Annotated in this window: 51 protein-coding genes, 1 tRNA gene, 2 pseudogenes and 1 riboswitch (1 of these 55 only partly in view); of the genes and pseudogenes, 27 read left to right on the top strand and 27 right to left on the bottom strand. The window is 51.9% G+C overall.

Annotation, left to right across the window (positions count from 1 at the left end):
• Both ccsB and tsaD read left to right on the top strand, forming a co-directional pair.
• Positions 1-609, top strand: the 3' portion of a protein-coding gene (gene ccsB, locus BBW69_RS05420) for a c-type cytochrome biogenesis protein CcsB (RefSeq protein WP_107859402.1). 579 nt of this gene lie to the left of the window's left edge; only the last 609 of its 1,188 coding nucleotides appear in the window; its start codon lies off the left edge, out of view; its stop codon occupies positions 607-609.
• Between the two features lie 362 nt (positions 610-971).
• A complete protein-coding gene (tsaD, locus tag BBW69_RS05415; protein WP_107859401.1) occupies positions 972-2,036 on the top strand; it encodes a tRNA (adenosine(37)-N6)-threonylcarbamoyltransferase complex transferase subunit TsaD in 1,065 nt (354 codons plus the stop codon).
• A 43-nt stretch (positions 2,037-2,079) separates the two neighbouring features.
• Here the strand turns inward: tsaD and BBW69_RS05410 are convergent, their stop codons facing one another.
• Complete coding sequence (locus BBW69_RS05410) at positions 2,080-2,931, bottom strand: lysophospholipid acyltransferase family protein (RefSeq protein ID WP_003676350.1); 852 nt, start codon at positions 2,929-2,931, stop codon at positions 2,080-2,082.
• A gap of 97 nt (positions 2,932-3,028) precedes the next feature.
• Positions 3,029-3,139, top strand: a riboswitch (SAM-I-IV-variant riboswitch).
• A gap of 173 nt (positions 3,140-3,312) precedes the next feature.
• On the opposite strand from BBW69_RS05410, the gene metK reads away from it, so the two are divergent.
• Positions 3,313-4,482: a methionine adenosyltransferase gene (metK, locus tag BBW69_RS05405; RefSeq protein WP_003676347.1), complete on the top strand. Its 1,170-nt coding sequence runs from the start codon at positions 3,313-3,315 to the stop codon at positions 4,480-4,482.
• Between the two features lie 64 nt (positions 4,483-4,546).
• Here metK and dacB read toward each other — a convergent pair whose 3' ends face one another.
• Positions 4,547-5,956 (bottom strand): D-alanyl-D-alanine carboxypeptidase/D-alanyl-D-alanine-endopeptidase, encoded by a 1,410-nt coding sequence (dacB, locus tag BBW69_RS05400; RefSeq protein ID WP_188210665.1) that lies wholly within the window; start codon positions 5,954-5,956, stop codon positions 4,547-4,549.
• A 170-nt stretch (positions 5,957-6,126) separates the two neighbouring features.
• Here dacB and BBW69_RS05395 point away from each other — a divergent pair, with 170 nt between their 5' ends.
• From BBW69_RS05395 to BBW69_RS05385, 3 genes are all read left to right on the top strand, one after another.
• Complete coding sequence (locus tag BBW69_RS05395; protein WP_188210664.1) at positions 6,127-6,693, top strand: NADPH-dependent FMN reductase; 567 nt, start codon at positions 6,127-6,129, stop codon at positions 6,691-6,693.
• Positions 6,694-6,807: 114 nt separating this feature from the next.
• Complete coding sequence (locus tag BBW69_RS05390; RefSeq protein WP_188210663.1) at positions 6,808-7,476, top strand: response regulator transcription factor; 669 nt, start codon at positions 6,808-6,810, stop codon at positions 7,474-7,476.
• 102 nt (positions 7,477-7,578) lie between these two features.
• Positions 7,579-8,826, top strand: coding sequence for a HAMP domain-containing sensor histidine kinase (locus tag BBW69_RS05385; protein ID WP_188210758.1), 1,248 nt, complete (start codon positions 7,579-7,581; stop codon positions 8,824-8,826).
• A 38-nt stretch (positions 8,827-8,864) separates the two neighbouring features.
• Here the strand turns inward: BBW69_RS05385 and rng are convergent, their stop codons facing one another.
• Positions 8,865-10,358 (bottom strand): ribonuclease G, encoded by a 1,494-nt coding sequence (rng, locus tag BBW69_RS05380; RefSeq protein ID WP_003676337.1) that lies wholly within the window; start codon positions 10,356-10,358, stop codon positions 8,865-8,867.
• A 222-nt stretch (positions 10,359-10,580) separates the two neighbouring features.
• Here rng and grxC point away from each other — a divergent pair, with 222 nt between their 5' ends.
• The 3 genes from grxC (at position 10,581) to recG (ending at position 13,436) form a co-directional block, all read left to right on the top strand.
• Positions 10,581-10,838 (top strand): glutaredoxin 3, encoded by a 258-nt coding sequence (gene grxC / locus BBW69_RS05375; protein WP_039854192.1) that lies wholly within the window; start codon positions 10,581-10,583, stop codon positions 10,836-10,838.
• Positions 10,839-10,861: 23 nt separating this feature from the next.
• On the top strand, positions 10,862-11,296 hold the full coding sequence (gene secB / locus BBW69_RS05370; protein WP_188210662.1) for a protein-export chaperone SecB: 435 nt from the start codon (positions 10,862-10,864) through the stop codon (positions 11,294-11,296).
• A gap of 97 nt (positions 11,297-11,393) precedes the next feature.
• A complete protein-coding gene (recG, locus tag BBW69_RS05365) occupies positions 11,394-13,436 on the top strand; it encodes an ATP-dependent DNA helicase RecG (protein WP_188210661.1) in 2,043 nt (680 codons plus the stop codon).
• Between the two features lie 158 nt (positions 13,437-13,594).
• Here the strand turns inward: recG and BBW69_RS05360 are convergent, their stop codons facing one another.
• A complete protein-coding gene (locus BBW69_RS05360; protein WP_188210660.1) occupies positions 13,595-15,370 on the bottom strand; it encodes an extracellular solute-binding protein in 1,776 nt (591 codons plus the stop codon).
• A 388-nt stretch (positions 15,371-15,758) separates the two neighbouring features.
• On the opposite strand from BBW69_RS05360, the pseudogene BBW69_RS05355 reads away from it, so the two are divergent.
• From BBW69_RS05355 to BBW69_RS05345, 4 genes and pseudogenes are all read left to right on the top strand, one after another.
• A pseudogene (locus BBW69_RS05355) lies at positions 15,759-15,983 on the top strand (winged helix domain-containing protein); the annotation flags it as partial.
• A gap of 8 nt (positions 15,984-15,991) precedes the next feature.
• A complete protein-coding gene (locus BBW69_RS09990; RefSeq protein WP_223169958.1) occupies positions 15,992-16,198 on the top strand; it encodes a hypothetical protein in 207 nt (68 codons plus the stop codon).
• On the top strand, positions 16,195-16,419 hold the full coding sequence (locus BBW69_RS05350) for a protoheme IX farnesyltransferase (protein ID WP_223169957.1): 225 nt from the start codon (positions 16,195-16,197) through the stop codon (positions 16,417-16,419). The genes BBW69_RS09990 and BBW69_RS05350 overlap by 4 nt, the downstream gene beginning before the upstream one ends.
• A 33-nt stretch (positions 16,420-16,452) precedes the next feature.
• Positions 16,453-16,734 carry an ATP-binding cassette domain-containing protein gene (locus BBW69_RS05345; RefSeq protein ID WP_107859393.1) on the top strand — a complete coding sequence of 94 codons (282 nt, stop codon included), beginning with the start codon at positions 16,453-16,455 and terminating at the stop codon, positions 16,732-16,734.
• 26 nt (positions 16,735-16,760) lie between these two features.
• Here the strand turns inward: BBW69_RS05345 and BBW69_RS05340 are convergent, their stop codons facing one another.
• Positions 16,761-17,981, bottom strand: coding sequence for a YihY family inner membrane protein (locus tag BBW69_RS05340; RefSeq protein WP_107959833.1), 1,221 nt, complete (start codon positions 17,979-17,981; stop codon positions 16,761-16,763).
• 98 nt (positions 17,982-18,079) lie between these two features.
• Here BBW69_RS05340 and wrbA point away from each other — a divergent pair, with 98 nt between their 5' ends.
• The 6 genes from wrbA to BBW69_RS05310 all read left to right on the top strand — a co-directional run bounded on the left by wrbA (position 18,080) and on the right by BBW69_RS05310 (position 21,562).
• Positions 18,080-18,682 carry an NAD(P)H:quinone oxidoreductase gene (wrbA, locus tag BBW69_RS05335; RefSeq protein WP_188210659.1) on the top strand — a complete coding sequence of 201 codons (603 nt, stop codon included), beginning with the start codon at positions 18,080-18,082 and terminating at the stop codon, positions 18,680-18,682.
• 126 nt (positions 18,683-18,808) lie between these two features.
• Positions 18,809-19,468, top strand: a complete 660-nt coding sequence (queC, locus tag BBW69_RS05330) for a 7-cyano-7-deazaguanine synthase QueC (RefSeq protein ID WP_188210658.1) — start codon at positions 18,809-18,811, stop codon at positions 19,466-19,468.
• Between the two features lie 32 nt (positions 19,469-19,500).
• Positions 19,501-20,019, top strand: coding sequence for a DUF1543 domain-containing protein (locus BBW69_RS05325; RefSeq protein WP_188210657.1), 519 nt, complete (start codon positions 19,501-19,503; stop codon positions 20,017-20,019).
• Positions 20,020-20,029: 10 nt separating this feature from the next.
• Positions 20,030-20,464, top strand: coding sequence for a 6-carboxytetrahydropterin synthase QueD (queD, locus tag BBW69_RS05320; protein ID WP_188210656.1), 435 nt, complete (start codon positions 20,030-20,032; stop codon positions 20,462-20,464).
• Between the two features lie 91 nt (positions 20,465-20,555).
• Positions 20,556-20,927: a DUF1304 domain-containing protein gene (locus BBW69_RS05315; protein WP_188210655.1), complete on the top strand. Its 372-nt coding sequence runs from the start codon at positions 20,556-20,558 to the stop codon at positions 20,925-20,927.
• Entirely contained in the window at positions 20,924-21,562 is a 639-nt protein-coding gene (locus tag BBW69_RS05310; protein ID WP_188210654.1) for a 7-carboxy-7-deazaguanine synthase QueE, read from the top strand. The genes BBW69_RS05315 and BBW69_RS05310 overlap by 4 nt, the downstream gene beginning before the upstream one ends.
• 332 nt (positions 21,563-21,894) lie before the next feature.
• Here the strand turns inward: BBW69_RS05310 and BBW69_RS05305 are convergent.
• From BBW69_RS05305 to BBW69_RS05280, 6 genes are all read right to left on the bottom strand, one after another.
• Positions 21,895-21,971, bottom strand: a tRNA-Pro gene (locus BBW69_RS05305).
• Between the two features lie 81 nt (positions 21,972-22,052).
• The gene (nagZ, locus tag BBW69_RS05300; protein WP_188210653.1) at positions 22,053-23,138 is read right to left on the bottom strand and encodes a beta-N-acetylhexosaminidase; all 1,086 of its coding nucleotides are present in this window, start codon (positions 23,136-23,138) and stop codon (positions 22,053-22,055) included.
• Between the two features lie 55 nt (positions 23,139-23,193).
• A complete protein-coding gene (locus tag BBW69_RS05295; RefSeq protein ID WP_188210652.1) occupies positions 23,194-24,714 on the bottom strand; it encodes a Na+/H+ antiporter NhaC family protein in 1,521 nt (506 codons plus the stop codon).
• A gap of 200 nt (positions 24,715-24,914) precedes the next feature.
• Entirely contained in the window at positions 24,915-26,414 is a 1,500-nt protein-coding gene (locus BBW69_RS05290) for a DegQ family serine endoprotease (protein ID WP_188210651.1), read from the bottom strand.
• A 137-nt stretch (positions 26,415-26,551) separates the two neighbouring features.
• Positions 26,552-27,181, bottom strand: a complete 630-nt coding sequence (gene nth, locus BBW69_RS05285; RefSeq protein WP_003676295.1) for an endonuclease III — start codon at positions 27,179-27,181, stop codon at positions 26,552-26,554.
• Positions 27,182-27,226: 45 nt separating this feature from the next.
• Positions 27,227-27,640: a YqaA family protein gene (locus BBW69_RS05280; protein WP_188210650.1), complete on the bottom strand. Its 414-nt coding sequence runs from the start codon at positions 27,638-27,640 to the stop codon at positions 27,227-27,229.
• Positions 27,641-27,842: 202 nt separating this feature from the next.
• Here BBW69_RS05280 and BBW69_RS05275 point away from each other — a divergent pair, with 202 nt between their 5' ends.
• Positions 27,843-29,066 (top strand): sugar MFS transporter, encoded by a 1,224-nt coding sequence (locus BBW69_RS05275; protein WP_107859384.1) that lies wholly within the window; start codon positions 27,843-27,845, stop codon positions 29,064-29,066.
• Between the two features lie 323 nt (positions 29,067-29,389).
• Positions 29,390-30,769: a Na+/H+ antiporter NhaC gene (nhaC, locus tag BBW69_RS05270; RefSeq protein WP_003676288.1), complete on the top strand. Its 1,380-nt coding sequence runs from the start codon at positions 29,390-29,392 to the stop codon at positions 30,767-30,769.
• A 65-nt stretch (positions 30,770-30,834) separates the two neighbouring features.
• On the opposite strand, the gene BBW69_RS05265 is transcribed toward nhaC, so the two are convergent.
• Positions 30,835-31,659, bottom strand: a complete 825-nt coding sequence (locus BBW69_RS05265) for an HlyC/CorC family transporter (protein WP_188210649.1) — start codon at positions 31,657-31,659, stop codon at positions 30,835-30,837.
• A 1-nt stretch (position 31,660) separates the two neighbouring features.
• A complete protein-coding gene (ybeY, locus tag BBW69_RS05260) occupies positions 31,661-32,176 on the bottom strand; it encodes an rRNA maturation RNase YbeY (protein WP_188210648.1) in 516 nt (171 codons plus the stop codon).
• A 118-nt stretch (positions 32,177-32,294) separates the two neighbouring features.
• On the opposite strand from ybeY, the gene hemC reads away from it, so the two are divergent.
• Positions 32,295-33,230: a hydroxymethylbilane synthase gene (gene hemC / locus BBW69_RS05255; RefSeq protein WP_188210647.1), complete on the top strand. Its 936-nt coding sequence runs from the start codon at positions 32,295-32,297 to the stop codon at positions 33,228-33,230.
• Between the two features lie 85 nt (positions 33,231-33,315).
• Here hemC and BBW69_RS05250 read toward each other — a convergent pair whose 3' ends face one another.
• Both BBW69_RS05250 and BBW69_RS05245 read right to left on the bottom strand, forming a co-directional pair.
• Entirely contained in the window at positions 33,316-34,509 is a 1,194-nt protein-coding gene (locus BBW69_RS05250) for an amino acid aminotransferase (RefSeq protein ID WP_108043379.1), read from the bottom strand.
• Between the two features lie 83 nt (positions 34,510-34,592).
• The gene (locus BBW69_RS05245) at positions 34,593-35,090 is read right to left on the bottom strand and encodes a DMP19 family protein (protein WP_108043378.1); all 498 of its coding nucleotides are present in this window, start codon (positions 35,088-35,090) and stop codon (positions 34,593-34,595) included.
• A gap of 115 nt (positions 35,091-35,205) precedes the next feature.
• Here BBW69_RS05245 and BBW69_RS05240 point away from each other — a divergent pair, with 115 nt between their 5' ends.
• The gene (locus BBW69_RS05240; protein WP_039854179.1) at positions 35,206-35,409 is read left to right on the top strand and encodes a zinc-finger domain-containing protein; all 204 of its coding nucleotides are present in this window, start codon (positions 35,206-35,208) and stop codon (positions 35,407-35,409) included.
• A 69-nt stretch (positions 35,410-35,478) separates the two neighbouring features.
• Here BBW69_RS05240 and BBW69_RS05235 read toward each other — a convergent pair whose 3' ends face one another.
• The 3 genes from BBW69_RS05235 to BBW69_RS05225 all read right to left on the bottom strand — a co-directional run bounded on the left by BBW69_RS05235 (position 35,479) and on the right by BBW69_RS05225 (position 39,710).
• The gene (locus BBW69_RS05235) at positions 35,479-37,065 is read right to left on the bottom strand and encodes an L-lactate permease (protein ID WP_003676273.1); all 1,587 of its coding nucleotides are present in this window, start codon (positions 37,063-37,065) and stop codon (positions 35,479-35,481) included.
• 243 nt (positions 37,066-37,308) lie between these two features.
• Complete coding sequence (gene lpxH / locus BBW69_RS05230; RefSeq protein ID WP_107859376.1) at positions 37,309-38,031, bottom strand: UDP-2,3-diacylglucosamine diphosphatase; 723 nt, start codon at positions 38,029-38,031, stop codon at positions 37,309-37,311.
• A 209-nt stretch (positions 38,032-38,240) separates the two neighbouring features.
• The gene (locus BBW69_RS05225) at positions 38,241-39,710 is read right to left on the bottom strand and encodes a transferrin-binding protein-like solute binding protein (RefSeq protein WP_188210646.1); all 1,470 of its coding nucleotides are present in this window, start codon (positions 39,708-39,710) and stop codon (positions 38,241-38,243) included.
• Positions 39,711-39,970: 260 nt separating this feature from the next.
• Between BBW69_RS05225 and smc the strand changes: the two genes are divergently transcribed.
• A complete protein-coding gene (gene smc / locus BBW69_RS05220) occupies positions 39,971-43,456 on the top strand; it encodes a chromosome segregation protein SMC (RefSeq protein ID WP_188210645.1) in 3,486 nt (1,161 codons plus the stop codon).
• A 164-nt stretch (positions 43,457-43,620) separates the two neighbouring features.
• Here the strand turns inward: smc and adhP are convergent, their stop codons facing one another.
• The 3 genes from adhP to BBW69_RS05210 all read right to left on the bottom strand — a co-directional run bounded on the left by adhP (position 43,621) and on the right by BBW69_RS05210 (position 45,350).
• Positions 43,621-44,667 (bottom strand): alcohol dehydrogenase AdhP, encoded by a 1,047-nt coding sequence (adhP, locus tag BBW69_RS05215; RefSeq protein ID WP_188210644.1) that lies wholly within the window; start codon positions 44,665-44,667, stop codon positions 43,621-43,623.
• 128 nt (positions 44,668-44,795) lie between these two features.
• Positions 44,796-44,921 (bottom strand): hypothetical protein, encoded by a 126-nt coding sequence (locus BBW69_RS10050; RefSeq protein ID WP_255489357.1) that lies wholly within the window; start codon positions 44,919-44,921, stop codon positions 44,796-44,798.
• Positions 44,922-44,963: 42 nt separating this feature from the next.
• Positions 44,964-45,350 (bottom strand): type IV pilin protein, encoded by a 387-nt coding sequence (locus BBW69_RS05210; protein WP_107959870.1) that lies wholly within the window; start codon positions 45,348-45,350, stop codon positions 44,964-44,966.
• A gap of 225 nt (positions 45,351-45,575) precedes the next feature.
• Here BBW69_RS05210 and BBW69_RS05205 point away from each other — a divergent pair, with 225 nt between their 5' ends.
• Entirely contained in the window at positions 45,576-46,748 is a 1,173-nt protein-coding gene (locus BBW69_RS05205; RefSeq protein ID WP_188210643.1) for a MacA family efflux pump subunit, read from the top strand.
• A 72-nt stretch (positions 46,749-46,820) separates the two neighbouring features.
• A complete protein-coding gene (locus BBW69_RS05200) occupies positions 46,821-48,755 on the top strand; it encodes a MacB family efflux pump subunit (RefSeq protein ID WP_188210757.1) in 1,935 nt (644 codons plus the stop codon).
• A 113-nt stretch (positions 48,756-48,868) separates the two neighbouring features.
• On the opposite strand, the gene BBW69_RS05195 is transcribed toward BBW69_RS05200, so the two are convergent.
• On the bottom strand, positions 48,869-49,654 hold the full coding sequence (locus BBW69_RS05195) for a DsbC family protein (protein ID WP_107859370.1): 786 nt from the start codon (positions 49,652-49,654) through the stop codon (positions 48,869-48,871).
• Between the two features lie 136 nt (positions 49,655-49,790).
• Between BBW69_RS05195 and BBW69_RS05190 the strand changes: the two genes are divergently transcribed.
• Positions 49,791-51,980, top strand: coding sequence for a primosomal protein N' (locus tag BBW69_RS05190; RefSeq protein ID WP_188210756.1), 2,190 nt, complete (start codon positions 49,791-49,793; stop codon positions 51,978-51,980).
• 45 nt (positions 51,981-52,025) lie between these two features.
• On the opposite strand, the gene BBW69_RS05185 is transcribed toward BBW69_RS05190, so the two are convergent.
• The 5 genes and pseudogenes from BBW69_RS05185 to BBW69_RS05165 all read right to left on the bottom strand — a co-directional run.
• Entirely contained in the window at positions 52,026-53,123 is a 1,098-nt protein-coding gene (locus BBW69_RS05185) for an NnrS family protein (RefSeq protein ID WP_188210642.1), read from the bottom strand.
• Positions 53,116-53,808, bottom strand: a complete 693-nt coding sequence (locus BBW69_RS05180; RefSeq protein ID WP_188210755.1) for an ATP-binding cassette domain-containing protein — start codon at positions 53,806-53,808, stop codon at positions 53,116-53,118. The genes BBW69_RS05185 and BBW69_RS05180 overlap by 8 nt, the downstream gene beginning before the upstream one ends.
• Complete coding sequence (locus BBW69_RS05175) at positions 53,808-54,605, bottom strand: ABC transporter permease (protein ID WP_188210641.1); 798 nt, start codon at positions 54,603-54,605, stop codon at positions 53,808-53,810. Before BBW69_RS05175 ends, BBW69_RS05180 begins: the two co-directional genes overlap by 1 nt.
• Positions 54,606-54,824: 219 nt before the next feature.
• Complete coding sequence (locus BBW69_RS05170; protein WP_188210640.1) at positions 54,825-56,768, bottom strand: DUF2075 domain-containing protein; 1,944 nt, start codon at positions 56,766-56,768, stop codon at positions 54,825-54,827.
• Between the two features lie 36 nt (positions 56,769-56,804).
• A pseudogene (locus BBW69_RS05165) lies at positions 56,805-56,996 on the bottom strand (CRISPR-associated protein Cas4); the annotation flags it as partial.
• Between the last annotated feature and the right edge of the window lie 322 nt (positions 56,997-57,318).

Genomic DNA, 57,318 nt, shown 5'->3' with positions numbered 1-57,318 from the left:
TTGGTGATTACCGCGCTGATGTATCTTTATTATGAAGGTAAGTTTGCCATACAGAAATTAGGCGGTTTCGTATTCAGTTTTATGGCGGTCGTCGTCGGCTTTGTATTATGGTACAGCGTATCCCGTGAGGCTCATACCATCCAGCCGCTGATTCCGGCATTGCAATCTTGGTGGATGAAGATACACGTTCCGGCAAACTTTATCGGTTACGGCGCATTTTGTATTTCTGCCATGCTGGCTATTGCCGAACTGGTTTCCTTGAATGCGGAAGAGAAGGGAAGGAAGACGTGGCTGCCGCCGTCGGCATTGGTTGATGAGGTTATGTATAAGGCGATTGCCGTCGGCTTTTTGTTTTTTACCATTGCGACCATTTTGGGTGCGCTGTGGGCGGCAGATGCGTGGGGCCGTTATTGGAGTTGGGACCCGAAAGAGACTTGGGCGTTTATCGTTTGGTTGAATTATGCCGTGTGGCTGCATTTGAGGTTGGTTGCCGGTTGGCGCGGACGCGTGTTGGCATGGTGGGCAATTATCGGCTTGTTTGTAACTGCCTTTGCCTTTATCGGGGTCAATATGTTCCTGAGCGGCCTGCATTCTTATGGAACGCTTTAATCTTAAGGGTTCGCGCGGAAACTCTGTTCCGGATGAATTCCTTGTGAGGGATAAAGAACCGGCATCGTGGCAACATCATCAGAATAATACATTAGAGAGATGAAAAACTGCTGGATGCAGGGGAAAAGCGCATCATGGTTGGCGTATCGGATTTGCCAAAGAATGCCGATACCGCTTGCCTATCGGATAAAGTTGATTATTTGAGAGCCGACGTTTGAAGTTAAAGAAACAACGCCGACAAGCCGTCGGGAAAAGTCATCATAGACGAACGATATTCGAATCGTGCAGAAGGCCTTTCAGACGGCATTTCCTTTAATAGAATCTTTTAAAAAACATCTTCAATTTTCAGACGGCATTAAATCATGTTGGTATTAGGAATCGAATCTTCATGTGACGAAACTGGTGTCGCGCTTTATGATACGGAGCGCGGCCTTTTGGCACATCATTTGCATACGCAGATGGCAATGCACGCCGAGTATGGCGGTGTTGTGCCGGAATTGGCAAGCCGCGACCATATACGACGATTGGTTCCGCTGACAGAAGGTTGCTTGAAGGAAGTTGGAGTGTCGTATGGCGACGTCGATGCAGTTGCCTTTACCCAAGGCCCAGGTCTGGGCGGTGCGTTGCTGGCGGGGTCGAGTTACGCCAATGCCCTGGCTTTTGCGCTGGATAAACCCGTTATCCCCGTCCATCATTTGGAAGGACATTTACTTTCCCCCCTGTTGGCGGATGAAAAACCCGAATTTCCTTTTGTCGCCCTGCTGGTTTCGGGCGGGCATACTCAGATTATGGCCGTACGGGGAATCGGTGATTACGAACTTCTAGGAGAAAGTGTCGACGATGCGGCCGGCGAGGCATTCGATAAAACAGCAAAATTGCTCGGATTGCCGTATCCGGGCGGCGCAAAGCTTTCCGAACTTGCCAAATCGGGCAGCCCTGATGCCTTTATTTTTCCACGCCCGATGATTCATTCCGACGATTTGCAGATGAGTTTTTCGGGATTAAAAACCGCTGTTTTGACTGCCGTTGAAAAAGTGCGTGAGGCAAACGGTTCGGAAACCATACCCGAGCAAACCCGTAACGACATTTGCCGCGCATTTCAGGATGCGGTTGTGGACGTATTGACGGCAAAAGTGAAAAAGGCCTTGTTGCAGACGGGATTCAGAACGCTGGTTGTGGCAGGCGGTGTCGGTGCGAATTGGAAGCTGCGCGAAACGTTCGGCAGCTTGTCGGTGCAAGAACCTGTGCAAAAAGGCAGGCCGAAAAACCGGGAGGAAAAGGTCGATGTATTTTTCCCACCGATGGCATATTGCACGGACAACGGCGCAATGATTGCCTTTGCAGGTGCAATGCATTTGAAAACGGGTAGGGAGGCCGGTGCATTCAATGTACGCCCGCGCTGGCCGTTGTCCGAAATCGTCAAATGACAAAATGCCGTCTGCAATTGTTCAGACGGCATTTTTATTTTCGTTACGGTGCTTTATAGCGGTTGTACATGAACAGATACTGGGTAGGAAAGCGGCGTATCCAATATTCGGTATTGCGGTTGAATACGGCGGCATCGTGGGTTTTGTCGCCGGTCAATTCTCCTTGAAGGGGGCTGATGTGTAAGGCAAAACCCTGCCCGTCAGGCAGGCGTTCGCTGCAAAAAAACAGCGTACTTACGCCTTTGACGTTTGCCAGTTTTGCCGCCAGCGTCATGGTATAGGCAGGTTTGCCGAAGAAATCCACCCATACGCCTTCCCCGCCTTCTTGAGGGGAGGGGACATGGTCGGGCAGGATGATGGTTGCTTCGCCCGAACGTAGGGCTTTGATGATTTGTTTGACCCCTTGTATGCTGGTAGGCGCGGTTTTGCCTTTGCCTCGAACCCTGCCTGCCTGCATCACTTTGTCTATTGCTTTAATTTTCGGCGGTTTATACATGGCGGTTAAAGGGAATGGCAGCCGTTGGCTGATATATCGCCCCCCTAAGTCGTAGCTGCCGATGTGCGGTGTGATAAACAGCAGCCCTTCGTGTTTGTCCAAAGCTTCTTGAACATATTCCCAACCCTGTACCGACTTGAACAGTGTTTCGATGTCCTCCGGTTTTTTGAAAAATGCGAGGGCAAGTTCCAAACCGCTTTTTGCCGTTTCCGCAAATACGGCTTTCACCGTTTTCGGGTCGGGATTCATGCCTGCCTGACGCATATTGACAATAATGCGTTCCCGGTCTTCTTTGCGCAGGTAAAACGCCAGATGTCCGAGGAAAACACCCAATTTGTGCAGAAAGGGCAGGGGCAGCAGGGAAAAGGATTTGAGCAGGGCAGTCAGTAGGATGTGCATAACGGGGAAGCAAGGGGGAAACAGCCTGAATTGTAAACGAAACATGCCGTCTGAAAAAGGGAAGTATTGCGGCAATATGCCTTTTCTGCTACGATGCGCGCTGCATTAAGAGTTGGGAATTCCATGCCAACCTGCTTTTCAAACGGAAAGGTAAGGTGGACGGTTGAAAAACCGATGTGGCTCGCCAGAGCAATCCAAACCCGCTTAATGCGGGAATTTTTTTGCCTGTAAGAAACGCGCAACAGGATTCCGAAACAGTAGGAAAGTGCGAATGTTTCTCACTTGTATAGAGAAAAAGCGGAGTTTTTGTTATGATTTCCGCTGTCTGAAATAAAAGGCCGTCTGAAAACACGGCAGCCTGTTTTTAATGAAAGAATAGCAATGAGCGAATATCTGTTTACTTCCGAATCGGTATCCGAAGGCCATCCGGATAAAGTTGCCGACCAAGTATCCGATGCGATTTTGGATGCCATCTTGGCGCAAGACCCCAAAGCGCGTGTCGCTGCAGAAACCTTGGTCAACACAGGCTTGTGCGTATTGGCGGGCGAAATCACCACCACCGCCCAAGTGGACTACATCAAAGTCGCACGCGAAACCATCAAACGCATCGGCTACAACTCGTCCGAACTGGGCTTTGACGCCAACGGCTGCGCGGTCGGCGTGTACTACGACCAACAATCTCCGGACATCGCCCAAGGCGTGAACGAAGGCGAAGGCATCGACCTGAACCAAGGCGCGGGCGACCAAGGCTTGATGTTTGGCTACGCCTGCGACGAAACTCCGACCCTGATGCCGTTTGCCATCTATTACAGCCACCGTCTGATGCAGCGCCAAAGCGAATTGCGCAAAGACGGCCGCCTGCCTTGGCTGCGTCCCGACGCAAAAGCCCAGCTGACCGTAGTTTACGACAGCGAAACCGGCAAAGTAAAACGCATCGACACCGTCGTCCTGTCCACCCAGCACGATCCTGCCATCAGCCATGAAGAACTGAGCAAAGCCGTGATTGAGCAGATTATCAAGCCCGTTTTGCCGTCTGAACTGCTGACTGATGAAACCAAATACCTGATCAACCCGACCGGCCGCTTCGTCATCGGCGGTCCGCAAGGCGACTGCGGTCTGACCGGCCGTAAAATCATCGTCGATACCTACGGCGGCGCAGCTCCGCACGGCGGCGGCGCATTCTCCGGCAAAGATCCGTCCAAAGTGGACCGTTCCGCCGCTTACGCTTGCCGCTATGTTGCGAAAAACATCGTAGCCGCCGGTTTGGCGACCCAATGTCAGATTCAGGTTTCCTACGCCATCGGCGTTGCCGAACCGACTTCGATTTCCATCGACACTTTCGGCACAGGCAAAATCAGCGAAGAAAAACTGATTGCCTTAGTTCGCGAACATTTCGACCTGCGTCCTAAAGGCATCGTCCAAATGCTCGACCTGCTGCGCCCGATTTACGGCAAATCCGCCGCATACGGACACTTCGGCCGCGAAGAGCCTGAATTTACTTGGGAGCGCACCGACAAAGCTGCCGCACTGAAGGCAGCTGCAGGGCTGTAATTTCAGTTTGAACATCAAAAATGCCGTCTGAACAGTTCAGACGGCATTTTTATATTTTCCTGTTTCAGGTGTGGCGTTCTTTGCACATCAGTTTTGCATCCAGCCAGCCGTCGCCTCCGGGAATGATATTTTTAGAAACGAAGTTGTCCAAATCAGGCAGCAGGGAAACGGCACGTCCGCTGTTGATGACCACCACCACCACCATCGGTTTGTCGCCCAGCCAGTAGCCTGCCAATGCGCGGACATTGTTGAGCGTGCCTGTTTTCAGGCGCAGAAGCCCGCCGCTTTGTTTGAGGCGGTTGCGCAAAGTTCCGTCTGTACCGGCGATAGGGAGCGTGTCGATGAAATCTTGTGCAAACGGGCTGAAATAGGCTTTTTCCAGCATTTGCGCCATCATTTTTGCAGTCAGCTGCTCTTTCCTCGACAAACCGGAACCGTTTTCCAAAACCAAATCCGCAACATCAACACCTGAAACGGCAAGCTCGCGCTTGACGGCCGCCGCCGCCTGGTCGGAAACGGCGGGCAATTTGCCGTTGCCGCCCAGTTTCAGGAAGACGGACCGTGCAATCAGATTGTCTGAACGCTTGTTCATGTCCGTCAAAATTTCCTTCATCGGTTTGGAGTGTACAAGTGCAAGTGTCTGTGCGCCTTCCGGCGTGTCGGATATGCCGATGCCGTCTGAAATCTGTCCTCCGCCGAGCAGCCAGTGGTTGGTGAAGCTCTGATGAATCAGTTCTTCAAGCGGAAACATTCGGACATCGACTGCCTTGCCCAGACAGCTTTCAGGGATGGTGCCGCGCAGTTTCAGCATATTATCGGTAAAAGACGCATGCATCAGTTTCTTGACCGAAGGGCAGGACGCTTTGGCCGAGGTAATTTTCAGGCTGTTTTGGGCACGGATATCCGGCAGAGGCGGATTGGTGAGGATATCGATACCGTTGGCAGAATTACGTTCGGCACGGACTCTGACCATGCCTGAGGAGAGCATGGTCGGATTGGGGGAAGTCATAAAAGGAGAGCCGCCGTCGGCTTCGAAATCGTTGGGACTGCCAACTTCGCCCCACAGCTTGTGGTCGAGTATCAGGTGTCCCGTGATATTGCGGATGCCTTTATCGCGCAACTGGCGTTGGACGGCAAGCAGGTTTTCCTGATCGAAAACGGGGTCGCCACTGCCTACCCAGTACAAATCGCCATCGAGCGTGCCGTTACTCACTTTGCCGTTGCTTTTAAATGCCGTCGTCCAGCGATAATTGCTGCCGAAGGTTTTGAAGGCGGTAAAGGCCGTGATAAGTTTCATGGTGGAGGCGGGGTTTACGGGAACATCTGCACGGTGGTCTATAATGACTTTTCCGCTGTCAAGCTCTTGGACGTATACGGCGATTTCGTTTTGCGGAATGCGGCCGGTATCGAGTGCTTGCGCAGCCAGCGAGGTTAGAAGCAGCAGCAGGGAGGCTGCTGTTTTGGGGAAATTCATGGGTGAATCTGTTGTATAAAAAGGCAATTATAAGGCAAAGTCGGATATGAGGAAACGGAAAGGACTTGGTTTTCGGGTTGTCTGTATTAAAAACTGAATATATAATAATTATCATTATGAGAAGTAGGTGGCGTTTAAGGTTAAAACCTTATTATTCAGGAGGAATTATTGTGGCTAAGAAAATCAGTATTTTGGTGGGTAGTCTGCGTCGTGCTTCTTTTGCACGCAAGGTGGCATTGAATGCGGTGCAGATGTTTCCAGAAGGCTATCAGGCGGAAATTGTCGAAATCGGGCATCTGCCGCTTTATAATTTCGATTATGACGATCCTGCCGTGGGAGATGTGCAGCTTCCTGAAAGTTATACGGATTTCCGTGAGAAGATTAAGGCTTCAGACGGCATTTTGTTCGTTACTTCCGAAAACAACCGGACTGTGCCGGCATGTTTGAAAAATGCGGTGGACATCGGTTCTAAACCGAATGCCGATGTGGCGTGGAAACACAAACCTGCCGGCATCATCAGCCATTCCGTCGGCAAGATGGGGGGCTACAGTTCTCAAAAAAACCTGCGTCTTGCTTTGTCTTATTTCGATATGCCGCTGACAGGTCAGCCTGAGGTGTTTTTGGGCAATTCGCCGACGCTGTTTGATGAAAAAGGCAAATTGATCGACTCGGCAAGGGATTTTGTTCAGTCATATATTAATCAGTTTGTCTCTCTGGTGGAGAAACACGCAAAATAGGTTGAAAACGGTCAAAAACCGCAGAATTTTTGTTCTGCGGTTTTTTGTTGCTGCTAAATTGCAGCTAATGTTCGAGTGTTAGAATAGCCGCGGTTTATCTGAAAGGGAAAGTTGATGCGTGTATTGTTGGTTGAAGATGATGCGATGATTGCGGAAGCGGTGTCGGCAAATTTGAAAGACGGCGGTTATGCGGTGGATTGGGTCAAAAACGGCGCGCAGGTTGCGGCGGCGGCCGCTGCCCAGCCTTATGATCTGATGCTGCTGGATTTGGGTTTGCCGGGGCGGGACGGTTTGGATGTTTTGTCGGAAATACGCGCGGCAGGCTGTACCATCCCCGTGCTGATTGTGACGGCGCGGGATGATTTGTACAGCCGGCTGAACGGTTTGGATGGCGGTGCGGATGACTATATCGTTAAGCCGTTCGATATGGCGGAGCTTAAGGCGCGGATGCGGGCGGTGTTGCGGCGCAGGAGTGGGCAGGCGCAGGCGTGTCTGTCAAATGGTGCGTTATCCCTCAATCCTGCAACGTATCAGGTAGAAATTATTGCCGAGGGGAGGCAGGTGGCATTGAGCAACAAGGAGTTTGCAGTATTGCAGGCTTTGTTGGCGAGGCCGGGTGTCATTCTGTCGCGTTCGGATTTGGAAGATAAGATTTACGGCTGGGGCGAGGAAGTCGAAAGCAATGCGGTAGATTTCCTGATTCATGCGCTGCGCAAGAAACTGGGTAAGGAAAATATCCAAAATGTACGCGGTGTCGGTTGGCTTGTGCCGGGTGCCGTTTGAGAAAATGCTGTCTGGACAGGAGTGGCGTTGCCGATGTTGAACCGTTTAATCCGTATGTTGAAGCAGTCGCTTCAAGTCAGAATCAGTATCGCGCTGATTTTGATGTTTTTGCCGCTGGCAATGGCTGCCGGCGTTTTTTCTTATTACGATACTTTTCATGAAGCGGAAGAGCTTCAGGATGACCTGTTGCGTCAGACGGCATTGTATGTCGGTCCTGATTACCATCCCGATGCTTTGCCGGAGGGGGACGACGATACGCGTATTTTGGTACAGATGCCGGATCAGGAGCCGATTGTCAGTCTGCCGATACATTTGAAAGACGGACTGCATACTTTGCGTGCGGACGGGGATGACGATTATTACCGCGTCTATATCCGCACGACGGGGCGGGGACGGATTGCCGTCATGCAGGAAAACGAATACAGGGAAGATTTGGCTGCGGATGCGGCGATGCAGAGCGTGCTGCCCCTGTTGGCGGCTTTGCCGCTGATTATTCTGCTGACCGTGTGGATTACGCATCAGGCTATGCGTCCCGTCCGTATTTTGTCGCAGAATCTGGAACAGCGAAGACTCGATGATTTGTCTGCTTTGAATACGGACAATATCCCCAGCGAGATAAAAGGTTTTGTTACGGCCATCAATCTGCTTTTGAAGCGTGTGGATGAAGATATACGCCGCCGGCAACGGTTTATCGCCGATGCGGCGCACGAGTTGCGGACGCCGATGACCGCTCTTTCACTTCAGGCGGAACGCCTCAACAATATGCCGCTCCCACCCGATGCGGCGCGGCAGTCTGCCGTTTTGCAGCAAAGCATACGGCGCAACAAACACCTGCTCGAGCAGCTTTTGGCTCTGGCGCGGTCGCAGTCGGATGAAACCTCTCTGACGAAAACGACATTCGGGCTGCAAAGCCGTTTCCGCCGGGTATTGCAGGAACTCATGCCGCTTGCTTTGGAGAAACGGCAGGACATCGGTGTGGCGGTCGAAGGTGATTTCGAAATATTTGCCGATGAAACCGAAATCTATACCTTGGTTAAAACGTTTGTTGATAACGCAATACGTTATACCCCGTCCGAAGGCAGGATAGATTTGGGTTTCACAGACGAAGGGAAATATCTTGCCGTGTGGGTTGAAGATAACGGGAAAGGCATTCCGGAATCCGAACGCGTCCGCGTCCTTGACCCGTTTTACCGTATTTTGGGAACGGAGCAGCAGGGGACGGGGTTGGGGCTGTCTATTGCCGATACGCTTGCTAAAAAATACGGCGGACATTTGGAATTGGCCGACAGCCGGAGATTCGGACACGGCCTGTTGATACGGGCGTTGTTGGACAAGAAATACCTGAAATAAACAGATGCCGTCTGAAAACAGGTTTCAGACGGCATTTCCTACATCAATACGATGTCGTATTGTTCCTGCGTGTAGGCGGTTTCGACTGCCAGAGAAATCGGTTTGCCGATGAAATCTATCAGCATTGCCAACGATTGCGATTCTTCGTCGAGGAAAAGATCGATGACGTTGGGCGCGGCAAGGATGCGGAAAGATTGCGCATCGTAGCGTCGGGCTTCGCGGACGATTTCGCGCTGGATTTCATAACACACGGTTTGCGGCGTTTTCAAACGGCCCCGGCCTTGGCAGGAAGGACAGGGTTCGCAGAGGATTTGGCTGAGGTTTTCACGCGAGCGTTTGCGCGTCAGCTCGACCAAACCCAGGCTGGTAAAGCCGTTGAGGGTAACGCGGGTACGGTCGAAGGCAAGGGCTTTGGCAAGCTCTTGCAAGACGGCTTCGCGGTGTGCTTCCTGTGCCATGTCGATGAAGTCGATGATGATGATGCCGCCAAGGTTGCGCAGCCTTAATTCACGGGCGATGGTGTGGCAGGCTTCTAAGTTGGTGCGGAAGATGGTTTCGTCGAAGTTGCGTGCGCCGACGAAGCCGCCGGTGTTTACATCTATCGTGGTCATGGCTTCGGTGGACTCGATAATCAGGTAGCTGCCGAAGTTGAGGTTGACGCGCGGTTGCAGGGCTCGGTTGATTTCCTGTTCGACGTTGTGGGTCTCAAACAGCGGGCGTTCGCCTTTGAACAGCTCTATCCTGCCCAATGCGCCGTGGACGTATTGTTCGGCGAAGCGCGTCATGCGGCCGTAGTTCGCGGTGGAGTCGACGAGGATTTTTTGCGTGTCGCAGCTGAACATATCGCGCAACACGCGCAGGCTCAGCGGTAAGTCTTGATACAGCAGGGTTTCGGGCGGTTGGATTTTTGCCTGCTCTTGGATGTGTTCCCACACTTTGGTCAGGTAGTTGATGTCGGATTGTAGCTGTTCGTCGGTGGCGTTTTCGGCGTTGGTGCGGATGATGTAGCCGTGGCATGCCTTTTCCGGCAGGAGCTTGTTGAGACGCTCGCGCAGGTTGTTTCGTTCCGTATCGTCCTCGATACGCTGGGATACGCCGATATGTTCTTCCTGCGGAAGGTGGACGAGGAAACGCCCTGCCAGCGAGATTTGTGTGGAAAGGCGCGCCCCTTTGGTGTTGATCGGGTCTTTGATGACCTGCACCAAAACCGACTGCCCTTCAAACAACATATGTTCGATGCGCTGGGTTTCGTCCGGGTTGCGGCGTTGCTCCAGGACATCGACGATGTGTAAAAATGCCGCTCGTTCCAAACCGATGTCGATGAACGCGCTCTGCATGCCGGGCAGTACGCGGCGCACCACGCCCAGATAGATATTGCCGACCAGGCTGTGTCCGCTGTTGCGTTCGATGTGCAGCTCGCAGATATTGTTTTCTTCCAACACCGCCACGCGTGTTTCCTGCGGCGTGATGTTGACCAATACCGTTTCGGGCGGACGGGCGATGTCCTTTGGGATGGGTAGTCCTGACAACATGGTTTTTCCTGAAAATGTAATAAAAATATTTTTGCATCCGTTCCGACGCGCAGCGCGGGTGCAAAAATATTTTTCATAAGGGTTATCATACTTTAAAAAACAAATTTTGGCACATGATGTCCGTGCCGTCTGAAAATGCACCGGTCCGGCACTTGCAAAACAGGGAGAATGTCCCTATATTGATTATCATTGCAAACTTTGCAAACTCTGTGGAAAATGAATATGCAGGCTGTTACCATGTACACAGGTGCGTTTTGTCCCTACTGCACGATGGCGAAAAGGCTGCTGCATGCTGCAGGCGTTGAAAACATAGGCGAAATCCGTGTCGATACGAATCCTGAAGCCTTTGCCGAAATGCAGCAGCGCTCCGGACAGCGCAGCGTACCGCAGATTTTCATCGGCGAAACGCATGTCGGCGGATTCACCGACCTGTACCGCCTTCAGCAGGAAGGCAAGTTGGACGAATTACTGAACCCTTAACCCCAAAAAACTAGGAAAACAAAATGAGCGAAGAACTGCAACCCGTATTCAGCATTGAGCGTCTGTATGTCAAAGACTTGTCTTTGGAAGTGCCGCACGCGCCGCAAATCTTCTTGGAACAGGGTGAGCCTGAAGTCGATATGCGCGTTTCCACCGGTAACAGCAAACTGGAAGACGGCTATTACAACGTTGACGTTACCGTTACCGTTACCGCCAAGCTGAATAACGAGCGTACCATGTTCCTGAACGAAGTAACCCAAAGCGGCATCTTCCGTTTGGAAAACATTCCTGAAGAAGACGTACAACTGCTGTTGGGCGTGGCTTGTCCGAATATCCTCTTCCCTTACGCGCGCGAAGCCATTTCCACCAGCGTAACCCGTGCAGGCTTCCCGCCTGTACTGCTTGCTCCGATCAACTTCGAAGCTATCTACCAACAACAACAGGAAGCTAACGCTTAATCGCGTTATACCTGTGTGCAGGCCGTCTGAAACATTGCGTTCAGACGGCCTTTTTGTTTTCCGATAAAATACGGCAAACTTTACCCAGCCGCTTTTCATGATGACGCCCGAAACCCAGAAACAGCTCAAAATCACCGACGTTTCCGCCAAGAAGCTCGACAAACTCAACCTCCATACCGCATGGGATTTGGTTTTGCACTTGCCGCTGCGTTACGAGGACGAGACGTACATCATGCCGATTAAGGATGCGCCGATCGGCGTGCCGTGTCAGGTCGAGGGCGAGGTCATCCATCAGGAAGTAACGTTCAAACCGCGCAAGCAGCTGATTGTCCAAATCGCCGACGATTCCGGCAGCGTCCTTTTTCTGCGCTTCATCCACTTTTACGCCAGCCATCAGAAACAGATGGCGGCAGGCAAACGCATCCGCGCTGTGGGCGAAATCAAACACGGGTTTCACGGCGATGAGATGATTCACCCTAAAATCCGTGATGCCGAGAGCAGCGGTTTGGCGGAAAGCCTCACGCCGATTTATCCGACCGTAAACGGTTTAAACCAACCCACTTTGCGCCGTATTATTCAGACGGCCTTGGACGTTACGCCGCTGCACGATACCTTGCCTGATGCTTTATTAGGCCGTCTGAAACTGCCACACCTCGCCGAAAGCCTGCGTCTTTTGCATTCGCCGCCGCCGAGTTTCACCATTCATCAACTTTCAGACGGCACGCTGCCTGCATGGCAACGGCTCAAATTTGACGAACTTTTGGCACAACAGCTTTCCATGCGCTTGGCGCGGCAGAAGCGTGTCAGCGGCACGGCGGCGGCATTGGGCGGCGACGGCACGTTGACCCAATCCCTGCGCCACGCCTTACCGTTTGCCCTGACCGATGCACAAGAAAGGGTCGTGTCCGAAATCCGCCGCGACATGGCGCAAACCCACCCCATGCACCGCCTGCTGCAAGGCGATGTCGGCAGCGGCAAAACCATTGTCGCCGCCTTGTCCGCGCTGACCGCCATCGAATCCGGCGCGCAGGCGGCCGTGATGGCGCCGACCGAAATCCTTGCCGAACAGCATTTCATCAAGTTCAAACAATGGCTTGAGCCGTTGGGTCTCGAAGTCGTCTGGCTTTCCGGCAGCCAGCGCAAAAAAGCCAAAGACGAAGCCAAAGCCAAACTCGCCGACGGTACTGTCAAAATCGCCGTCGGCACGCACGCCCTGTTTTCAGACGACGTCGAGTTTCAAAATCTCGGCTTGGTGATTGTGGACGAGCAACACCGCTTCGGCGTCGCACAACGACTCGCCCTCAAAAACAAAGGGCGCGATGTCCACCAGCTGATGATGTCCGCCACGCCCATCCCGCGCACGCTCGCCATGAGTTTTTTCGCCGACTTGGACGTGTCCGTCATCGACGAATTGCCGCCCGGGCGCACCCCGATTAAAACCCGCCTCGTCAACAACGTCCGCCGCGCCGAAGTCGAAGGTTTCGTCCTCAACATCTGCCGCAAAGGACAGCAGGCATACTGGGTCTGCCCGCTGATTGAAGAAAGCGAAACCCTGCAACTGCAAACCGCCACCGAAACCCTTGAGCAGCTTCAGGCAGCCTTGCCCGAACTCAACATCGGCTTGGTACACGGGCGCATGAAAGCCGCCGAAAAAGTCGAAGTCATGGCGGAATTTGCCGCAGGCCGTCTGAACGTCTTGGTCGCCACCACCGTCATCGAAGTCGGCGTAGATGTGCCCAACGCCGCCCTGATGGTCATCGAACACGCCGAGCGCATGGGCTTGGCGCAGCTGCACCAATTACGCGGGCGGGTAGGGCGCGGCGCAGCAGAAAGTGTGTGCGTCCTTCTGTTTGCTGAACCCTTGAGCGAACTCGCCAAAGCGCGGCTGAAAGTCATCTACGAACACACTGACGGCTTTGAAATTGCCCGTCAAGACCTCAACATCCGCGGCCCCGGCGAATTTCTTGGTGCGCGTCAAAGCGGCGTTCCCATGCTACGCTTCGCCAACCTTGAAGAAGACTTACACCTTTTGGAACAAGCGCGTGAAATCGCTCCGATGCTGATTGAACAAAACCCCGAAATCGTCGAAGCGCATCTGGCAAGATGGCTTTCCAGCAGGGAAGGGTATTTGGGCGTGTAGGAAGGTGTTGACGTGGGTGGCTTGGGCGGAACGGATGGGAAGAATATCCGCAAATGTGCCGCTGCAACCGCAGTTTCACAGGCGGAGTTAAGGATTAATGATTGAATGCGTGGCTGCGAATGATATGCCGTCTGAAGGGCAGGGTGTTTCAGACGGCATTATTTTTTCCATGCGGTGCTTAAAACGAAAGATACGGGATCGTAATATTTGGGCAGCGTCTGCGGAATATCCAAGTCGTTGCGGTACACGACGCGGTAGCGGTCGGCATACCATGCGGGGACGATGATGTATTGGTGGCGGACGGTGCGGTCAAGCGCGCGTGCGGCGGTTTGCAGTTCGGCACGGTTTCGGAAGCTGCCGAAATGGGTGAGCAGCTTTTCGATTTCCGGGCGGCAGATGCCGGCAAGGTTGCGGCTGCCTTCGGTTTTTGCCGCCTCGCAGCCGAAATAGTCGCGCTGTTCGTTGCCCGGGCTTTCGCTGTTGCCGTAAACCGTAATGGTCATGTCGAAATCGAAGTTGTCGAGGCGTTTCTGGTATACGGCGGGATCGACGGTGCGCATGTGCATGGTTACGCCGATTTTTGCCAAGTCGCGCTGCCATTTGGCGGTGATGCGCCCGTATGCCTTGCCTGCGTTCAGGAATTCAAAAGCCAGCGGATTGCCGAGGCGGTCGGTGAGTTTGCCGTTCCGGTAGCGGTAGCCTGCCTTTTCTAAAAGGGTACGGGCTTTGATAAGGTTGGGGCGTATGCCGTTTTTCAAATCGGTTTGCGGCGGTTCGGGAACATTCTGACTCAAAACGGCGGGATTGAGCGTATTGCCCAAAGATTGGAGCAGCCTGAGTTCCGAACCCTGCGGCCTGCCTGATGCCGCCATGTTGCTGTTGGTAAAAAAGCTGTTGCTTCGGCGGTATGCGCCGTAGAAAAGGCGTGCATTGGTACTTTCGAAATCGAAACTTTCCACCATGGCCTGCCGTACAAAGGGATGGTTGAACGGCGCACGGCGCAGGTTCATGACAAAACCCTGCATGCCGGCGGTGCTTTCCTGTTTCCATTCGTGTTTGCCCAAGTCCCGTTTAGCAAGTATGTCGGCAGGGTAGGCGCGTGCCCAGTTGCGGGCGATGTTTTCGTGTACGAAATCATATTGTCCGGCTTTGAGGCCTTCGAGACGGACACTGTCGTCTTTGAAATATTTGAAACGGACGGTGTCGAAGTTGTACCGCCCCCTGCGTGTCGGCAGGTTTTGCGCCCAGTAGTTTTTGTCGCGCGCGTATTCGCTCATGCGCCCGGTGTCTGCTTTGACGAAGCGGTAGGGGCCGGAGCCGATGGGCATTTTGTTTGCGCCTTTTTCCAGTCCTTCTGGATAGCTTTTATGTGAAAATACAGGCAGTTGACCTAAGACCATGTGTAATTCGGCATTGCGCTGTTTGAAGCGGAAAACGACTGTCCTGTCATCGGGCGTTTCGATTTTGGCAACATCGTTCCAATACATGCGGTAAAACGGCGAGGCAGCCCGGTCTTCGGTCAGCAGGTGGAATGAGGCGGCTACGTCTTTGGCAAGGACGGGGTCTCCGTTGTGGAATTTGGCTTTCGGGTTGAGCTTGAATGTTGCCGACAATCCGTCTTCGGCAAGCCAGAAGTCTTGCGCCAGCAAGCCGTACATGGAGAAAGGTTCGTCCCAACTGTTGTCGGTGAGTCTGTCCACGGTCAGCATAAGAACGCCGACTTCTTTGTCGCCTTTGAGGGTAAACGGGTTGAACGTATCAAAACCGCCCTGCATCGGCAGGGAAAACGCCCCGCCTTTGGGTGCGTCGGGATTGACGTATTCGTAGGCGCGAAAGCCGGCGGGATATTTCGGTGCCTGCCCCAAACCCAAACCGTATGCGGCAAAAGCGGTGGTCGTGGAGAAGGAAAGCAGGAGCAGGACGAGGGTTTTCATAAGGTTCCAAACCGAACGGGGCGATGAAGCCCGATTATAGCAAAAGGTTGTCTGAAAACCGTTTTCAGACGACCTTTTATTTAATTACAATAAAAATGTTAACAACAAAAAAACAAACCGCTTTTTTCCGTTTGGAAACAAAACAAATTTTAACTAAAATTGTCAACAATTCCTTGATGCACACACAAAAAAACTTTAATATTTGTAACTATATGTAACATTATAAATTTTAAATATTTTCTGAGTAAGGGGAAGTAATAAGCATCCATCTCGACTTCGGCATTCTGCCCCTGATTTCCCTATGCCATAGTATATGCAACAGACTAAAGATACTGATTATTTCCATTCCTGAACATATCGATATGGATATTATCCTTGAATCGGGTGGAGACTAAATGCCAATAATTTGGATACGTTGGAAAAGGGATATTTGATTGGGAATGGGATGAAGATAAGCGTAGATGAGTTGGGGAAAAAAGTGTTAGAACATATCGGTAAGAATGAACCGTTATTGTTGAAAAATCTATTGGTTAACTTCAATCAGGAAAAACATGAAGAAGTTAGGAAGTTGATTTATCAGTTGATAGAGTTAGATTTTCTGGAAATTTTGTGAGAGATTCTATGAAAAACTGGAAGCAGTTTATATTTTTCGTAATATTAGTAATAGCTTGTTATCAATTGCTATATTTTTTATCAGATATGTTTCTTCTCGACTACATTAACAAATATAGTTGGAATTTGAATTTTATTCAGGGTACTTTGAATTTTTTTTCAATATATCTGCCATATGTTTTTGTTAGCCGAATTTTTAGGAATACTAACCAATGAAAGACTATGCTATGAAATCAAAATTTGTGTATAAGTTACTGGTACTTTCAAAGTATCTGTATATTTTAATTTGTATATCAATACCAATCGTTTTTATTTATGAAAGCTACCAAGGAGATGATGTTGATTTTATGATTTATATTCGTGCTTTTATTATTTTTTCCATATTGGGTGTATTAGCTCAATATTCTACGTCTAATTTTTTTGAAAAGGAAAAATAACATCATTGAACTATCCATTGCGCCTGCCTTGCTATGATTCACGAAGAAATCTCCGCCATGCCTATGGGCTATGAAACCTTGATCGGCGATATGGGCAGCGCACTGTCAGGCGGACAAAAACAACGCATCGTATTGGCGCGGGTCTTATATTGCGAACCGAAAATCCTATTTTTAGATGAAGCGACCAGCCATTTGGATATTGCCAATGAAAAAGCAGTCAATGCAAACTTGAATGGCTTGTCTATCATAAAAATTATGGCGGCACACAGAAAGGAAACGGTGGAATCAGCAGATAGGAAAATATTTTTAGGATAAAAATACAGTTTCAAAAATACTCAAGACTACTGCCGTTTTTTCGCCTGAGCATCAAACTCCGCCAGCGTCATGTTCAAAGTCTGCAAACACGGCGTCATTACCGCATCGACAGCTTGGTTCACATGATCCCTTTCCACAGGCAACGGGCGGTACACGAAGAGCTTGAAGAGTTCGCTCAACTCAATCGAATCCGCCCCCGTTTTCAAAACCCAGCCCTGTCTGCCGGAATAGATATAGCCGTACCGCGCCAGCTTTTCCAGAAGCTCGCCCAACTCGTCGTAGCCCATATTGATATGCCGTCTGAACTCCTGAACGGACAGGGTTCGGCCTTCTTTTTGCGCCGCATCCAGAAGCAGCAGGATTTTCAACACATCGTCAAACCGTCCGCGCGAGTCGAACCCCCTGCGGAAGGCCTCGCCCTGCCAATAAGACAGCGACGAAGTCAGCACCGCGCCGCCCAACAACATTGTCCACAGCAGGTTTAACCAAAGCAGGAAAAACGGCACGGCGGCAAATGCGCCGTAAATCGAGCGGTAGCCGTCGAAATTGCCCATATACCAGGTGAACAGGAAACGCGCCGTCTCCAGGCAGAATGCTGTAATCAAAGCCCCGACAAACGCCTGCCGGGCGGGCACGAAGCGGTTGGGCACGAAGCGGTACAGCCCCCACAACAAGACGGTCATGAAAGCCAGCCTTGCCGCCGTCTTTAATGCGTCCGTCCATTGTTGCGCACCGGAGGAGAGTACGGAGTCTTGAACCGATCCGACCATAAAGGAAATGCCCACACCCAGAGACAAAGGCCCGAAAGTCAGCAACGCCCAATAAACGAGGAACTGCATCATCCAGGGGCGTTGCGTGTTAACCCGCCAGATGCGGTTGAACGCATTGTCTATCGTCCGAATCAGCATCAGCGAGGTTACGACCAGCATCACGCTGCCGATGGCGGTCAGCCGGTTTGCCTGATCGCGGAATGCGTCGATATAGTCGAACACCATATCTGCGCCCTGCGGCACAATGGTTTGGTTGACGAAGGAGACGAACGAATCCGACCAGCGGTCAAACACGGGGAAAATCGAAGCGACCGCGATCATTACGGTCAGTACGGGGACGAGTGCCAGCAGTGTCGTAAACGTCATGCTCGCCGCTGCCTGCGGTACGCGCTCTTCACTGAAACGGCGGACGACGAACCATGCAAACGCACAGATTTTATTGTCCGCCAAACCTTGCCAACGTTGTAAAAAGGTCATAATCTCTTACCAGATTTCATGTTTTCAAACTGTTTCAGACGGCATCTGGACAACCGTTATGCCGTCTGAACGCCAAACTATTTTAACGGAATCCGCCCATGAACCCAAATCCCCTCAAAATCCTCGTCCTCTACTACTCCCAAAACGGCAGCACCCTCAACCTTGCCCGCCAAATCGCACGCGGCATCGAAAGCGTCGCAGGCTGCGAAGCCGTATTGCGCACCGTCCCCAAAGTCTCTACCGTCTGCGAAGCCGTAGAAAAAGACATCCCCGACAGCGGTGCGCCCTACGTCACCGCCGAAGACCTCAAAACCTGCGCCGCCCTCGCCCTAGGCAGTCCCACCCGCTTCGGCAACATGGCGGCCGCCATGAAATACTTCATCGACGGCACCATCCCCCTGTGGCTCGGCGCAGAACTCGCCGGCAAACCCGCCACCGTCTTCACCAGCACCGCCTCCCTGCACGGCGGACAAGAAACCACGCTGCTTACCATGATGCTCCCCCTCCTACACCACGGCATGATTATCAGCGGCATCCCCTACACCGAATCTGCCCTCGGCAATACCCGAAGCGGTGGTACCCCTTACGGCGCGTCCCACGTTGCCGGACATGACGGCAAACCCGTCCTGACCGCAGAAGAAAACGACATTGCCTTCGCACAAGGCAGACGGCTTGCGGAGCTTGCCGTCAAGTTGGCCTAAACAGCCTCCTTTCAGACGGCATGAGGAATGATGCCGTCTGAAAGCGTTTGCCTGTATAATCCGCATCTTTGCCTTTCCGCATTCGCGGTTCGAAAACCTCCCGCGTTACCAAAACTAGGATTCAGTATGTCAAACCAACAAGCCTTGGTCATCTTTTCGGGCGGCCAAGATTCCACTACCTGCCTGATTCAGGCGATTCAAACCTACGGGCGCGAAAACGTCCAAGCCATCACTTTCCAATACGGGCAACGCCACGCCGTCGAGCTGGAACGCGCCCGCTGGATTGCGCAGGATTTGGGCGTCAAACAAACCGTACTCGACTTGAGCCTGATGCGGCAGATTACGCACAATGCCCTGATGGACGAAGCCGCCGCCATCGAAACTGCCGAAAACGGCGTTCCGAATACCTTTGTAGACGGCCGCAACGCGCTTTTCCTGCTCTACGCCGCGATTTACGCCAAAGGGCAGGGGATACGGCACATCATCGCGGGCGTGTGCGAAACCGACTTCTCCGGCTATCCCGACTGCCGCGACGTGTTCGTCAAATCCATGAACGTTACCCTTAATCTGGCGATGGACTATGATTTCCAAATCCACACGCCGCTGATGTACCTGACCAAGGCACAAACTTGGGCGTTGGCGGATGAAATGGGCGCGCTGGACTACATCCGCGAGCAGACCCACACCTGCTACAACGGCATCGTCGGCGGCTGCCACGAATGCCCGAGCTGCGTGTTACGCGAGCGCGGATTGGCGGAATATTTGGAGAGTAAAAAGGCCGTCTGAAAATACAACCATCATCCGATACAAGCCTTATCATGCCCAAACTTTATATGTTCTATCTCGGCGGTAACGCAGGCCGCTCCAATATCGAAGTGCACGACATCCAATTTGCCGTGTGCGACGACTACCGCGAAGCCATCCCCGCACTCAAAGCCGCATGGTTCGGCGATGCGGACAAAATCCACATCGACGGCTGGCAGATTGTCGAATGGGCGGATGGTTACGATGTCTACGTACGGGAGGCGGGAGAACATACCGCAATGCCGTCTGAACACGCCCCGCACCTGTATTTTGTCAATGTCGGCGGCTATCGCGCGGGTCAGCTTGCAGAAGCGCACGCTTTCGGACTGTTCGTCGCCGCTACGCCTGTCGAAGCCAAACAAAAAGCCCTGCGAACCCTGTTGACCGACCATGTTCAGCAACATAAAGACAACTTAAAAGACGTGGACAACCTGCTTGCGCTCGACCGCATCGGCAATCACACCATCCGCCTGACCCCGAATCCGCATGGCAAGCCTGCCGAAATCGGCTTTCAGGGCTATTTACCGATTTAAATTACCCACCATGAAAATTACCAAGATATTCACCTTCGACTCTTCACACATGCTCGACGGGCATGACGGCAAATGCCAAAACCTGCACGGGCATACTTACAAACTCGAAATCACCGTTTCAGACGGCATCGTCAGGGGCGGGCCGAAAGATGGTATGGTAATGGATTTCACCGACCTCAAAGCCATTGTGAAACAATATATTACCGACCCTTTCGACCATGCGTTTATCTACCACGGCGATAACGGTCGTGAATGCCAAATCGCCGCGCTCTTGGAGGGCTGGAACATGAAAACCCTGCGCCTGCCCTGCCGCACCACTGCCGAAAATATGGCGATCGAAATGTACGACCGTTTGAAAAACGCAGGGCTGAACGTGTGCAGCGTGAAATTGTGGGAAACACCGACATCGTGTGCTGAGTATGAAGGACGGTGTGGGGCATTCTGATTTGAATCTGCAGTAAAATGTTTTTTTCGCTTGGATTCTCCGTTCTTCAGACGGCATTCCATCTCAAACGTACCCATTAAAAGGAACAGCTATGAAACTCCTCTCCACCCTCTTAGTCCTCCTTGTCGCCGTCGAACATTTCTACATTGCCTGGCTTGAAATGACACAGATTCCCAGCGAAAAAGCGGCGGAAACGTTCAAGCTGCCTTATGAATTTATGGAACAAAAGCGCGTGCAGACCCTGTTTGGCAACCAAGGGCTGTATAACGGCTTTCTCGGCATCGGGCTGGTGTGGTCGCGGTTTGCCGTGCCGGACAATGCCGTTTACGGCGCAACGATTCTGTTTCTCGGTTTCATATTGATTGCCGCCGCATGGGGAGCGTTCTCTTCCGGCAACAAAGGCATACTCGTCAAACAAGGCCTGCCCGCGATGCTGGCAGCCGCTGCGGTATTGGCGGTATGAAAAAAATCAACGTTGCCCCCGAAAATCCGCAATACCGCATCGTTGAAATTTTCGAGAGCCTGCAAGGCGAGGGCTGGAATACAGGCATGCCTGCTGTTTTCGTCCGCTTGGGCAAATGCAACCTCGCCTGCGGCTGGTGTGATACCGATTATTTGACATTTGACATGACGAGCCTGTCCGACATCTTAGGCCGTCTGAAAACCTACACCGCTCGCAATATCATCATCACCGGCGGCGAGCCGACCATACAGCCGCATCTCGATACGCTGCTCGACGCGCTCAAGGCAGAAGGCTATTTCCTCTGTCTCGAAACCAACGGCCTCAAGCCCGCACCGCCGCAAATCGACTATGTGGCCACCAGCCCCAAAGCCTGTTATGCCGACAAATATGAAAATAGCTGCATCGCCGAAGCCGACGAAGTACGCATCGTGGCGGATGGCGATGTCGTTGCGTTTTGCAAAAACATGGAACACAAAATCCGCGCGCGTCGTTACTACCTTTCGCCCTGTGAGCAAGATGGCGTGATGAACATCTACGACACCATCCGCCAAATTGGTATTTTAAACAGCCGCCCCGACGCATCCGTGCATTGGCAGTTGAGCGTGCAGACGCATAAATGGGCGGGGATAGAGTAGTTTATGCAGTGCAACTCAAGGGGTCGGCTTACCGTTTTGCCGATGTTTGACATATGGGAAGTGTACCGCTTCCGCGTGAAATTGCCGACATTTCCGCTACCTAATTGGTTTGGAACCTTACTGAATAAGATGCCGTCGTTGAGTACAAGCCCGGCTTCCTAAATTCCGATAGTCTTTTGAATCTTGCCGATACCCTTTGTCAGTGCACGCAAATAGCAGGGTTAGGGAAAACGAAATGCCGTCTGAAACAGAATGCTGTTTCAGACGGCATTTTTCTGTTGACGCCAAAAGGAAAAACCGCCTCGGCAATGGATGCCGAGGCGGTTTGGATTTGGTCGGAATGAGAGGATTCGAACCTCCGACCCCTTCGTCCCGAACGAAGTGCGCTACCGGGCTGCGCTACATTCCGAATTAATTGGAACGGGATTATAACGTAAAAAGAGCGGCATGCCTATATTTGTTTTGCCTGTTTGCCGCGTATCGGACGAATTTAAAAGGCTTCCCCGACTTTCACGCCGCCTGCCGTGTCTTGCGGCGAAGTCAAACGGGAGGTCAAGGCTTGTGCCGCTTGGAAATCCGCTGTCTGCATAACGGCTTGTGCTGCCTCATGGCCGAGCGAGTTTTCCATGTATTGCCAACGTCCGGCTAAATCCGGGTTGTCGGGAATGGTGAAACCGTCGCGCAATTCATCGACCAAGTCGGGACGGTTGCAGACCAATATGATGTCGCAACCTGCTTCAAACGACAGTCGGGCGCGTTCTTTGATACCGCCGGCTCCGCACGCGCCTTCCATGGTCAAATCGTCAGAGAAAATCACGCCTTTGAATCCGATATCGCGGCGCAAAATTTGTTTGAGCCAGATTTCGGAAAACCCTGCGGGCTTTGTGTCCACTTGTGGATAAACGACGTGGGCAGGCATAACCGCCGCCATACCTTCCCGGCTCATGCCGCGGAAGGGGATAAGGTCGGCGGTTTCGAGTTCGGACAGGCTGCGCCTGTCTTCCGGCAAGACCAGATGGCTGTCTCCTTCGACAAATCCGTGTCCGGGAAAATGTTTGCCGCATGATTTCATGCCGCCTTTTTCCAAACCTTTTTGAAGGGCGAGGGCAAGGCGGGTTACGGCTTCGGGGTTACGGTGGAAACTGCGGTTGCCGATGACGGGACAGTTTCCCCAGTCCAAATCCAAGACAGGAGTGAAGGACAAGTCGATGCCGCAGGCGGAAAGCTCGGTTGCCAAAACCCAGCCTATCTGTCGGGCTGCGGTTTCGGCGGCAGATGCGCTTTCGCTGTCCCAAATTTGCCCTAAGACGTTCATTGCGGGCAAGCGGGTAAATCCTTCGATAAACCGTTGAACCCTGCCGCCTTCGTGATCGACGGCAATAATAAGCCCGGGTGTGCGAAGTGCTTTGATTTCGGCGGTAAGTTCTTTGAGCTGTACGATATTTTGGAAGTTGCGGCGGAACAGGATGACTCCGCCGACGGCGGGATCGAGAAGGCGTTGCTTTTCCTCTTCGGTCAGGCGGAAGGTGGCAATGTCGGCCATTACGGGGCCGCGCGGAATATGGGGAACAGTCATTTTGGTTTGCTCCAAAAAGCTTCAGACGGCATATACCGTCTGAAAAAGGGGAAAATCAGGCGATGGTGCGTTTTTTATCTTTCAACATGAAAATAAGCACGGCCAATACAATACCTGTCGCGCCAAAGCCGAGCAGCGCGGATTTGGTCATGCCCAAAACAAGATAACCGGCCGCTGCCGCACCCGCTACGGTCAGGGCATAGGGCAGTTGCGAGGTAACGTGGTCGATATGGTTGCAGCGCGCGCCGGTGGAAGACAGGATGGTCGTGTCGGAGATGGGCGAACAGTGGTCGCCGCATACCGCCCCAGCCATTACTGCGGACATGCACGGGATAATCAGCGTGGGATCGACTTTGACCGCCATTGCCGCGGCAATCGGCAGCATGATGCCGAATGTTCCCCAGCTTGTGCCGGTGGCAAACGCCATTACGCTGGCAAGCAGGAAAAGGATGACGGGCAAAAAGCCGGGATGAATGCTGTCGGCAACCAGCGTGGAGAGGTAGTCGCCGGTGTGCATTTCACTGACGACGGTGCTGATGAGCCAGGCGAGAATCAGGATGGTAATCGCGCCCGACATGGAAAGCATACCCTGCCAAACGGCTTTGGGATAATCGGTTGCTTTAATTGTGCCGGGCGTGCAGAGGACGACGGCAAGCACGCCGCAGATGCCGCCGAAGACCAGGGAAGTGTTCACGTCCGTATTTTCAAACGCACCCAAAATGCTGAAGGTTTCGCTTGCCTTCGCGCCGGTATAAATCATGGCGGATACGGTGGAGGCGATTAAGACCAAAACGGGAATAATCAATGCGTAAACCCTGCCCCTGCTGCCGTCTGAAACGGTGGTTTCATCATGGGTTTCGTTCAAAGCGGCCTGTTCGAAACGTGCCATCGAGCCGATATCGAAGGAGAACCAGGAGACGACGAATACCATAATCAGGGCAAACAGCGCGTAATAGTTCATCAGGCTCATGGCAACAAATGTCCCCATCGGCGTGTATTCGGTAATTTTGTAGGTAACGAGCAATCCGGCAAGTGTCGCGATAATCGACGCGCCCCAACTTGAAACGGGCATCAGTACGCACATGGGTGCGGCGGTAGAGTCGAGGATGTAGGCGAGTTTGGCTCGGGAAACTTTGAATTTGTCGGTAACGGGGCGGGCAATCGCGCCGACGGCGAGGCTGTGGAAGTAGTCGTCGATGAAGGTAACGAATACGAGGCAGGCGGTCAGCATTTTTGCGCCGCGCCGGCCTTTGATGTGCTGTTTCGCCCAGTCGGCAAAAGCCTGATTGCTGCCGGAGAAGGTCAGCAGGGAAGTGAAGATGCCTAAGAGAAGCAGGAAAATCAGGATCTTAGGCTTGCCCAGCGACCAATCACCGTCTGCCCATGTCAGTCCGACCACCATATCTTTCAAGTGAATCAGGCCGTTTACGGGGTTGCCGCCGACCAGGAAGGCGACCCCGACCAAAATGCCTATGCTTAACGACAGCAGTACGCGTCGGGTAATGACGGCAAGTGCGAGTGCCAAAAAGGGTGGCACAACCGAGAAAAATGAATTTGAATAGTCAATCAGCTGCATGGTTTGTGAGGTGTAAGCGTCCGGATGGGGCGGTTTCTGTCCGCAACGGTTCGGATTTTGTTGGCAAAATGGGCGAAAGTATTTTCTGTTCCGGAAAATACTTATTTGAAATCAATCAACTGTTTTCTTGAAAATGCCCGTTAATCAGTGTTGACGGGCATTTTATCATCTAAAAAAATATTTTGGTCAAATTATATGGGTTATTGCAGGGTTAATGCGATGAACAGGGTGTTGCCCTGACGCATAACCAGAAGGGGGATGTTTTTCCCCGCTTTGTCCAGTGCATTGCGGAAACCGGTTTCGTCATTGACCGGGATTTGTCCAACGGCGAGGATTTCGTCGCCGCGCCGCAAGCCTGCGCGTTGTGCCGCCCCCGAAACCCGAACGACGATAAGCCGTCCGCCGTTGCCGTCTGTATCGGTTTGCAGGGTAACGCCGGCAGATTCGATTGAGAACGTACCGGATTGGTGTCCGGCATAAGGAGTTTTATCCGGTAGGGATGACGAGCCGAGTTGTTCGGAAGCATTGCCCAGTTTGATTTTGACTGTGATTTCTTCGCCTTTGCGCCATACGCCGAGGCTGGCTTCCTTACCGGGCATGATGGAGCCTACCATGACGGGAAGGTCGCCGGAAGAACGTATTTCTTCTCCGTTGAGGCTGCGTATGATGTCGCCTGCCTGCAAGCCTGCACGTTCTGCGGGGCTGCCGGGAAGGATTTTGGCAATCAATGCGCCGCTGGCTTTATCCAGACCGAACGACTGTGCCAAACCGTAGGATACTTCCTGAATGATGACGCCCAGTTGCCCGCGTTGGACTTTGCCGGTGTTTTTCAGTTGTTCGGCAACATTCATGGCAACGTCGATGGGGATGGCAAAGGAGATGCCCATGAATCCGCCGCTGCGGCTGTATATTTGCGAATTGATGCCGACGACCTGTCCTTTCAGGTTGAATAGCGGTCCGCCGGAATTACCCGGATTGATGGCGACATCGGTTTGGATGAAGGGTGTATAGCTTTCATTGGGCAGGCTGCGGCCTTTGGCGGAGACGATGCCGGAGGTAACGCTGTTGTCGAAGCCGAAGGGTGCGCCGATGGCGGCTACCCATTCGCCGGGTTTCAAATCTTTGGGATTGCCGATTTTGACGACTGGGAGGTCTTCCGTGGCGTCTATTTTTAAAAGCGCCACGTCGGATTGGACATCCGAGCCGATGAGTTTGGCAGTATATTCGCGTTTGTCGTTGAGCAGGACTTTGATGCTGCCCATGCCGGTAACGACGTGCGTATTGGTCAGAATATAGCCGTCTTTGCTGATGATGAAGCCGGAGCCGAAGTTTAATCCGCCGTCATCTGCTTCTTCTTGGGGGATTTCGGGCATATTCGGGACGAGGCGTTTGAAAAATTCGTAAAAGGGATCGTTGTCGGCAATCGGGTCGGAATCGTTTTCGGCGCTGCGTCCGCCGTTTTCGGTACTCGGGGTGGGTGCCGCCTGAATGTTGACGACTGCCGGACCTTCGCTTTGCACCAATTGGGCAAAGTCGGGCAGCAGCATGCTGACGCTGCCGTCGTCTTTGGTGTGTTCGATGCGTTCTACGAAGGATGCTTCTTTTTTGTCCGCACCGAAAAAGCTGCCGGCTTTGTCGCAGCCTGCCAATGCGGCGGCGCACAGGGTTGCCAAAGCGAAGTATTTGTATTTTTTGAACACGTTTCGTCCTTTGTTTCGTACCGATATTGACTTCAATGCCGTCTGAAACGCACGTTGTCGGTTTCAGACGGCATGGAGTGAAATTTTACAACGTTTGTCTGAATTTTCAAGCATTTCATTATTAAAAGGGAGACCCGTCAGGATTTGGCGGGATATTCGCACAGGTCATTGATGATGCAGGTTTGGCATTGCGGCTTTAAAGCCTTACAGGTGTAGCGTCCGTGCAAAATCAGCCAGTGGTGCGCGTCCATCAGAAATTCTTTAGGAATGAAGCGCATCAGTTTGTCTTCGACTTCGCGAACGTCTTTTCCGGGTGCGATTTTGGTTCGGTTGGACACGCGGAAAATATGCGTATCGACCGCCATGACGGGATGGCCGAACGCCGTGTTCAATACGACGTTTGCCGTTTTGCGCCCCACGCCCGGCAATGATTCCAAAGCCTCGCGGTCTTCCGGCACTTCGCCGTTGTATTTTTCCAGCAGGATGCGGCAGGTCTGCATGATGTGTTTGGACTTGGTTTTATACAACCCGATGGTTTTCGTGTATTCCATCACACCGTCCAAACCCAAATCCAGCATCGCCTGCGGCGTATCGGCAACCGGAAACAGCTTTGCCGTCGCTTTGTTTACGCCGACGTCGGTTGCCTGTGCCGACAGTAAAACGGCGATTAAAAGCTCGAAAGGGGAGTTGAAGTTGAGTTCGGTGGTCGGATGGGGGTTGGCGGCGCGGAAGCGTTCGAAAATTTCTTGGCGGATGTGTCTGTTCATTTTTTTATACGGTAGGTTTGTGCGTTCGGCATTATAACGTATGGTTCAGGCGGAGTAGTATTGTATCCCCCACAGGATAAAGGCGTAACGTGCCATTTTGCCGGCTATCAGCATCAGCCCGCCCGTCCAAGGGTTCAGACGCAGCCAGCCGGCGGCAAGCGGCAGTGCGTCGCCGATGACGGGCAGCCAGGCAAACGCAAGCAGCCATACGCTGTAACGCTTCATTATCCTGATTGTTTTTTCAGACGGCATTTTTCGGGAAGGCAGCAAACGCCCCATCCAATAGGAAACCATACTGCCCAGTCCGTTGGCAAGGCCGGCGCACAGCAACGCGCCGTATGCGTGTTCGGAAAAGCGGTGGACGAACAGGACGAAGGCGGCTTCAGATGTACCAGGCAGGAGGGTGGCAGAGGTAAAGGCAGAAAAGGCAAGCGCGGCGTAGGCGTAAAAAACGGTCATAAAACGGTTTGTATGAAATGAAAACGAAGGTTAGGGCATGCGGCGGCATGCATGCGGCGATAACGGCGGGTGCCGCCTGATACGGATATGCCGACGGCTTGCAAATTTGTGAAATGTCAGTATGATTCACGCCGCCGTGAAGGAATGTCAACCCCCGTTGTCCGAACCGTGCGGTATATCACGATAAAATGAAAGGCAAATCATGTCTGCGCAATCACAAAACAATCATACGTCCCCATTGGTCGTCTTGACCACGTTGTTTTTCATGATGGGTTTCATTACCTGCATGAACGACATACTTATCCCTCATTTGAAGGAGATTTTCGACCTGACTTATGTTCAGGCGATGCTGATTCAATTCTGTTTCTTTACCGCCTATGCGGTGATGTCCATCCCTATGGGTATGCTGGTGGGCAAAATCGGTTATAAAAACGGCGTTATCGGCGGCTTTCTGCTGACGGCGGCAGGATGCCTGTTGTTTTATCCTGCAGCAGGCAGCCATTCGTATGCGGTATTTTTGGGTGCGCTGTTCATTTTGGCTTCGGGCGTTACGCTGTTGCAGGTTGCCGGTAATCCTTATGTCACCCTGCTGGCGAAACCGGGTAAGGAATCGGCAACGCTGACGCTGGTTCAGGCATTTAATTCCCTGGGTACGACCATTGCGCCGCAAATCGGTGCGTTCCTGATTTTGGCGGATGCAACTAAGGCGGCAGACAGGGCGGAACAGATTTCCTCCGTACAGATTCCTTATTTGGGACTGGCGGGTTTGCTCATTATCCTTGCCGTATTCGTGAAAATGATCCGGCTGCCCGATGCGCGCAAGATTGCCGCCGATGAGGGCGCGCAAAACCATGACGGTAAAACCAGTGTGTGGCAGTACAAACATTTGGCTTTCGGGGCGGCAGGCATTTTCTGCTATGTCGGCGCGGAGGTGTCTATCGGTTCGCTGATGGTTAATGTGTTGGGTTATCTGAAAGGGCTGAACCATGCTTCCGCCGCCCATTATCTGTCGTTTTATTGGGGCGGCGCGATGGTCGGTCGGTTCCTCGGTTCGGCTGTAATGGCGAAATTCGCCCCCAACCGTTATTTGGCGTTCAATGCCTTGTCAGCGGTTGCGTTGCTGATTGCGGCCATGGCGGCCGGTCAGGGGAATGCTGATGTTTCCATGTGGGCGCTGCTTGCCGTCGGTTTCTTCAATTCTATTATGTTTCCGACGATTTTTTCTTTGGCGACCAAAGGATTGGGCAGGTTTACCAATGCTGCTTCCGGCGTATTGTGTACCGCGATTGTCGGCGGCGCGATTGTCCCTGTCGTGCAGGGCTGGGTTGCAGATAATTATAGTTTGATGTTTTCGTTTATTGTTTCCGTTGTCTGTTACCTTTATATCGCATTTTTTGCGGTGTACGGATATAAGGCGAGAGCATAATCCTTTTCTTGGAGGATGCCGTCTGAAGAAAATCTTTCAGACGGCATTTTTGCGTACAGACGTTTCTGCGGTACATTTGTTTATTATTCGGCAATTACGGCAGATGATGCAGTGTACTGATGTTATTTAAAAAGGCATATTATTTTAAAACTTACTTAATAAAAAAATTATATTTCAAAAAATCGAATTATTTTTGATGAAGTAGCCGTTCTATTTCCGTTGTACTTTTTCAAAACGCTAAAAAGCCTTCTTGGGAATACCGGGTCGTTACGGTATCTTGTGTTAGAATCTGTTAAATTTTATATCAATTCAGGCAAAGAACAATGTTTGCTTTCAAATCATTACTCAATATGCCGCGAGGTGAGGCGCTCGCTGTCGTCGTCGCATTGATTGCCGCGATGGGTTACACGATTATTTCCTTGGAATGGCTGCCCCATATGTCCATTATCGCCTCCATCATCGTTTTGGTGTTGTACGGGCTGGCGCGCGGATTAAAATACGACGATATGCAAAAAGGGATGATTGGGGCACTGAATCAGGGTATGGGGGCGATTTACCTGTTTTTCTTCATTGGGCTGATGGTCAGCTCGCTGATGATGAGCGGCGCGATTCCCACACTGATGTATTACGGTTTCGGGCTGATTTCTCCGACCTATTTTTATTTTTCTGCCTTTGCACTGTGTTCCGTTATCGGCGTGTCCATCGGCAGCAGCCTGACTACCTGCGCTACGGTCGGCGTTGCCTTTATGGGGATGGCGGCGGCGTTTCATGCCGATATGGCGATGACGGCGGGCGCGATTGTTTCGGGCGCATTTTTTGGCGACAAAATGTCCCCACTGTCGGATACGACGGGCATCTCTGCCTCTATTGTCGGTATCGACCTGTTTGAACACATTAAAAACATGATGTACACCACTATTCCGGCATGGCTGATCAGTGCGGCACTGATGCTTTGGCTTTTGCCGAATGTCGCGGCACATGATATGAACAGTGTCGAATCTTTCCGCAGCCAGCTTGAAGCAACGGGGCTGGTTCATACCTATTCGCTGATTCCGTTCGTACTTTTGGTCGTACTGGCAATGATGCGTACCAATGCCGTGATTGCCATGCTGTTTACCGTCATTGTTGCCGTTGCGGTAACTTATCTGCACAGTACGCCCGATCTGCGTCAGCTTGGTTCATGGTTTTACGGTGGCTACAAACTTGAAGGCGAAGCGTTTAAAGATGTTGCCAAACTGATTTCGCGCGGTGGCTTGGAGAGCATGTTCTTTACGCAGACCATCGTTATCCTCGGTATGAGTTTGGGCGGATTGTTGTTTGCGCTCGGTGTGATTCCTTCCCTGCTGGAGGCCATCCGTACCTTCTTGACGAATGCCGGACGCGCCACATTCAGCGTCGCCATGACTTCGGTCGGGGTCAATTTCCTGATTGGAGAGCAATATTTGAGTATTTTGTTGTCGGGTGAAACGTTCAAACCTGTTTACGATAAGCTCGGCCTGCATTCGCGCAACCTGTCGCGGACTCTGGAAGATGCGGGGACGGTGATTAACCCACTCGTACCGTGGAGCGTGTGCGGCGTATTTATCAGCCATGCGCTGGGTGTGCCGGTCTGGGAATATCTGCCTTATGCCTTTTTCTGTTATTTGAGCTTGGTGTTGACCCTGTTATTCGGTTGGACGGGTCTGACCTTGAGCAGGAAGTAGCCGGTTAGGGAAATGCCGTCTGAAACCGTATCGGGTTCAGACGGCATTTGTTTTATGGGCAAACTTTATTTTACGCGTGTTGCCATCAGCGTATGCAGGCGGCGGTTGTCGGCGCGTGCGACGGTAAATTGCAGGCCGCCGATGATGACTTTTTCGCCGCGTACGGGCAGGTGTCCCAACTCTTGAATGACCAGGCCGCCGATGGTGTCGGCTTCTTCGCTGCTGTATTCCGTGCCGAAGAAGGTGTTGATGTCTTCGATTTCGGTAGCCGCGTGGATGCGCCAGCGTTCGGAAGAAACGGCGTGGATATTGTCGGCGCTGTCGTCTTCGTCAAACTCGTCTTCGATTTCGCCGACGATTTGCTCGATGATGTCTTCAAAGGTTACCAGGCCGGATGTGCCGCCGTATTCGTCGATGACAATAGCCATGTGGTTGCGCTGTTCACGGAACTCTTTTAAAAGGGCGGTCAAAGATTTGCCTTCGGGCACGAAAACAGCAGGGCGCAAGACGGATTTCAGGTGGAACTGCTCGGGGTTGAACATATATTTGAGCAGGTCTTTGGCGTGCAAAATACCCAAAACTTCGTCTTTGTCTTCGCCGATGACGGGGAAACGCGAATGGGCGGTTTCGATGACGTAGGCCGTGATGCGCTCGATGCTGTCGTTCTCTTTCAATACGTTCATGCGGCTGCGCGTAATCATGGCATCGCGCACTTCCAGCTCTGCAAAGTCCAATACTTTTTCCAGCCGGGTCAGTGTGTCGGCATCAAAAACTTCCTGCCCGTGCGCTTGGCGAAGCAGGGTCAATACGTCTTCGGCGGAGTCGGGCTCACCGGCAAGTCGGGAGATTAGGCGTTCGAAAAACTTGGGTTTCGACTGCGTACCGTCCATTTTAATATTCGTCCTCTTGATAGGGGTTGGGGAAGCCTGACGCCAGCATCAGGCGGATTTCTTCGGCTTCCATTATTTCGGCTTCATCGTCTTCGATGTGGTTGTAGCCCATCAGGTGTAAAGTACCGTGTATGGTCAGGTGGGCAAAATGCTGCTCGGGTGTTTTGCCTTGTTCGGCAGCTTCTTTCAAAACCACTTGCGGACAAATCACCAAATCGCCATACAGGCCGTCTGAAAACTGGTCGGGCAGGATTTCGCCCTCGTTGAGCGCGAAACTCAATACATTGGTGGCGTAATCTTTGCCGCGGTAGTCGCGGTTGTAGGCGCGGGCTTTTTCTTCGTCCAGAAGAATCAGGCTGATGTCTGCGCGGCGGTATTCGTTTTTCAAGGCAGACCACGCCCAGCGGTAAAAATCGCGTTCGCTCGGAAGGTTGGCGGCGGAAGAGGCGTTTTCAAAGTTCAGATGAAAACGTTGCTGCTGTAAGGATAAAAAAGGATATTGTTTGGCGCGTTTCATGTTGTTCGGAAAATTTGGTTTTTGGGCGTAAATATAACATATTCACCCTCATGCCGTCTGAAAAAACGCCCAAAATATGATAGACTTCATGCCGTTTTCCATCTTTCAGGCAACCATTATGAACCCGAAAAAACTCGTTATCGCCAGTCGCGAAAGCCTGCTTGCCATGTGGCAGGCAAAGCATATCCAAGGCCGTCTGAAAGCCCTGTATCCCGATTGCGAAGTCGAGATTTTGGGCATGACCACGCGCGGCGACCAGATTTTGGACAGAACTTTGTCAAAAGTCGGCGGTAAAGGCTTGTTTGTCAAGGAGTTGGAACAGGCTTTGTATGACGGTCGAGCCGACTTGGCCGTGCATTCGATTAAAGATGTGCCGATGGATTTGCCTGAAGGTTTCGCGCTTGCGGCCATCGGCGAACGCGCCAATCCGTTTGACGCGTTTGTGTCCAACCAATACGCGCGTTTGGAAGAAATGCCCAAAGGCGCCGTCGTAGGCACATCCAGCCTGCGCCGCGAAGCCCAGTTGCGTGCGCGCTATCCGCATTTGGTTATCAAACCTTTGCGCGGCAATGTGCAAACCCGTTTGTCTAAACTCGATAACGGTGAATACGACGCAATTATCTTGGCTGCCGCCGGTTTGCAGCGTCTGGAATTGGATGAACGCATCCGCATGATTTTGTCGGAATCCGACAGCCTGCCTGCCGCCGGACAAGGCGCATTGGGTATTGAAATTGCAGTGCACCGCGAAGATTTGTACGAAGTCTTAAAGCCGTTGAACCACAATACCACACACGCCTGCGTGACTGCCGAACGCGCTTTGGCGCGCGCTTTGGGCGGAAGCTGCCAAGTGCCGCTGTCCGCATATTGCACGGAAGAAAACGGCTTGCTGACCTTGCGCGGCTTGGTCGGACACCCCGACGGTTCGGTCATTTTGCAGGCGGACGCGCAAGCACCTGCCGAATACGCCGACGCGCTCGGACGCGCAGTCGCTAAGAAATTGGCGGACGACGGTGCGCGGGAATTGATTGAGGCGGTATTGCAGGAACAGGTCTGAACCTGCTTTGCAATCTGACGGGATGAAACAATTATGCCGTCTGAACCTGTAAGGTTCAGACGGCATTTTCATATGGCTGCGCTTTTTACAGTACTTTTACGATGCTTTCGCACAGATAATCGATGTTGTCGTCGGTAATGCCGGCGACGTTGATGCGGCCGGAACGGACGGCATAAATGGCAAACTCGTTTTTCAAACGGTCAACTTGTTCGGGAGTCAAGCCGCTGAAAGAGAACATGCCGTTTTGTTCGATAATGAAATCAAAGTCTTGGGTTGCGCCTTTGGCTTTGAGCAACTCAACAAATTTTTGGCGCATGGCTTTGATACGGCCGCGCATTTCATCGAGTTCGGCAATCCATTGTGCTTTCAAATCATCATTTTTTAACACCAGCGCAATGGTGTTCGCACCGTGTGAAGCCGGATTGGAATACAAGGTACGGATGATGGTTTTGACTTGGCTGTGGGCGCGGGCGGCGGTTGCTTCGTCTTCGGCCACCAAAGTGAACGCGCCGACGCGCTCGTTGTACATACCGAAGTTTTTGGAATAAGAGCTGGCAATCAGCAATTCTGTATTGTGTTTCAAGAACACGCGCAAGCCGTAGGCATCTTCTTCCAAACCATTGCCGAAACCTTGGTAGGCAAAGTCAAACAGCGGCAACCAGCCTTTTTCGGCAGAAAGTTTTGCCAGAGTTTCCCATTGTTCGGGCGTAGGGTCGATGCCGGTAGGGTTGTGGCAGCAGCCGTGCAGCAGGACGATGTCGCCTTTTTGCGCTTGGCTCAAGTCTTCAATCATGCCGTCCCAATCCAAACCGTGTTTGGTGGCATCATAGTAACGATAAGGTTTGTCTTGGATACCGACCGCTTTGGCGATGGCGTTGTGGTTTGGCCAAGTCGGATTGGAAATCCAGATGGTTTGCGTGTTCAACTGGCGTTTGACAAATTCGGCCGCAATGCGCAATGCACCTGTACCGCCAAGGCTTTGCGCTGTTTTGGCACGACGGCTAGCGATGATTTCGTGGTCTTTACCAAACAGCAGAATTTGGGTTTGCTCGTTGTAATCGGCAACGCCGTCGATAGTCAGGTAGTTTTTAGTTGTCTCGCTTTCCAACAGGCGTTTTTCAGCCTCTTTGACGGCTTTGACAATGGGTGTCGCGCCGGATGCGTCTTTGTACACGCCGATGCCGAGGTTGACTTTTTCAGGGCGGGTTTCGGCTTTGAATGCTTCGCCCAAACCGAGAATCGGATCAGCGGGGGCGGCTTCGATGTGCTTGAAGAACATGTGTGGCTCCTTAATGGGGACGGAAGATAAATTGAGATTTTGCCGATTTTACGCTGTTTTATATGTGCTGGAAACAGCCGTGCCTATACCCGCCCGATATGGGCGAAGGTTTCCCAGTTTGATCGTATATGTTCGGCAACCAAGGGTAAATCTTGTTCGGCGGCTTCGTAATATTCCGCATCCCATTCTTCAAAATCAGGGAAGAGTTTGCGCAGGGAAAGGATGTCCCGCCCTTCGTCGGCAAGCGATTCGATGGTGCTGCCGTGTTTTTCGTAGAGGCTTTTGGCTTTGTCGATGATTTTGGGCGTAATTTTGATTCTCCAGCGGCGGAGGCTGTCGGCAAGCGGGTTGCGGAAAATATATTCGCCGTAACCGGATGCGATGAGTTGCACGAAGCCGCCTTCCTCAACCTGGCTGTCGAGGTAGCAGTATGCGGTCAGTGTGTGTTGTTCGTCGGAAAGGGAGGAGAGGGTTTCATCGCCGTTTTGCGCGGTGTATTCGAGGTAGGCGGAAACGAGAGTGTAGAGCAGGGCGGATGGCTCCTGTTGTTTGATGTTTTCAGGGAGGGTAAGCTCAATCATAGTATGCCGTCTGAAAAATGGGGATTATAACGGATTGCACCTTCGGGCCGGAAATATCCTTTATCTTGCCGATGGCGTAAAATAGACGTACACCAACCACGTGAAGGAAAATCGAATGGACAATCTTCATATACGCGAAATTACCGTATCCCCCGAAAACCTGCCCTTATGCTGTTCCGGTCCGGACAACGAGAAATGGAACGGGCATCCGAGAGTGTTCCTGCCGTTGAGGGAGGGTGAGTCCGGTAGTGTTTCCTGTCCATATTGCGGAACTCGGTACCGACTTGACGGAAAGATGCCGCATCATCATTACGCCTGAATGCAAACGGCGATAAAAATGCCGTCTGAAGCCTTTTCCAGTTTCAGACGGCATTTTATTTTGCTGTGGTTACATGAAGAAAATTATGGCCACTACGACTGCGATTACGCCGTAAATCGACATCGGTATGACGGTTTTCTTGATGATGGCACCTTCTGCATTGTTGACGTTCAATACGCTGCACACGGCGATGATGTTGTTAATGCAAACCATGTTACCCATTGCGCCGCCGACGGATTGCAGGGCGAGAATCAGGGTAACGGAGAGTCCGGTATCCAGTGCGATTTGCTGTTGAATCGGACCGAAGGTCAGGTTGGATACGGTATTGGAGCCGGAGAAGAATGCACCGATTGCACCGAGGTATGGTGAGAAGTAAACCCAGTGTTCGCCCGCCATTGCGGCAAACTCTTTACCGATGATTTTCACCATGGAGTTGTCGCCGCCAACCATCATCAGTTGAACCATAATCAGCGCACCCATCAGGGCAAGCAGCGGTTTTTTGGTTTGGTGGAAAGTGGCGGCATAAAATGCCCAGGCATCTTTGAATTTGGTCTTATACAGCAGGATGCAAATCCAGACGGTAAACACGAATGGAATCCATGCGGGAACGTAGAGGGTTTGGTAGGAGGCGTTTACGCCTTGACCGAAGATGTTGCCGAAGGTGATGGTCAGAGAGTCGCTGACGGTGATTTTGGACAAATCAAACGGCAGTTGGAAGCTGAACCACTCTTCTTTGCTGGTCAGCAGGCCTTTGATGCCGAGTTGTTTGATACGGGTAACGACCAGCATGCCGATAAGCATACCCAAAGGCATAAGTGCTTTGATGACTTGTGAAAAAGGCACTTTTTCGGCATCAGGGTCTTTGGCATGGTCTTTGCTCAAGCCCCAGCCTTTATTGGCTGCAAATACGGAAAACATCAGACCGATTGCACCGGCAACCAAAGAAGGAAATTCTTCGTTGACCATTGCCAATGCGACATAGGGAAGGGTACAGGAGAAAACGGCAATCGCAACAAAGCCGATATTTTTACGGATTTCCGCCCAAGGTACGATGAAGCTCAGGCCGATAACGGGAATGACGAAGCCTGCGAAGAAATGCATGATACCGGTCTGCATACCGATTTTCATAATATCCGCATGGGCGAGTTCCAAAGGGGCGAAGCCGAACCAGGTCGGCGTACCGACCGCGCCGAAGGATACGGGTACGGAGTTCATCACCAGTGTGAAAATGGCGACTTTTAGGGGGTTGAAGCCCAAACTCATCAGAATCGGCGCGGCAATCGCAGCAGGCGTACCGAAACCGGATGCGCCTTCAATCATAAAGGCAAAAGCCCAGCCGATAATCATCAGTTGGGCTACGGGATTGGGACTGATGGTCGCCAGCCATTTGCGGATGATATCGATACAGCCCGTGGTTTCCATCATACGGTTGAACATAATTGCGCCGAAAATAACGGTAATCGGTGTGAGTGTCGACACCAGGCCTGAGGCGGCGGTTGCGTTGAGCAGCATGGCGTTGTCGTTGAAATAAAACAGCTTGATGGCATAAATCAGCGCGGCGGTAATCGGCAGTGCGATGTAGGAGGGCATGCTGTTTTTCTTAACCATCAGCCAAATCAGCAGGACGATGGGGAAGATGCTGAGAAAGAGTGCCATAAATCAATCCTTGGGACGACGTTGCACCATGAGGTGCATTGGGGTTTAAAAAGGCAGTTGGATTCCGTACGGGTAACACCTAAATTGGTAATACCAATTTTACTGTAATGCTGCATACTGTACGTAATCTTATGTAAACGGTCAAGCATTTTATCGTGAGCGGTTAAGGAGGTTTGAGGAATGTCGGGCAGATTGTGTTTCGATGCAAAAATGCCGTCTGAAATATTGTTCAGACGGCATTTTTCAGCATCTTTCCAGAGGTACAAATACCGTGCCGTGTTTATCCGCGCGCAGAATCGAAGCATAGTTGTCATGCCAGTCGCCCAAAACGATGCGGGTAAAGCCGTTTTCATGATGAATATGCTCGCGGTGGGTATGCCCGTGTATCAGCCTTTCCGCATTAAAGGCGCGTACCTGTTGCGCGGTAAAGGAGGCGTTGACATCCATAATGTCGGCAGGCTTGACCTGTTTTCCCATTTTGCTGACACGCCTGATTTTGGCGGCAAGGCGGGTACGCCGCCGTAAGGGCAGCATCAGGAACAGTTTTTGCAGCCAATTCCAATGCACAGCCCTGCGGAAACGTTGGTATGCCTTGTCGTCGGTGCATAATGTGTCTCCGTGGCAAATCAGGGTGTTGCTGCCGAATAAATCTAAGACCGAGTAATCCGGCAGCAGCGTCATGCCCGCACGTCGGCAAAAATCCTGACCGATCAGGAAGTCGCGGTTGCCTCTGACGAAGAACACGGCAACGCCTTTGTCGGACAATTTCCTGATTTCCCGCGCAACCAAAGTATTCAATTTGGAAACTTCGTCATCCCCTATCCAGAAATCAAACAAGTCCCCCAAAATAAAAACGGACTGTGCTGATGCCGCAGAAGAAGAATTGAGGAAGCGGACGAACAGACCGGTCAACTCGGGGCTTTCTTCGCTCAAATGCAGGTCGGAAATGAAATAGACGGGTTTCATGGGTTATTTTCCAATCGGTCGGATCTTCAGGAGGATTATAACGCGGGCAGAAGCCTGTAATATGAATTTCGGCAATATTCTGGTTTGAAGTCTTCGTGTTTTCTTGTTACAGACGGCATGGGGCAGGTGAAGTAAGGAGCGGTTGCTTTTCTGTGTGCCGGACACAAAAAAACAGAGCCGCTGTGATGCGGCTCTGTTTTTGCAGGGGATTATTTGCGTTTCGCACCGTATCCGCCGAGGAAGTGGACGCTGCCGTCGGTATTTTTCAGACCATAGGTGCCGCCGATCTCTTCAGTATTCGGACCAAAGAATTTACCGCTCAGATTGCCTGACATTTTGCCGTCAGCAGAGGTAACTTTACCCAGGAACAGGTTGCTGTCTTTCCATGTTGCCGTACCTTTGAGGTCGTATTCCGAAGCGGCGTTAGAGACGCGTTGGTCGCCGGAAACGGCATTGATTTGGGAGCCGCTGGTTTCAAAGCGTACACCTTTCAAGCCGAAATCGACAATCGCCTTAACATTGGAAGACAGCTGGCGGTCGGCATTGCCGTCTGAAACCAGATAGGCGGTAGAGATACCCTTGTATGTTGCCGTACCTTTTTCCGGAATGGAGGCATATTCGGTTTCCTTACCGATACTTTGGAAACCGCGTAAAACTTCCGTACCTTTACGCGGGTCGACGTATGAGGCGAAAGTCTGGTAAGTCCAGCCTGCGGCTGCGGGGTCGTGGATAATGATTTTCGTACCGTCTTCAAATGCAAGGACATACGCACCGTCAAACTCGGGCATCATCAAACCATCTTTTGGTTTGATGTAGGCAATGGTGTCGATGACAGACTGTACATGTTGTTCAAGCCCTTTGCGGATGACGGTATATTCCTGGATTTCTTTTGCTACTTTGGTACGCTCCTCTTTCAATTCATTTAACTCTTTTTGTTTTGTTAATTTTTCAGTTGTAGAATTTTCTATTTGTTTGATTTGTTTCTCTAATTCTTTGTCATGTTTTTTCAGTTCGATAATTTTCGCGTCTAAAGAGGACTTGCCGAGCTCATATAACTCCTTCTCTCCTTCTATACCTTCGTTTAGGTTTGTTTTGGAAGAACCTTTTTTGTTAGAGGTATAGACAATGATTGATTTGCTGGGTTGGAAAGTAATATTGCTCGTACCGTTGTTGCTTGTCGCGCCCGCATTGATTTTGATTTCGTCGTTGGCATTGAAGTCCAGGGTATCGATCAGACCGTTTTGCTGTTCTTGCTGGTTGTCGGTTTGGAAAAGCTTGTTTTCCGCATTGCGTCTCAGCTGTACGTTCGGATTTTTTTGCTGCGCATCGGCGGATGAAATAAATTGGTTGGTTTTCGGCGTATCGATATGTGCTGCAGGAATCGGGTCGAGGTCTTCCAGTTTGCTCAAGTCGTTCGCGCTGTTGGTTTTCGGCGGTTGGTTGGTGTTGTTGCCGGTATTGTTATTGTTGGCATTGCCGTTATTGGTATCGCTGGTGTTCCCGCCATTGTTGTTGCTGTTGCCGGTGTTGCTTGAGTTGTTGCCGTTTTGATTGTCTTGGGAGATGGTCGTGGAATGGGTATTGGGGGTCGCCTGTTGTTTGGAACCGCAGGCAGACAGCATTGCCGCACCGACTGTAACCGCAGCAATCAGTTTGAGTTTTGAGGAAATCTGAGACATTGTTTACCCCTTGTAAATAAGTATTTGTATTAAGGACGAATCGGATGGAGAAATAAATATAACTATAATAATGAAAAGAAGAAAATTCAAGTTATATTTATGGGCGTACATTTGCCGGCGGCGGATCCGGCAGATATATTGCAAGGTTGGGGCATATTGTTTTTTAATGCGGTCCGAATAACGGATTCTGACGATTGGGTCTGCTGAAATGTTGTGATTTCCGTTAAAATACACCTTCTTTTCTGATTCGAAACATTGCCATGCGCCTAACCCACATCAAACTCTCCGGCTTCAAATCTTTTACCGACCCGACCACGATTCATGTTCCGGGGCAGCTTGTTGCGGTTATCGGGCCGAACGGCTGCGGCAAGTCGAATGTGATTGACGCGGTGCGCTGGGTGTTGGGCGAGGCTTCGGCGAAGCAGCTTCGCGGCGAGAGTATGCAGGACGTGATTTTTAACGGTGCGGCGACGCGCCGTCCTGCGCCGAGGGCTTCGGTGGAGCTGGTGTTTGACAACAGCGACCACAGTTTGCAGGGAGCGTGGGGGCAGTATGCTGAGGTGAGCATCAAGCGGCAGCTGACGCGTCAGGGTGAATCGACTTATTTCATCAACAATCAGACCGTGCGCCGCCGCGACATTACCGATTTGTTCTTGGGTACGGGCGTGGGCGCGCGCGGTTATGCCGTCATCGAGCAGGGGATGATTTCGCGCATCATCGAAGCGCGGCCGGAGGAGTTGCGCGCCTATATCGAGGAGGCGGCGGGCGTGTCCAAATATAAGGAACGCCGCAAGGAGACGGAAGGTCGTCTGAAAGACACGCGCGAGCATTTGCAGCGTTTGGGCGATTTGCAGAACGAATTGGCGCGTCAGGTGGAAAAGCTGGAGAAACAAGCGGAAACCGCCGAACGCTACAAATCCCTGACCGCGCAGCTGAACCAGCAACAGGATTTGCTCGATTACGCCCAATGGCAGCAATCGCTTGCCGCCGCCGACAAGGCGACCGCGCAGCATCAGTCTTTGCAGGCGCAGCAGGACGAAACCGCCGTGCAGGTTCAGGCGTTAAACGACGAAGTACACGCCTTGCAGACCGCCGAGCAGTCGCAACAGCAGGCAGTACACGAACTGAGCAACAAACGCGGCGTGTTGCGCGAGCAGATTGCCCGTTTGGAAGAACAAATCCGCCATCAGCAAAACCTGCACCAACGCATCGAACGCGACAAACAGGCGGCGCAGGCGCAGTTGCAGCGCATCCATCAGGAGCAGCAGCAAATCCGCGTGCAGCTTGAAGAAAACGAGTTGCAGACTGAAGAAAAGCAAACCGAGTTGGCGGAATGGGCGATGCAGGTTGCCGAACACGAAGAGCGTCTGCCCGAATTGGAAGAAGCCCAAGCCACGCTTAACGCCGCCTTCCAAACCCAGCAGGACGAGGCAAACCGCATCCGCCGCGAACTGGCGTTGAAGCAGCAGCAGCTTGCTCATGCCGAACAAACGATTGCCAAGTATGAAGAGCGTAAAGGCCGTTTGAAGCAGGAAAACCAAGCCCTGAACCTGCCCGACGAAGCCGAAACCGCTGCCGCGCAGGAAGCCGCCGCCTTGTTGCAAAGCCAGCAAGAGCATTACGAAGAACAAATCATTGCCGCCGAAGAAGCCTTACACGCCGCCCGCGAAGCGTTTCAGACGACCTCAAACCACTTCCAAGGTCTGAAGCAGCAACACATCACCTTGCAGGCGCAGCAGCAGGCGTTGTCGCAAATCCTGTCGCAACAGCAGGAAGCCGCCGACTTCTGGCAGGCAACCGACCACGCCGCCGCGCCGCAACTGTGGCAACACATCACCGCGCCCGCCGAGTGGCAGCACGCCCTGTCCGTCATCCTTGCCGAACGCCTGCACGCCCGCGCCGTGCCGCACGGCTTCGTGCCGCCCGCGCCGTTGCCGCAGGGGCAGGCGGCATGGCTTTCAGACGACCTCTCCGGCGGCATCAAAAAATCCCTGCCCGTACAGGCATTGCTGAACCAAATCCAAGCGCAGCCGCCGTTTCAGACGGCATTGCACCACTGGCTCGACGGCGTATTGTGCGCGCCCGATTTGAGCTACGCCCTCGCGCATCAAAGCGATTTGGGCGCACACCAAATCTGGCTCACACCCGAAGGCCATCAGGTCGATAAAGTCAGCGTCCTGCTCTATGCCAAGCCCGCGCAGGAAAGCTTGATTGCCCAAAAAGCGCGCCTCGACGGCATCGCTTCCGAACTGGAAAAACTCGCCCCCGAACTCTCTGCCGCCGAAGCTGCGTTTAAACAGGCGGAGGCTGCCGTGCGCTCGTCCGAAGTGAAACATAAAAACCTGATGCAGCAGCAACAGCAGCACACGCGCCAATACAGCCAAGCGCAGCAACGCGCTGCCGAACTTCTGGCGCGCACCAACCAAGGGCAAATCCGCCGCGAACACATCGAGCGCGAACTGGCGCAGTTGGCGGAAGAACAGACCGTGTTGCAACACACGTCCGACGGGCTTTCAGACGACATCGCCACTTTGCAGGAAGCCGCCGCCGAACTCGAACACCAGCAGCAAACCACCGCGCACAGCCGCCAAGAGCAGCAAGGCCGTCTGAAACAGGCGCAGCTTGCCCTGTTGGAAGCCAACCGCCAATACGGGCTGGCCGAAGTCGCCGTCCACAAACTCAACCAGCAAAAACAAAACTACCAGCAGCAAATCGCCCGACTTGAACAGCAAACCCTCGACTGGCAGGAACGCCAGCAAGAGCTTGCCCTTGCCTATGAAACCGAGTTCCAAAACGACGAGCAGCACATCAAGCTTGAAGAATTAAGCGAAGCCGTACAGACCTTGGATGAAGAATATATCGTCGTACAGGAGAAACTCGCGCAGATTCAGGAGCAGGGCAGGGAACAATACGCCCGCGTACAAACCCTGCAAGCCAAGCTGCCGCAGCTTCAGGCCGCCACCCAAACCGCCCTGTTGCAACAACAGGAAGCCCTGATTAACGCCAAACGCTACCATCAAAACCTGACCGAACGTGCCGCCGATTTGGACGCGCTCGAAGCGTTGGCGCAAGAATCGCCGAAAGTATTGAACAGCAGCATCGGCAGCCTCACCCAGCAAATCGAAGCCCTCGGCGCCGTCAACCTCGCCGCCCTACAAGAACTCGAAGAAGCGCGCAAACGCGACGGCTACTACCGCAGCCAGAGCGAAGACGTGCAGGCAGCCATTACCCTTTTGGAAGAAGCCATCGTCCAAATCGACGACAAAACCAAAGCGCGTTTCAAAGAAACCTTCGACGCCGTCAACGGCAAAGTCCAAACCTTCTTCCCCACCCTGTTCGGCGGCGGCGAAGCCACCCTCAAAATGATAGGCGACGATCTTCTGACCGCCGGCGCGTCCATCATGGCGCGTCCGCCCGGCAAGAAAAACAGCACCATCCACCTCCTCTCCGGCGGCGAAAAAGCCCTCACCGCCATGAGCCTCGTGTTCGCCCTGTTCAGCCTCAACCCCGCCCCCTTCTGCCTTCTGGACGAAGTCGATGCCCCGCTGGACGACGCCAACACCTCGCGTTTCTGCAACCTGGTCAAAGAAATGTCGGCGCAAACCCAGTTCCTCTACATTTCCCACAACCGCCTGACCATGGAAATGGCGGAACAGCTCATCGGCGTAACCATGCAGGAAAAAGGCGTCTCGCGCGTCGTCGCCGTGGACATCAAACAGGCGTTGGAAATGGCGGAATCCGTCTAAACGGGTTGCAGAACGGTTGAATCTTGCCGTTCTTAATGACGTGTTGCGATACGGGTTTTCAGACGGCATTTCAAACAGAACGGATTAAAATCAAATCCAAATCCATAAAAAATGCCGTCTGAACAGCGTTCAGACGGCATTTCGATGTGTATCGCCACGTCAAATCAGTGGTGATGGCCGCAGCCGCATTCTTTTTTCATATCGATTACCATACGGCCGGTAATTTTACCTTCGCGCATTTCTTGGAAGATGGCAGGCGCTTCATCCAAAGCACGCAACTCGACTTTAGGCACAACCAAGCCTTCTGCGCCGAATTGGAATGCTTCTTCCAAATCTTTGCGGGTACCGACCAAAGAGCCGACCACTTCGATGCCGTCCAAGACCAGACGAGGAATGGACAGGTCCATAGATTCGGGCGGCAGGCCAATGGCGACGACGCGACCGCCTGCGCGGACGCAGTCCACAGCGGAGTTGAATGCGGCGGCGGATACGGCGGTAACAATGGCTACGTGTGCACCGCCGGTTTTTTCCTGAATCACTTTGGCGGCATCTTCTTTGGCAGCGTTGATGACTAAATCTGCGCCGCTTTCTTTGGCAAAAGCCAGTTTTTCATCGTTGATGTCGATGGCGACGACGTGTGCGCCAAATACTTTTTTCGCGTATTGAACCGCCAAGTTGCCCAAACCGCCTGCGCCGTAAATCGCAATCCATTGGCCCGGACGAACGCCGGAAACTTTAATGGCTTTATAAGTGGTTACACCGGCACAAGTAATACTCGAAGCTTGCGCAGGATCCAAGCCTTCTGGGACTTTGACCGCGTAATCGGCACTCACGATACAGTGGGTCGCCATGCCGCCGTCGGCAGTATAGCCAGCGTTCAATACAGAGCGGCACAAGGTTTCGCGGCCGGTATTACAGTATTCGCAAGAACCGCAGCTTTGGAACAGCCATGCAATGCTGACACGGTCGCCGACTTTCAGATTTTTCACACCGTCGGCAACCTCTTTAACCAAACCGATGCCTTCGTGTCCCAACACGCGACCCGGTTTTTCGCCGTAATCGCCTGCCGCAACGTGCAAGTCGGTGTGGCACACGCCGCAATACTCGACTTCCACCAACGCCTCGCCGTATTCCAGCGGACGCAGTTCGCGTTCAACAACTTCTACATCACCTGCTACATCTTTATTTACTACCACAGCATGCATTTTCATGATTGCGCTCCTTAGTTACGGTAAAAAAACCTGTAAACGGAATGTTGTCCGATATAAGGATAAGCATACGCTTCCGCATCTTGCGGGTCAAATGGTATGTTATTGAAAAATATGGATTATATGTTATATTATAACAACTGAGGAGATACGGCATCGTGGCGGTTGTCGGATGCGGGGGCGGCAGGTTTCAAGTTTGAAAAACCGGATGGGGCAAACCCGTAAAAATGCCGTCTGAACACAGTTTCAGACGGCATTTTTATAGATGGTTTAGGCACAATGCCGATTGCAACAGCCGGTCAGTCAAAGCCGGGGCAGGATTGGTTTGTACCAGAAGCGGCAATGATACCGCCGTCGTTGAGCGTAACGACGCAGGTCTCCCCATTGTTGGCTGTATTGGGGGTTGCCTCAAGGGTGAAGTGGTCGGAACTTACTTTGCCTAAAGTAATATCGAAGTATGTGTTTTGTTCCAATTTTGTTTGGTCGTAGTTTTCAAACGTTCCTTTTTGGCGGTAGAAATGTTCCATGGTCTGCGCGTTGTGCAGGAGGGTCGTCCTGACTTCCGTCAGTCGGACGCGCCGGACGTAGTATTGATAGGAGGGATAGGCAATGAGTGTGAGAATGCTGAGGATGACGATGACAATCATCAGTTCGGCCAGCGTGAAGCCTTTTTGAACGGTTCTCATGGCAAATGGTTTCCATCGGGTTGTTTGTCGGTGGCATTATACCGCTGTAAGGGAGATGGCGGTATATGTAAACAGATTGAAATTTTCTGGAAAATTATTTGCATAAATCATTAAAAACAAATATTTATTTATATTTTTGGCGCTTTGCTCACTGGGCGCGCCGGGGGGCTTGCGGTAGAATCCGTATCCGGTTTATAAAATTGCAGTACACAGAGAATTGAAAATATGGCAAAGATGATGAAATGGGCGGCGCTTGCTGCGGTTGCTGCGGCAGTTTGGGGCGGATGGTCTTATCTGAAGCCCGAACCGCAGGTTTCTTATATTACGGAAACGGTCAGGCGCGGAGACATCGGGCAGACGGTCTCGGCAACGGGTGAGATTTCGCCGTCGAATCTGGTATCGGTCGGTGCCCAGGCATCGGGGCAGATTAAGAAGCTTTATGTCAAACTCGGGCAGCATGTCCGAAAAGGTGATTTGATTGCGGTAATCAATTCGACCTCGCAGACCAATACGCTCAATATGGAAAAATCCAAATTGGAAACGTATCAGGCAAAGCTGGTGTCGGCACAGATTGCATTGGGCAGCGCGGAGAAGAAATATAAGCGTCAGGCAGCGTTGTGGAAAGATGATGCGACCTCTAAGGAAGATTTGGAAAGTGCACAAGATGCGCTGGCCGCCGCAAGGGCCAATGCCACCGAGCTGAAGGCTTTAATCAGGCAGACCAAAATTTCTATCAATACTGCCGAATCGGAATTGGGTTACACGCGCATTACTGCAACGATGGACGGCACGGTGGTGGCGATTCCTGTGGAAGAGGGACAGACTGTGAACGCGGTGCAGTCTACACCGACGATTGTCCAGCTGGCTAATTTGGATATGATGTTGAACAAAATGCAGATTGCCGAGGGTGATATTACCAAGGTAAAGGCCGGTCAGGATATTACGTTTACGATTTTGTCGGAGCCGGATACGCCGATTAAGGCGAAGCTCGACAGTGTCGATCCGGGACTGACCGCCATGTCGTTGGGCGGCTACAACAGCAGTACGGATACGACTTCCAGTGCAGTCTATTATTATGCCCGCGCACTTGTGCCGAATCCGGACGGCAAGCTTGCTATCGGTATGACGACTCAGAATACGGTTGAAATCAACCGAGTGGCAAATGTGCTGATCATCCCGTCGCTGACAGTCAAAAAACGCGGCGGCAAGGCGTTCGTACGCGTGTTGGGTGCGGACGGCAAAGCAGTGGAGCGCGAAATCCGGACCGGTATGAAAGACAGTATGAATACCGAAGTAAAAAGCGGTTTGAAAGAGGGGGACAAAGTGGTTATCTCCGAAATGACGGCAGCCGAGCAACAGGAAAGCAGCGAGCGTGCCATGCAGGGTCCTCCACGCTGACAGGCAGATATGCCGTCTGAAAACAGGCAGGCCGTTTCAGACGGCATTTATCATACTGATTTACGGAATATTATGAGTTTGATCGAATGTAGAAACATCAACCGCTATTTCGGCAGCGGCGAGAACCGCGTTCATGTCTTGAAAGACATCAGCCTGTCGATAGAGAAAGGTGATTTTGTTGCCATTATCGGGCAGTCCGGTTCGGGAAAGTCCACGCTGATGAACATCCTCGGTTGTCTGGATACGGCCAGTTCCGGTTCATATCGGATCGGCGGCCTTGAAACGGCCGAAATGAAGCCGGACGAGCTGGCTGCATTGCGCCGAGAACGTTTCGGCTTTATCTTCCAACGCTATAACCTGTTGAGTTCGTTGACGGCACGGGATAATGTCGGATTGCCGGCTGTTTATATGGGCGTGGGGGGCAAAGAGCGTTCCGTGCGTGCGGAGAAGCTTTTGCAGGATTTGGGTTTGGAAGGCAAAGAAGGCAACAAACCCGGAGAGCTTTCCGGCGGTCAGCAGCAGCGTGTCTCCATCGCCCGCGCGTTGATGAATGGCGGCGAAATCATCTTTGCCGACGAACCGACCGGTGCATTGGATACCGCCAGCGGTAAAAATGTGATGGAAATCATCCACAAGCTGCACGAAGGCGGGCATACCGTCATTATGGTCACGCACGATCCCGGTATCGCTGCCAATGCCAACCGCGTTATCGAAATCCGAGACGGGGAAATTATTTCCGATACATCGAAACAAACCGATATTCCCGCAGGCAGTGTAGAAAGTATCAAAGAAAAAGCTTCCTGGTCGTTTTATTACGGTCAGTTTGTCGAAGCCTTCAGAATGTCGGTGCAGGCGATTATGGCGCACAAAATGCGTTCGCTGCTGACCATGCTCGGCATCATCATCGGTATCGCTTCGGTTGTTTCCGTCGTCGCACTGGGCAACGGTTCGCAGAAAAAAATCCTTGAAGACATCAGTTCGATGGGGACGAACACCATCAGCATCTTCCCCGGGAGGGGGTTCGGCGACAGACGCAGCGGCAGGATTAAAACCCTGACTGTGGACGACGCAAAAATCATTGCCAAACAAAGCTATGTCGCTTCCGTTACCCCTCAGACCACATCAGGCGGTACGTTGACTTACCGCAATACCGACCTGACCGCTTCTTTGTACGGCGTGGGGGAACAATATTTCGACGTACTCGGACTGAAGTTGGAAACGGGAAGGTTGTTTGATGAAAACGATGTGAAAGAAGACGCTCAAGTCGTTGTTATTGACCAAAATGTCAAAAACAAACTCTTTGCGGATTCAGACCCGTTGGGCAAAACCGTCTTGTTCAGGAAACGACCCCTGACCGTTATCGGCGTTATGAAGAAAGACGAAGACTCTTTCGGCAATTCTGAAGCCTTGATGCTTTGGTCGCCCTATACGACCGTGATGCATCAAATTACCGGAGAGAGCCATACCAATTCCATTACCGTGAAAATCAAAGACAATGCCAATACCCAGGTTGCCGAGAAAGGATTGACCGAGCTTCTCAAAGTGCGGCACGGCACGGAAGATTTTTTTATGAACAACAGTGACAGCATCATGAAGATGGTCGAAAGCACGACCGGAACCATGAAGCTGCTGATTTCTTCTATCGCATTGATTTCGCTGGTGGTAGGGGGTATCGGTGTGATGAATATCATGTTGGTGTCCGTTACCGAGCGTACCAAAGAAATCGGCGTGCGCATGGCAATCGGCGCGCGGCGCGGCAATATCTTGCAGCAGTTTTTAATTGAGGCAGTGCTCATCTGCATCATAGGGGGTTTGGCAGGTATCGGACTGTCTGCAGCCATCAGCCTTGTGTTCAACCATTTTGTGACAGACTTTCCGATGGACATTTCCATCATGTCCGTTGTCGGCGCGGTTGCCTGCTCGACCGCCATCGGTGTGGTGTTCGGCTTTATGCCTGCCAATAAAGCAGCCAAACTCAATCCGATCGATGCATTGGCACAAGATTGAGGATTATTGAACAGAATGCCGTCTGAACCGGTTTGGGTTTGTCTTCCGGTTTCAGACGGCATTTCCCGTAAAAAAGGCTTGGAACACGGTTCCAAGCCTTTTGCGTTATAGGGTTATTTCTGGTTTTTGCGGATGATTTCCTCCAGCTGGGGCATGGGGCTGTAACCGCTTTGAGTGTGTCCGTTGGGGAAAACGACGGTCGGCGTGCCGTTGAATCCGAACTGTTCGCCCAAGGAAGTAGTTTCCGCAACTGGATTTTCACAGTCGCCGCTACCGCTCGGGAACTGACCCTTACGCATCCAGTTTGTCCATGCCTTGACAGGGTCGGGTTGGCACCAAAGGATTTGTGCTTTGCGTTCCGCATCCGGGTGGAGGCTGGCAATCGGCATCATGAAGTTGTAAATCGTGATGTCGGTCATTTTTTCGAATTCGTGTTCCAGACGTTTGCAGAACGGGCAGTCCGGATCCGAGAAGACGGCAACCTGCAGCTTGCCGCTGCCGCGAACCTCTTTAATCGCTTTATCTAAAGGCAGGGAAGCGAAATCAATTTTGTTCAAATCGGCCGCGCGCATATCGGTCAGGCTCTTGCGGGAATTAATGTCGATAAGGTCGCCGACAATCATATAGTTGCCCTGAGCGTCGGTGTAGATGATTTGTTTGCCGCTGATAACGACTTCGTAAAGCCCTTGAATCGGTGTTTCACCAACACTCAAGACTTTCAGGTCTTGGGCTTCATAGGCTTTTTCAAGGCGTGCTTTGAGGTTTTCGGCAACATTGCCCTGTGCCGGTTTTTGCGCGGTTGCAGGCGTTTGGGCAGCATTGGAAACTGGGGTTTGACCGCACGCCATCAGCGGCAGTAATGTCAACGCGGCGAGCGTTTTAACGAAAGTCTTTTGCATAGGTACAAATAAAGTGAGTGAAATTGGGCTATTCTATCAAAGCATGATATGAAACACATCCTGCCTTGTCTCAAATTATGGTCTGAAAATACCGTACGGCTGTTAAAATACGCAAATCTTGTTGGATGTTTCTGCCATGGTTTACCACCGCATCGCTGTAAACGTGCCGCTTTCAGACGGCCTTTTGACTTATTCCCATTCCGAGCCGCTGCCACAGGGAACGCGGGTGCTTGTGCCTTTCCGCAACAAGACTGTGGTCGGGATTGTGTGGGAAACGGATATTGCGCCGGATATGGATACGGCGCGGATTTTGAGTATTCAGACGACCTTTTCAGATGAGCTGCCGCTGCCTGAAAGCTGGCGTGATTTGCTCTCGTTTACGTCGCGTTATTACCACTATCCGACGGGGCAGGCGGTGTTTGCCGCGCTGCCGCAGGGTTTGAAGGAAACGCGCGCGGTGGAAATGCCGCAGCCGCCGTTGTTTTACGCGCTGAACGAAGCGGGCAGGGCGCAAACGCCGCCGCCGGCGCGGTTCAACAAAAAAGCGGCTTTGTGGAGTGCGCTGCTGTCGGGCGGGATGACGATGGCGGCGTTGAAGCAGGTGAACGCGCAGGCGGCAAAATTGATTGAGGATTGGGCGGAACAGGGTTGGATTGAAACGATGGAAGCGGCAAAGCCTGTATTGAGGCCGTACCACGGGCAGGCTTCGCACTCTGAATTTGTGTTGAATACCGACCAACAGAAGGCTTCCGATGAAATTCAGACGGCCTTCGGCAGCTTCCAGCCGTTTCTGCTTTACGGCATCACCGGCAGCGGCAAGACCGAAGTGTATTTTGATGCGATGGCGAAAGTGTTGGCGCAGGGGCGGCAGGTGTTGTTTCTGTTGCCCGAAATTAACCTCACGCCGCAGCTTTTGAAGCGGGTGGGAAACCGGTTTGCCGACGTGCCGACTGCCGTGTTGCACAGCCAGATGGCGGCAGGCAAGCGCACGCAGGATTATCTGCGCGCGATGTTGGGACAGGCGAAGCTGGTGATCGGCACGCGGCTGGCGGTGTTCACACCGATGGATGATGTCGGGCTGATTGTGGTCGATGAGGAACACGACGGCTCGTTCAAACAAGACAACGAATTGCGCTACCACGCCCGCGATTTGGCGGTGTGGCGGGCGAAGCAGAGCGGCTGCCCCGTTGTGTTGGGCAGCGCCACGCCCAGCCTGGAGAGCTGGCACAAGGCGCAAAGCGGCGCGTACCGCCTGCTGCAACTGACCGAACGCGCCCATACCGCCGCACAACTGCCGCAAGTGGACATCCTCAACGTAGGCCGTCTGAAACTCGACAACGGCTTCTCGCCGCAAGCCTTGCAGCTTTTGAAACAGAATTTTGAGGCGGGCGGCATGTCGTTGGTGTACCTCAACCGGCGCGGCTTCGCGCCCGCGCTGTTTTGCGGCGACTGCGGCCATACCTTCGGCTGCCCGAACTGCTCCGCCAAAATGGTGCTGCACCAACGCGCCCGCCAACTGCGCTGCCACCACTGCGACCACCGCGAACCCATCCCGTTCAAATGCCCCGACTGCGGCAACCAAGACCTGACCGCCGTCGGCCACGGCACGCAGCGCGTCGAAGAAACCCTGCGCGCCTTCCTGCCGAAAGCAACCGTTGTCCGCGTCGATAGGGACAGCACGGCGCACAAAAACGACTGGGCGGATTTGTACCGCCGCATCGCTGACAACGAAATCGACATTCTGGTTGGCACGCAGATGCTCGCCAAAGGCCATGATTTCGCGCGGCTCAACCTCGTTATCGTGTTGAACGCCGACGGCAGCCTGTACAGCGCGGACTTTCGCGCACCGGAAAGGCTGTTTGCCGAGCTGATGCAAGTGTCCGGCAGGGCGGGGCGCGCCGACAAACCCGGCAAGGTGCTGATACAGACCCAACTGCCCGAACATCCCGTCTTCGCCACCGTCAAAGCGCAGGACTACGCCGTGTTTGCCGAAAACGAATTGAACGAGCGGCAAATGTTCGCCATGCCGCCCTTCGGTTTCCAGACCGCCGTCCGCGCCGACGCGCCGCGCGTTGCCGATGCGATGGAGTTTCTCAACGCCGCCAAAGAAACCCTCGCCCCGCTTTTGCCCGAAAGCGTCTCCCAGTTCGGCGCCGCCCCCATGCTGATGGTGCGCCTCGCCGAACGCGAACGCGCGCAAATCTTCCTCGAATCCCCGTCCCGACAGGATTTGCACCGCGCCGTGAGTTTGTGGGTGCAGGTGTTGCAGCAAAACCGCGACGGCAAAATCCGATGGTCGGTGGATGTCGATCCGCAGGAGGCTTGATTATTGGCAATCTGATGCCGTCTGAAACCGTTTCAGACGGCATTTTTATTCCGGATCGTCTGTAAACGCATTCGCCCGAAAGATCGGTACGAACGTAAAGAGATAAAGCACAAACACGGCGACGGTCAGAATTGCAGGAATGGTGATGAAGAATATCGGGTTCACGTTCATTAAAACAGCGCGCGAGACGGCGGCGGCGAAGAGGATGGGGACGGCGATGCGGCAGAGTTTGGGGTAGTCGAGCTTGGTAAAGCCACTGTGCCACAGTCCGGCGGTTAGCCATACCATCATCACGCCGCCCATCATGCCGCCGAGGGTAATTAAGTGTAATGGGGCGGAGGCGGGCAGGTTTTGCAATTTCGCCGCGCCTGTCCACAAATAGCCTGCGGCGGCAAAAAGCTGGAGCAGGTAATAGGTGCGGACGTAGTGTTTGCGCAGGAGTTCGTGATGGTGCAGTTCGCGCAGCTTGGCGAGCAGGATAAAGCCGACGGCGAGCGCGGTAAAACCGGCGGTTTGCGCAGGCAGCCAAAGTTCGGCGGCGGCATGCAGCAGCAAGAAGGTGATGGCGATGTTTTTATAGACGACGTTGGGGATGAATACAGGATCTTTCAGACGGCATTCTTTGAGGGCTTCCGCACCTAGAAGGACGCTGACGCGGACGGATACGAACATGACCGCCGCCATGTTCAGATGCACTTGCGCGCGCAACAGGTTCAAATCGCCGTTGACGGCATAGGCCGTCTGAAAAACGGTAAACGCGGCAAGCAGCATCAGCAGGGCGAAATTGTCGGTATTGCGGTCGAGCCAAATCAGCCAGGCGCAGAACAGCAGCAATACCAGCCAATAGGCGGCGACGAAAAACGAGGCGGTTTGCGGAGAAAAGGGCAGTATGGTGGATGCGGCGAGCAGTAGTGCTGCCATCAAAGTAGAGACAGGTTTCAGACGGCCTTGATAGCCCGTCCAATCAAGCATGGCTGCAGTCAGGAAACCGCCGTATGCAGCAGGCAGCATGAGTTCTAAGAAGATTTGGCGGTGCAAAATGATGGCACTGGGGCTGATGAAAAACACCAGCGCGCCGAGTATGGCAAGTGCCGCCGCGCCGACGAAAAACGGCCGCATGGGGTGGGTAAAAAATTTATTCATAATAATGAATCCCCTGAAACTCCCTTGCCACCACGGCTTCTTCAAAAGCCGAATCGCGTTCGGACAGTGGCGTGGGCAGGGTTATCACGTTTTGCACGTTCATGCCCTTAGCGGAAAGCAGCATAATTTCATGGCTCAGGCGCGCGGCTTCGAAGCGGTCGTGCGTCACCAGCATACACGCCATGCCCTGCCGCTCGATTTTTTCCACCAGCATGGCGACCAAAATATCGCGCAAATCGCGGTCCAAACCGACAAACGGCTCGTCCAGCAAAGCAAGGTCGCAACCGCACAGCAGCAGGCGCAAAAACGCCACCCGTTTCGCCATGCCGCCGGACAACTCGGTCGGATATTTGTTCAAATCGCCCACAGTCAGCCCGACTTTCGCCGCCAGCGCGATGATTTCGCCTTCATCGGGTTTGTCCATAAAAATCGCGATATTCTGCATCGCGGTCAAGTTTTCCGGTAGGCGGTTTTCCTGAAACAGAAAACCCGTTTTACGAAAAGTATTGCGTATCGTGCCCGATTTCGGCGTTTCCAAGCCCGCAATCAGCCGCAAAACCGTCGTCTTACCACAGCCGCTCGGTCCGAATAAAGCCTTCACTTCGCCATGTTGCAGGTTCAAACTGAAATCGCGCACGATGGGGTCGCGGAGAATTTCAAAACGCACGTTTTCAAGACAGAGCATCATCTTCTCCACGGCATAAACAAAATTTCCAAAGGCTTGGTAATCAGGTATTCAAACAGCGACACAAACACGATAACCAACACCACATAAGCCATCACCGTCGAAGTCTCCAGCATCGCCCTCGCATCCGCAATCCGCGCGCCCACGCCTTCGCTCGCGCCCAAGAGTTCCGCCATAATCACCACCTTCACTCCCATCGCCACCGCAACACCAATACTGGAAATCACATAGCCCGTCAGATGCGGGATATACAGATAGCGGATTTTTTTCAGACGGCCTAATTTATAAGCGTCAAACAATTCCTCATACTGCTTGTTCACGCTCGCCATCCCGACCGCCGCACTCGCAAACGTCAGCGGCGCAACCAACACAATGATGGTAAACAACACGCTCGGATTGCCGAAACCGAACCAAAACAACGCCATCACCACCCAAATAATCGGCGGCATCGCCAACAAAACCGTAATCACAGGCTTGAGCAACGCCATCGCCGTCTTAAAACTGCCCGCTACCAGCCCCGCCGCCAATCCCGCCGCCAGCGCAACCGAAATACCCACTACCGACCGCCACAGCGAAATTCCGATTTCGTTTTCCTGAAAATGTTTCAATAAATCCAAAGACTTTTGAAACACCTCTACCGGCGCAGGCAGCATAAACTCACCAAATACGGCACTGCCCCACGCCCACAACGCCACCACCACCATCGCCACACTCAGACCGGCAAAGCCGCTCCAAAGGTAGTCGATGATGTAAAACACCGCAGGCTGCGGTTTGCGGATTTTGTCGGTTTTAATCATGGTTTGGGTGTTGGTTCATAGTGATGGTTTGGAGATGATAGGCTGTCTGAAAAGTTGGGTGGACAATCGGACAAACACCATAAGTTCTTTTCAGACGACTTTCTTATGCTCCTACTCCTTGATGCAGATAACTACCTTTGGTGGTGATATAGAACGTGTTTTGCAGTTTGCGTATGGGGAAATTCTTTAGGTTTTAATTTAAACACACTGTATTTACAGTTAAACCAATTCATCTATACCGATAGATTTTAAGTATTGATATGTCCCATCATAAAACTTTTTTTGACGAGTGTTATCATTTTCACTACCTTCCGGAATCCAGATTACCATGCCCTGCCTTGCTCTTGTTAATAAAACTCGATAAGCATTTTGGGTAAACTGTTTATCTTCTTCTTTATTGATATTTTGCCATTTGCACCCTTTAAAGGATTGGTAGTACCACTGGTTACCCTGATAATAGAAATTTTCTCCCCAAGCCAGACATACCCAATCAAGCTCAAGTCCTTGAACATCAAACTCTGTTGCCACATCTTCTAAAAAATAAGAGGAGCGCACATCATATTTGGGATTTAAAAACCAATTGGCTACGTTAATTTCACTTTTGACATGTACCCCCAATGCTTTCAGACGGCGTGCCCCAGATGAAGCCACCAAGCCATAACGCTCACTTCCTTTAGCTTGTGCCTTCACCCATGCTTTAGCCTTTTGCAGATCTCTTGTAAGTACAATAGGATAATTGCTTTGAATTTCTTTCCAAAGTGACTTAGCTTGCTCATCCATATCTAATAATGCGTGTACCCATGCCGAAACTTTTTCTGACCGAAACGAACGCACTGAAGTAGCTAGATGTAAATGGTTTTGCTCAACGCCTGTCGTAGATAACCAGTTTTTTATTGCAGTATCTTGTAAGTAATTGTCTTGATTGACAATTAAATTAGAATAATGCACCTGCCAATCTGGATAAGAAGCTTGTAAAGCTTGCATCCAGGCAATAAGACCCGCCTCTCCCGTGTTGATTTCTTGCCCTCCTCCAATCAAGCAAACAATTACACACCAATCTTGATGGCGATTCATTACCTCAATCAAAAATTCTGGTTCAGACTGATTAAAATTTGGCCGTCCACGCTTCTGGCTCATAAATTTACGGGTTTGATGTTGATTCCATGCACGTTGCGCCTCATCAAATACCACAACTTTTTCAGTTGGTGCCTGTGAATTTTTCAAATATTCATCTCTAAAGTGATGAATATTTTGAATGAATGCTCTAGTTTCTTTTAGTGCAGTTTCTTTTTTGATTTTATTTTTAATGGCTCTATTTCTTGCCAAAGCTTCTTGTAAAACTTGTACCAACGGGCCATTTCCTGATAAGAAAACAGCATGCTCATTTTCTGCTACTTTTAAACGCTGGTTAGCAATATTGAGTCCAGCCAATGTCTTCCCTGCACCTGGAACACCAGTAACAAAACAAATAGCTTTTTTATTCCCTTGTTTAGCTTGCTCAATAATGTTACTAATGCAATTAGTCGTAGCTGATAAATTTTTTGCACCAGCATCTGAACGCGTAATTTCTGCAACATCATGATTTTGATAAAGTGCTTGTGCCGCTTCAATAATGGTAGGTGTTGGTTTGTATGGAGATTGCTCCCAAGCTAAAACATCCATCAGACTGCTTGAATCATAAGGTTTGAAAAACTCATTTAAATTCTGCGCATTCAATAAAATTGCCTGATCTAGATTTTGTGCTGTCTGAAAATTATTTTCAAGAATTGGCGCTTTCTCTGCAATCAATATAGGAATTAAATTTGCATAATGACTACCTTCATGAAAATTTCGTAAGTCAAGCGCATAGTCAATTACTTGGTCAATGGCATGCTTATCATATTGTTCGCTGCCAATTTTAAACTCTAGCAAAAAAATCTTATCTCCAAGAATTACAATATTATCAACACGCTTCCCCATTCTTGGAATTGAAAATTCAAAATAAATATAACCAGTTAGTTCTGCTAATTGTGACTTTAAAATGGTAATTTGCCGTTCCCATGCATTTTGTTGCGATTTTTCTAGTGTTTGATAGCCATGATTTTTAGCTAATGTACCCAAAATATTTAAATCATCTTCTTGGATGAAATCAGTAATACTTTTACCATAATAAGCTCTTAACATAATTTATCTACCTAATATTAATATTAATTGTGTTTCTTATAAAAATAGTTCCTCAATATAATTCTTTGATCTATCCCGTTTTCCCAACGACTCCGGCTGGCAGATCTCTACCAGCAAACAAGCTTTGCAGCATTTGCTATATCCGGGCGGCGGGGTTTGTCTGCTTTCCAATAAGTTGCGGACAGCAGCGATGGTGGCGAGTGTTTGGACGCGCAGGCCGTCTGAAAAAAATAGGTCGGATACTCGTATCCGACAGCCCCGTTTTGCCAAGATATCAGGTTCAAGAACCCGACCTACGCTGCTGATAATGTCCTGATAGGCCGTTTGAAAATGACAAGGCAGATTTCATGGCTACTCCATTATTTTCAGACGGCCTCCCTCCTCGTTCGTTTAAGCCAAGAAGAACCCGTTATCCGGCAGCTTGCCGCCCAAGAGTTTCGGGTTGAACTGCATCAGGATTTCGTAAAACTTCAAAATCTCGTCCTTCACTTCGCTGCCTTTGGTTACTGTCAGCCGCGCACCGTCCAAGCCCTGACTCTTATACACATCT

The organism is Neisseria sp. RH3002v2f, from assembly GCF_014596375.1.
In the GTDB taxonomy this organism is placed as follows: domain Bacteria; phylum Pseudomonadota; class Gammaproteobacteria; order Burkholderiales; family Neisseriaceae; genus Neisseria; species Neisseria cinerea.
The sequence above is the reverse complement of the archived record's forward strand: the minus strand, read 5'-3'. Positions and strand labels throughout refer to the sequence as shown.

Excerpts from the sequence above, each read along its gene's own strand:
- BBW69_RS05240 (WP_039854179.1), top strand. The coding sequence starts at position 35,206 with ATGGACAATCTTCATATACGCGAAATTACCGTATCCCCCGAAAACCTG.
- BBW69_RS05280 (WP_188210650.1), bottom strand. The coding sequence starts at position 27,640 with ATGACCGTTTTTTACGCCTACGCCGCGCTTGCCTTTTCTGCCTTTACC.
- BBW69_RS05315 (WP_188210655.1), top strand. The coding sequence starts at position 20,556 with ATGAAACTCCTCTCCACCCTCTTAGTCCTCCTTGTCGCCGTCGAACAT.
- queC (WP_188210658.1), top strand. The coding sequence starts at position 18,809 with ATGTCAAACCAACAAGCCTTGGTCATCTTTTCGGGCGGCCAAGATTCC.
- BBW69_RS05175 (WP_188210641.1), bottom strand. The coding sequence starts at position 54,605 with ATGATTAAAACCGACAAAATCCGCAAACCGCAGCCTGCGGTGTTTTAC.
- metK (WP_003676347.1), top strand. The coding sequence starts at position 3,313 with ATGAGCGAATATCTGTTTACTTCCGAATCGGTATCCGAAGGCCATCCG.
- BBW69_RS05200 (WP_188210757.1), top strand. The coding sequence starts at position 46,821 with ATGAGTTTGATCGAATGTAGAAACATCAACCGCTATTTCGGCAGCGGC.
- secB (WP_188210662.1), top strand. The coding sequence starts at position 10,862 with ATGAGCGAAGAACTGCAACCCGTATTCAGCATTGAGCGTCTGTATGTC.
- BBW69_RS05295 (WP_188210652.1), bottom strand. The coding sequence starts at position 24,714 with ATGCAGCTGATTGACTATTCAAATTCATTTTTCTCGGTTGTGCCACCC.
- BBW69_RS05180 (WP_188210755.1), bottom strand. The coding sequence starts at position 53,808 with ATGCTCTGTCTTGAAAACGTGCGTTTTGAAATTCTCCGCGACCCCATC.
- BBW69_RS05340 (WP_107959833.1), bottom strand. The coding sequence starts at position 17,981 with ATGACCTTTTTACAACGTTGGCAAGGTTTGGCGGACAATAAAATCTGT.
- dacB (WP_188210665.1), bottom strand. The coding sequence starts at position 5,956 with ATGAATTTCCCCAAAACAGCAGCCTCCCTGCTGCTGCTTCTAACCTCG.
- BBW69_RS05275 (WP_107859384.1), top strand. The coding sequence starts at position 27,843 with ATGTCTGCGCAATCACAAAACAATCATACGTCCCCATTGGTCGTCTTG.
- grxC (WP_039854192.1), top strand. The coding sequence starts at position 10,581 with ATGCAGGCTGTTACCATGTACACAGGTGCGTTTTGTCCCTACTGCACG.
- BBW69_RS05390 (WP_188210663.1), top strand. The coding sequence starts at position 6,808 with ATGCGTGTATTGTTGGTTGAAGATGATGCGATGATTGCGGAAGCGGTG.
- wrbA (WP_188210659.1), top strand. The coding sequence starts at position 18,080 with ATGAACCCAAATCCCCTCAAAATCCTCGTCCTCTACTACTCCCAAAAC.
- BBW69_RS05245 (WP_108043378.1), bottom strand. The coding sequence starts at position 35,090 with ATGATTGAGCTTACCCTCCCTGAAAACATCAAACAACAGGAGCCATCC.
- BBW69_RS05170 (WP_188210640.1), bottom strand. The coding sequence starts at position 56,768 with ATGTTAAGAGCTTATTATGGTAAAAGTATTACTGATTTCATCCAAGAA.
- BBW69_RS05225 (WP_188210646.1), bottom strand. The coding sequence starts at position 39,710 with ATGTCTCAGATTTCCTCAAAACTCAAACTGATTGCTGCGGTTACAGTC.
- rng (WP_003676337.1), bottom strand. The coding sequence starts at position 10,358 with ATGTTGTCAGGACTACCCATCCCAAAGGACATCGCCCGTCCGCCCGAA.
- smc (WP_188210645.1), top strand. The coding sequence starts at position 39,971 with ATGCGCCTAACCCACATCAAACTCTCCGGCTTCAAATCTTTTACCGAC.
- adhP (WP_188210644.1), bottom strand. The coding sequence starts at position 44,667 with ATGAAAATGCATGCTGTGGTAGTAAATAAAGATGTAGCAGGTGATGTA.
- BBW69_RS05310 (WP_188210654.1), top strand. The coding sequence starts at position 20,924 with ATGAAAAAAATCAACGTTGCCCCCGAAAATCCGCAATACCGCATCGTT.
- BBW69_RS05210 (WP_107959870.1), bottom strand. The coding sequence starts at position 45,350 with ATGAGAACCGTTCAAAAAGGCTTCACGCTGGCCGAACTGATGATTGTC.
- BBW69_RS05385 (WP_188210758.1), top strand. The coding sequence starts at position 7,579 with ATGTTTTTGCCGCTGGCAATGGCTGCCGGCGTTTTTTCTTATTACGAT.
- nagZ (WP_188210653.1), bottom strand. The coding sequence starts at position 23,138 with ATGACTGTTCCCCATATTCCGCGCGGCCCCGTAATGGCCGACATTGCC.
- recG (WP_188210661.1), top strand. The coding sequence starts at position 11,394 with ATGATGACGCCCGAAACCCAGAAACAGCTCAAAATCACCGACGTTTCC.
- BBW69_RS09990 (WP_223169958.1), top strand. The coding sequence starts at position 15,992 with ATGAAAAACTGGAAGCAGTTTATATTTTTCGTAATATTAGTAATAGCT.
- nth (WP_003676295.1), bottom strand. The coding sequence starts at position 27,181 with ATGAACAGACACATCCGCCAAGAAATTTTCGAACGCTTCCGCGCCGCC.
- tsaD (WP_107859401.1), top strand. The coding sequence starts at position 972 with ATGTTGGTATTAGGAATCGAATCTTCATGTGACGAAACTGGTGTCGCG.
- queD (WP_188210656.1), top strand. The coding sequence starts at position 20,030 with ATGAAAATTACCAAGATATTCACCTTCGACTCTTCACACATGCTCGAC.
- BBW69_RS10050 (WP_255489357.1), bottom strand. The coding sequence starts at position 44,921 with ATGCCGTCTGAAACTGTGTTCAGACGGCATTTTTACGGGTTTGCCCCA.
- BBW69_RS05250 (WP_108043379.1), bottom strand. The coding sequence starts at position 34,509 with ATGTTCTTCAAGCACATCGAAGCCGCCCCCGCTGATCCGATTCTCGGT.
- BBW69_RS05195 (WP_107859370.1), bottom strand. The coding sequence starts at position 49,654 with ATGCAAAAGACTTTCGTTAAAACGCTCGCCGCGTTGACATTACTGCCG.
- BBW69_RS05265 (WP_188210649.1), bottom strand. The coding sequence starts at position 31,659 with ATGGACGGTACGCAGTCGAAACCCAAGTTTTTCGAACGCCTAATCTCC.
- BBW69_RS05205 (WP_188210643.1), top strand. The coding sequence starts at position 45,576 with ATGGCAAAGATGATGAAATGGGCGGCGCTTGCTGCGGTTGCTGCGGCA.
- nhaC (WP_003676288.1), top strand. The coding sequence starts at position 29,390 with ATGTTTGCTTTCAAATCATTACTCAATATGCCGCGAGGTGAGGCGCTC.
- BBW69_RS05350 (WP_223169957.1), top strand. The coding sequence starts at position 16,195 with ATGAAAGACTATGCTATGAAATCAAAATTTGTGTATAAGTTACTGGTA.
- BBW69_RS05325 (WP_188210657.1), top strand. The coding sequence starts at position 19,501 with ATGCCCAAACTTTATATGTTCTATCTCGGCGGTAACGCAGGCCGCTCC.
- BBW69_RS05345 (WP_107859393.1), top strand. The coding sequence starts at position 16,453 with ATGATTCACGAAGAAATCTCCGCCATGCCTATGGGCTATGAAACCTTG.
- BBW69_RS05410 (WP_003676350.1), bottom strand. The coding sequence starts at position 2,931 with ATGCACATCCTACTGACTGCCCTGCTCAAATCCTTTTCCCTGCTGCCC.
- BBW69_RS05190 (WP_188210756.1), top strand. The coding sequence starts at position 49,791 with ATGGTTTACCACCGCATCGCTGTAAACGTGCCGCTTTCAGACGGCCTT.
- BBW69_RS05360 (WP_188210660.1), bottom strand. The coding sequence starts at position 15,370 with ATGAAAACCCTCGTCCTGCTCCTGCTTTCCTTCTCCACGACCACCGCT.
- ybeY (WP_188210648.1), bottom strand. The coding sequence starts at position 32,176 with ATGAAACGCGCCAAACAATATCCTTTTTTATCCTTACAGCAGCAACGT.
- hemC (WP_188210647.1), top strand. The coding sequence starts at position 32,295 with ATGAACCCGAAAAAACTCGTTATCGCCAGTCGCGAAAGCCTGCTTGCC.
- lpxH (WP_107859376.1), bottom strand. The coding sequence starts at position 38,031 with ATGAAACCCGTCTATTTCATTTCCGACCTGCATTTGAGCGAAGAAAGC.
- BBW69_RS05185 (WP_188210642.1), bottom strand. The coding sequence starts at position 53,123 with ATGAATAAATTTTTTACCCACCCCATGCGGCCGTTTTTCGTCGGCGCG.
- BBW69_RS05235 (WP_003676273.1), bottom strand. The coding sequence starts at position 37,065 with ATGGCACTCTTTCTCAGCATCTTCCCCATCGTCCTGCTGATTTGGCTG.